This window comes from Kribbella sp. NPDC058693, assembly GCF_042715335.1.
In the GTDB taxonomy this organism is placed as follows: domain Bacteria; phylum Actinomycetota; class Actinomycetes; order Propionibacteriales; family Kribbellaceae; genus Kribbella; species Kribbella jiaozuonensis.
Genome location: NZ_JBHXSQ010000003.1, coordinates 1,050,469 through 1,105,604 on the forward strand (window position 1 = coordinate 1,050,469; position 55,136 = coordinate 1,105,604).

The following is a 55,136-nucleotide window of genomic DNA, read 5'->3' on the forward strand; positions in this document are numbered from 1 at the left end:
AGGTCGTACTGAGGAGACGCTTCAGGAGACCGCCGCCGCCGCCGCTAGCGCGGCGGCGGCGGCGGGAAGTGGGGAATGGGGTGCGGTGACGGGTGCGGCCTTGGATGTGGCTGATGGGGCTGCTGTGCGGGAGTTCTTCAGGGGGCTTGAGCGGGTTGATTTGTTGGTGAACAACGCGGGAACGGGGTCGCCGGCGGCTGGGGTGGAGGATGTGCGGGAGGAGGACTGGCGGCGGGTGGTGGACACCAACCTGACCGGGTCGTTCCTGTGTGCGCAGGCGGCGTTCGAGCTGATGTTGCGGCAGGACCCCAAGGGTGGGCGGATCATCAACAACGGGTCGATCTCGGCGCATGTGCCACGGCCGCAGGGGATTGCGTACACCGCGAGCAAGCACGCCATCACCGGCCTGACCAAGGGCCTCGAACTGGAAGGCCGCGCGCACGGCATCACCGCCTGCCAGATCGACATCGGCAACGCCGCGACCGCGATGACCGCCCGGATGGAGCAGGGCGTCCTCCAGCCCGACGGCTCGATCGCGGTCGAGCCGACGTTCGACCCGAAGATCGTCGCGGACTTCGTCGTACAGATCGCGCAGCTGCCGACCACCGTCGCCGTACCGACCCTGACCGTGATGGCCGCCGGCATGCCGTACGTCGGCCGCGGCTGATCCGGATCAGCCCAAAACAAGAAGAAACTGTCCGGAGGGGCGTCTAGTGTCTGGAAGGTGAGTGAGCAGCGGGAGTCCTTGGTCCACGTCCGCGACCTGCGGAAGTCGTACGGCGACTTCGAAGCGGTCCGCGGGATCGACCTGGACGTGTGGCGCGGCGAGGCCTTCGGGTTCCTCGGGCCGAACGGCGCGGGCAAGTCGTCGACGATGCGGATGATCGGCGCGGTCTCCCCGACCAGCGGCGGCACGCTGCGCATCCTCGGCCTCGATCCGGCCACCGACGGTCCGGCGATCCGCGCCCGGCTGGGGGTCTGCCCGCAGGACGACACCCTCGACACCGAGCTCACCGTCAAGGAGAACCTCACGATCTACGGGCGGTACTTCGGTCTGAGCCGGGCCGAGTGCCGTGAGCGGGCCGACGAGCTGCTCGAGTTCGTGGCGCTGACCGAGAAGGCGAAGGTCAAGGTCGACGAGCTGTCCGGCGGGATGAAGCGGCGGCTGACGATCGCGCGCTCGCTGGTCAGCAAGCCCGACCTGCTGCTCCTCGACGAGCCGACGACCGGCCTCGACCCACAGGCTCGGCACCTGCTGTGGGACAAACTCTTCCGGCTCAAACAGGCCGGCGTGACACTGATCATCACCACCCACTACATGGACGAGGCCGAGCAGTTGTGTGACCGGCTCGTGGTGATGGACGGCGGCCTGATCGCGGCCGAGGGCTCGCCGTCCGACCTGATCCGGGACTACTCGACCCGCGAGGTGACCGAGCTGCGGTTCGGGCCGGACGTGATGCTGGCCGACCACGACGCCCTGGCCGGCAAGGTCGAGGATCTTGCCCAGCGCATCGAAGTGCTGCCGGACCGCCTGCTGCTCTACACCGACGACGGCGAGCGCGCGGTCGCCGCCGTACATGAGCGCGGGCTGCAACCGGCAGCGGTTCTCGTACGGCGCTCAACGCTCGAGGACGTGTTCCTGCGGCTCACCGGCCGGACGTTGGTGGACTGATGGCGCTTGCGATCGAGAACGGTCGCCGGATGTTCGACTACTGGCTGACCGTCTACAAGCGGACCTGGAAGGGCACGATGATCAGCAGCTTCCTGCTGCCGATGCTCTACCTGGCCGCGATGGGGATCGGGCTCGGCTCGTTCGTCGACAGCAACGGGACCGGCGCGCTCGGCGGCGTGAGCTACCTGCAGTTCATCGCGCCGGGGCTGCTCGCCTCGACGGCGCTGCAGATCGCGGTCGGCGAATCGACGTACCCGGTGATGTCCGGGCTGAAGTGGCAGAAGTTCTTCCACTCGATGATCGCGACTCCGCTGCGGCCGGCGGACGTGGTGTACGGGCAGCTGGCGTTCATCGCGTTCCGGGTGTTGAGCTCGTGCGCGGTGTTCCTGGTGATCATCGCGTTGTTCGGCGGGTTGAAGTCCCCGCTCGGGATCCTGGGTCTGCCGGTCGCGCTGCTCGTCGGGATGGCGGTCGCCGGACCGATCGCGGCATACGCGACGACGCTGGAGAACGACTCGGGCTTCGCGATGATCTTCCGCTTCGGCGTGGTGCCGGCGTTCCTGTTCTCCGGTGCGTTCTTCCCGGTCTCACAACTGCCCGACTGGATCGAGTGGCTCGCGTACGTGAGTCCGCTGTGGCACGCGGTCGATCTGTGCCGCAACCTGAGCCTCGGCACGGTGAACCCGTGGCTGGCGCTCGTCAACGTCGTCTACCTGCTGGCCTGGTTCATCGCCGGCACCTGGCTCGCCGTCCGCGGCTTCACCCGAAAGTTGATCCGCTGATGGCGACCATTGCTGCCCGGGTTGTCCCGGTTCCGGTCCGGCTCGGTGGCGGCCGGCATATCGTCGAGCGGAACTTCTTGCTCTACCGGCGGTCGTGGGTCGTGTTCCTGTCCGGGTTCTTCGAGCCGGTCTTCTACCTGCTGTCGATCGGCATCGGCGTGGCTCACCTCGTCGGTGACTTCACCTTGTCCGACGGGACGAAGATCGCGTACGCCGCGTTCGTCGCGCCCGCGATGCTGGCCAGCTCGGCGATGAACGGCGCGATCTTCGACTCGACGTACAACATCTTCTTCCGGATGAAGTACGCCAAGTTGTACGACTCGATGCTCGCGACACCGCTGCGACCGTGGGACGTGGCGACCGGCGAGATCACCTGGGCGCTGCTGCGCGGCGCGATCTACTCGGCGATGTTCATCCTGGTGATGCTGGTCATGGGCCTGATCTCGTCGTGGTGGGCGCTGCTCGCACTACCGGCCGCGGTGCTGATCGGGTTCGCGTTCGCCGGTGCGGGGATGGCGCTGACGACGTTCATGCGCAGCTGGCAGGACTTCGAGTTCGTGCAACTCGCGATCATGCCGATGTTCCTGTTCTCGGCCACCTTCTACCCGGTCGAGACCTACCCCGCGGCGATCCGCTGGCTGGTCGAGATCACCCCGCTCTACCAGGGCGTCGTCCTCGAGCGCGCCTTCGCGACCGGCGCGGTCAGCTGGTTCCTCCTCGTCCACGCCCTCTACCTGGTCGCCATGGGAACCCTTGGCATGTACGTCGCCTCCCGCCGCCTCGGCAAACTGCTCCTCAAGTAGCCGGAACCGCAATGGTGTTGGCTGACGTCGCAGTGGGCATGGATATGTCCTTCGGTGATCTCGTGCGGGCGCCGAAGGTCGAGTTGCCGGGTGGGGCGCGGCAGTGGGTCGAGGAATCGCTGCGGTTGTTGATCGAGCACTTCGGGACCGACCCGCTGCGTCGGCCTGCCGTCGTACCGGGTGAGTTCGTTCCGGCTGGGTATGACGGATCCGAGACGGCTGGTCGGGAGTTGTGTCTGCTGGTGGCTGAGCGGATGGGGATCCCGGCCGGGCGGATCCGGTTCAGTTTCCGGCTGGAGAAGGTGGTCGAGGCCGGACAGTTGCTGGGGGCAACGCTTGCCGATGCCTTCGTCGCCCAGAGCTTGCCCGCGTTTCGTGGGGCTGCGCCGGAGGACGTCGCCGCCGTTCGGACCCACCGACGGGTCCCGGGCGCTCGTGGAGGGGCCGACTGCGATGCGGCCGCCCGGCTTGCCGAGCTGCTGGTGGAGTGCGGCGCCGGGACCGATACGCCGGAAGACGTCGCCGATGTCGGGCTGTTGCCGGAGATCCAGCGGTTCGCGTTCCTCGACTTCCTCACCGAGTTGGTGCGTTGCCGGGAGATCGCGGCCGAGCCGGATCCGGTGCGTCGGGCCGAGCTGGCGGAGCGGCGCGACCGGCCCGAGCCTGGGGCTGCCGGGCGGGAATCGTCGCGGGCCGGGCGATGGACGGACCTCACGTATTGCCTGCCAGGTGTCGAGCTGCTGCCTGGCCATACGGCGGTCATGCTCGGCTCCGACGTACTCGCGGATCCGACCGTACTCATGGCCGCTGTGTCGCATGAGCTCGGGCATCAGGTGCTGATGCCGTCGGAGGTGCCCGGTGCGACCGGCGTACTGCGGGAGCCGCTGACGGACCTGTTCGCGGTGCTGCATGGCTTCGGTATCGCGCACGCCAACGCTGCCCTCGACGAGACCACGATCGGGACGCCGACGGTGGAGACGTTCGGGTACCTCGGCGAGACGGCCGTCGCGGAGGCGCTCGCGGCGCACCGGTTCAAGCAGCATCGGCTGTTGCGGGACGGTCCGCTGCTCCCGGCGTGGCACGTAGCTCTTGATCCCGAGCCGCGCGCCCGGTTCGTCGCGCGGCTCGACGAGCTGATCGGGGGTCCGCCCAGCGTCCTCGGCTGGTGATCCAACCGTAAACTTTGCGATGGAACGGCGCGCCAGTCGGTCGCGTCAGTTCGGTATGAATCTGATCGGTGCGTGGCGGCGCCGGCAACGGGACCGGGAGCTGCTGTACGGGCCGAAGGTCATGCTGCCTGGGGGACCCGAGCGATGGATCGAAGACACGTTGGACTGGCTGACCGGACGGTTCGGGGTCGAGCCGCTGCGTCGGCCGCCGGTGTTGCCGAGCGAGTTCGTGCCCCGCGGGTACGACGGTTCGGAGCGTGCGGCCCGTGAGCTCTGCCTCAAGGTCTGCGCCTGGATGGAGGTGCCCGACGACCGGATCCGGTTCAGCTTCCGGATGGACGAGGTCCGCGCCGCCGCCCGCAGCGCAGCCGTTCACCGGCTTCGGGCCGAGCAGCGCGCGAACATCGTCGCGGTATCGGGGCTGCGGGCAACGATGACGCCAGCTGAGATCGATGCGCTCGCTGCGGCCGGCTTCGCGCCCGAGATCGGTGTGCTTGCCGAGCGGGAGCTGCAGGCCGAGCTGCATCGCAGTACGGCGATCGTCCGGGAGATGAACCTCGACCGACGGGCGGAACTGTGCGATCGCGCCGAGGCGGTCTGGTCGAAACCAGCGGGCAGCGGATCGCGTGCGTGCTGGGTGGATCTGCGCAGCGGCGGCGTCGACGGTACTGCGGTGATGCTGTCGGCCGATGTTCTTGCCGATCCATCGGCGGTGGTGGCTGCGACGGCGCACGAGCTCGGGCATGAGGTGCTGTGGGGGTACCACCTGATCGATCGGCAGCGGCAGGATGCCGAGGCGGTAACCGATCTGTTCGCGGTGTTCCACGGGTTCGGGATCTTCCTCGCGAACCAGGCCGTCGAGCGGGTGCCTGGTCGCCGTTCCGCGCTGCAGACGCTCGGGTATCTGGGGGAGCGTGGGGCGTCGGAGGCGTTGGCGGCGTACTGCTTCCGGCGGCACGAGTTGTGGCCGGTGTCGATCTTGCCGGTGATGCCGGCGGAGCTGGACCGGTCGGTGCGGATGCGTACGTTCGCGCGGCTCGCGGCGATGGTGAAGGACGCCGAGATCGCGTCGATCCAGGAGGGTGCGCCGTTGGCCTGATGTCAACCGACGGTGACGGAACGACCCCGGAAGGTTTGGCGTGACGCCGGACAGGCATGATCCGGCGGGTGAGGAATCCGATCGGGATGATGCGACGAAGCCAGCAGGTACGGTCCCAGCTGAAGGCGCCGCGCGAACGGTTGCCCGGTGGCAGCCGGCGGTGGATCCGGTCGTCGATGGACTGGCTGGTCGTGGAGTTCGGCCGGGATGTCGTGCTTCGGCCGATCGCGCTGCCGGGCGATGTCATTCCCGATGGGTACGACGGGAGCCGGGCGGCTGCGGTCGAGCTGTGTGGGCGGGTTGATGGCCGGATGGATCTTCGGCCCGGTCAGTGTGGGCTGAGCTTCGAGCTCGACGGCGTACGGCGTCCGTCGACGCGCGGGACGACCGTGGTGGTGAAGGAGCAGCACGGTCGGTGGATCCGCGGGGCCGGGCAGAACCAGATCGAGCTCTCACCGGCGCTAGCTGCCGATCCGGTCGCGCTGATCGCGATCTACGCGCATGAGGTCGGCCACGAGCTGCTCCTCGGCAGCGACTGCATCTCCCTGACCCGCCGCCCCGACCACGAGCCGCTGACCGATCTCATCACGGTCTTCTACGGCCTCGGCATCTTCACGGCGAACGCGGCGTACGAACGTCGCCCGCGGCCGAACGGACGGGGCAAGCAGCCGATGGCGCGCGGCTACCTCCGCGAGGCGGCCCTGGCCGAGGCCCTCGCGTACTACGCCCTCTTACGAGGCGAACGCCGCCCCGAATGGGACCGCCACCTGGACCCACCCGTACGCCGAGGCATGCGCAACCAGCTGGCAATCCTGCACCGCTAACCGGCGGGCTTGAGGAGTTGGCGGAGCCACCAGACGCCGCCTCGGAGCATCGATTCTTTGCTGGGGCCGGTGACGTGATCGAGGAGGTGGGCGTAGGTCATGGTTTGGTGGAGGGTGCCCAGTTGCGTGGCGAGGTCGAGGGCGTGGCGTAAGTCTTCGGGAGGCGCGTACTCCTCCCACTCGCTCAGGTACGCGTCCAGTACCCGCGGGTCCGCCGACAGCGGTGAGCGCTCCGCCTCGATGAACGTCACCAGGTCGAGGAACGGGTGGGACAAGGATGCGTCCGTCCAGTCGAAGGCCAGCACCAGCCCGTCCCGGACTGCCACGTTTCCCGGGTGCAGGTCGCCGTGGAGCAGGGTTTCGGGGAGGCCGATCGACGACAGCTCAGTGATTGCCTCGCGCAACTGTTTGGCGCGGGTGGGCAGCAGGGCTCGTTCGTGCGGTTCGAGGCGGTCGGTTGCCGGGGTGGCGCCGAGCAGGCGGTCGAGTTCAGCGTCCAGTACGGCGAGGCCGCGGTCGGCGCAGGAGATTTCCAGCAGGCGTTCGGGGCGATCCACATAACTGCGCTGCAGCCGCGCGTGCCGGCGTACGGCCTCGATCCACACCTCGATGTCGGTCTCCGCAGCCAGTGGGGTGCCGAGGTCCGGCAGCAGCATCCAAGCTCGCTGCGACTCGATGGCGAGTGGCGCGGGGACCGCGCCGGGGTGGTCCTCGGAGGCCTTCTGGAGGAACAAGGGCTCGTGCGCGAACAGGAGTGGCAGCGGGTCCGGGCGGGTCGGCTTGATCGTCGTGGAGTGGGCGATTGCCTTGAAGTACACGTCGCCCGAGGCGGTCGGGATACGAAGGACGTTCGACAGACCCCAGGAGCGGACCTGTGTCCACGGTCCAGTGGCTTCGACGTGCTGAGCGATCCACGGGAGTGCCTCGTCGTACCACTCCGGCTTTGTCCATGGCGCCAGGTCCGAGCTGGTGACGCCGTCAGAGGGCCGCACCTGATAGGTGAGCGGATCCTCGGAGAGGCAGGTCAGTACGGAGGTGTCGACGCCCTGGTCCCGCAGCGCGCGGATTGTCGGCTCCACGTCGGCGAACCACGTCCCGTCCGGCACCTCGACCTCTTGTGGGCCCTCTGACACGCCGACGACCGTGACTCTCATGTGCTGCAGCGTATGTGCCCACGGCGAAACGTAAAGTGATTTTGTGATCGATGCCAGGGATGTTGCGCGGGCCGCCGATCTGTTGCACGACGTCGTTGCACCGACCCCGTTGGAGTACTCCCGGTGGTTGAGCGAACTCGTCGGCGGCGATGTCTTCCTCAAATGCGAGAACCTGCAACGGACCGGTTCGTTCAAGCTGCGCGGCGCGTACGTACGCATGGCCCGCCTCTCCAAGGCCGAACGCAGCCGCGGAGTGGTCGCGGCCAGCGCCGGCAACCACGCGCAGGGCGTGGCGCTCGCGGCGCAGCTGCTCGGCATCAAGGCGACCGTGTTCATGCCGCACGGCGCGCCGATCCCGAAGGAGAAGGCGACCCGCGCGTACGGCGCGGAGATCCGTTTCGTCGGCACGTCGATCGACGACTGCCTGATCGCGGCGCGTGTGTTCGCGGCCGAGACGGGTGCGGTGCTGATCCATCCGTTCGACCATCCCGACATCGTGGCGGGTCAGGCGACGGCGGGGCTCGAGATCGTCGAGCAGTGCCCTCAGGTGCGGACCGTCGTCGTACCGACCGGTGGCGGCGGGTTGCTCGCCGGGATCGCGTCCGCGATGCAGCGCGACGGGCTGCCGATCGAGGTTGTCGGCGTACAGGCGGCCGGCGCGGCGGCGTACCCGGCATCGCTAGAGGCAGGTGAGCCGGTGCAGCTCGAGCGGATGGCGACGATGGCGGACGGGATCGCGGTCGGGCTGCCGGGGAAGGTGCCGTTCGAGGCGGTGCAGGCGTACGTCGGTGAGGTGCGGACCGTCGACGAGGATTCGTTGTCCAAGGCCCTCTTGCTCGTCCTCGAACGCGCCAAACTCGTCATCGAACCAGCCGGAGCCGCAGCGGTCGCCGCCGTACTCGACGAGCCGAAGCGGTTCAAGCCGCCGGTCGTCGTCGTACTGTCCGGCGGCAACATCGATCCGCTGCTGCTGATGCGAGTGATCCGGCACGGCATGGCCGCGGCCGGGCGGTACCTGTCGCTACGGGTGCGGATCCCGGACACACCTGGCGGGCTGGCCACGTTGCTGAGCCAGCTCGCCGCGCTGGACGCGAACATCATCGAGATCCTGCACGAGCGGATCTCGGAGACGCTGAGCCTGGAAGAGGTCGAGGTCGCCCTGCAGCTCGAGCTCCGCGGCGAGGACCATCGCGAACGCGTCCTCGCCGGACTCGTTGCCAACGGCTACAGCTACACGCTCAACTGACGGACGTGGTTCACCAGGCTGATCAAGAACTTGCCCGGCTCCTCCCACGGCGCGAGATGTGCCGAGTGCTCGAACCAAACCGCTTGTTTATAAGGCGCTTCGACCGCCTCGAGCCAGTCCTCGACCGGTTTCGTCGGCGTCGTGTAGTCGTGCCGCCCGAAGAACATCAGCACCGGGATCGGGAACTCCTTCACCGCCGTGAAGTCGATCGTGAGCATCTCGTCGAGCACCCGGCCGAGGGTGAATTGGTTGCCCTCGCCAATGGTCTCGCTCTCCTCGACGGTGTACTCCGGCGAGAGCAGCGGCGCCTGGAAGTAGTACAACGAGTCCTCGCGGTACGCCGACAACCCGCCGCGGTACTGCGCCCATTGCCGCGCGATGATGATCCGCTCGCGGGTCACCGGCTCGTCACCGGGGTACGGCGCGATCGATGCGAGCTGCTCGAGCGCTTCGGTGTGATCGTGCTCGTGGGCCTGCTGCAGCGCGTACTCGAAGCACAGCGCCTCGTTCGCGCGGGCGTCGACGATCTGCCCGATCCCGACGTACGCGTAGAAGAGGTCGGGCCGGGTGAGTGCGGCCTGCATCGCGACGATGCTGCCCCAGCTGTGGCCGAGCAGGATCAGCTTCTCGACGCCGTACCGGTCCTTGATCTGCTCGGCGAGCTCGATCGCGTCCTCGGCGTACTGCGCGACCGTGAGGGTGTCCGCGATCGTGTCGGGGTCGACCGTACGCAAGGTCCGGCCGGACGCGCGCTGGTCGTACGTGACGACGGTGAAGTACTCCTCGACCGGGCGCTGGAACTGCCAGGCCGCCGGGGCGAGCGGCGATGCCGGACCGCCGTGGACGAAGAGGATGACGGGATTCGAGCGGTCCTTGCCGCGGGCGTAGACACAGTGGGCGATGCCACCGGCCGTGAGTTCGTAGCTTTCCTGGACGCCCGACGGCGTCACGATGCGATGCAGGTCCGCGATGACCTCGCGGGCGTCGTCGAAGGTCTCAGTCACCCGTTGAGGGTAGAGGCTCGCAGCTCTTCACGAGAGGTGCGTGCAGGCGCTCGGCCAGAACCCGGCGCTGGGTCGGCTGCGCCTCGCCCTGAAGCTGCAGACCCTCGTCGGTCAGCCGGACGTTGATCGCGCGGCGATCTTCCGGGCACATGTGCCGCTCGACCAGACCGGCGACCTCCAGCCGGCCGATCACCCGGGACAGGGCGCTCTGGCTCAGATGCACGGACTTGGCGATCGTCGCCACCTTCGCAGAATGCTCCGGCAGTTCGGCCAGCCGCTCGAGCACCTCGTACTCACTCATGCCCAGCGAGTGCCCGACCTGCAAGGCGCGGTCGAGGGCACAGGTCAGGTCGGCGTGGCGAGCCAGCAGCTCGCGCCACTCCCTGACATCAGCACTTGCATCGGCGTTGGTCTCACCAGTCCCAACGCTGACCTTCGTAGCGGCCATGTCGGCGACCATAGCATGCACGCGCATTCAATGCAAACGCATTTAATGCCTAGACATTAGATGCATGTGCATGGAATAGTCTCTCCTCGTGACTACGCAAACCACATCTCCTGCCCGGATGACCTGGGACGCTCGCCTGTGGGGCGCCCTCCTGGTGGTCTGCGGCGTGATCTTCCTCGACGGCCTGGACGTGTCCATGGTCGGCATGTCACTGCCGTCCATCGGCGCCGACCTGGGCGTCTCCCTTTCGTCTCTCCAGTGGGTCGTGACCGGCTACGTGCTCGGGTACGGCGGCCTGCTGCTCCTCGGCGGCCGGACCGCCGATCTGCTCGGCCGGCGCCGGGTCTTCCTGATCGCGCTGGCCGTGTTCGCCGTCGTCTCGATGCTGAGCTCGCTGGCGAGCAACCCCGAACTGCTCATCGCGGCGCGGTTCGTGAAGGGTGTCGCCGCGGCGTTCACCGCCCCGGCCGCGCTCTCGATCATCACCACGACCTTCCACGAGGGCCCGGATCGCAACCGCGCCCTCAGCATCTTCACCACCTGCGCCGCCAGCGGCTTCTCGATGGGCCTGATCCTCGGCGGCGCGCTGACCGAGGTCGGCTGGCGCTGGACCTTCCTGATGCCCGGCCCGGTCGCCCTGATCGTGCTGCTGTTCGGCCTCAAGCTGATCCCGAACAGCCCGCGTGACGACGCCGCCGGCGGGTACGACGTACCGGGCGCCATCACCGTCACCGGCGGCATGCTGTCGCTGGTCTACGCGGTCGTCGGCGCCGAACACGCCGGCTGGGTCTCGGTGCAGACCTTCGGGCTGTTCGCGCTCGCGGTCGTGCTGCTGGCGAGCTTCGTCGCGATCGAGCTGCGCACCAAGCACCCGCTGGTCCGGCTCGGCATCCTGCGCAACCCGTCGCTGCGGCGGGCGAACCTGGCCATCCTGACCGTCTTCGGTTCGTACGTCGCCTTCCAGCTGATCGGCACCATGTACTTCCAGAACCTCCTCGGCTGGTCGTCGTTCCAGACCGCGCTGGGCTTCCTCCCGGCCGGCCTGCTGGTCGCCACGCTCTCGCCGAACGTCGGCAAGATCGTGGACCGGGTCGGCACCGAGAAGATGATCATCCTGGCGATGGGGCTGTTCGTCGCCGGGTACGCCCTGTCGCTGCGGATCGGGCCCGACTCGGCGTACTTCTCGACCGTGTTCCCGACGATCATGCTGCTCGGGCTCGGGTTCGCGATCGGGTTCCCGTCGCTGAACATCCAGGCGGTGTCCGGGGTTCCGGACCACGAGCAGGGGCTCGCGTCGGGGCTGTTCAACACCTCCAACCAGGTCGGCGGCGCGGTGGTGCTGGCGATCGTAACCGCGGTGATCAGCGGCCAGTCGGCCGGTGTCACCACGGCGGCCGGGGTGCTCCCGGCGTACAAGTCCGGGCTGGGGGTCGTGACGGGGATCGCGGCGCTCGGACTGGTGATCGCGCTGACCGGCCTGCGCGGGCTGAAGGCTCGCCGGGCGCTGGAAGAGGAAGAGGCGGCCGAGCTGACCGCCGTACAGGACGAGCTGGCGTCGGAGGAGATGACGCCGGCGGCGTGACAACAACCAGCTCCATCCGAGGGCTGTGAGGTTATAGATGAGTGGTGCGGGCTTCCTTCGGGGGTCCGCACCACTGCTTATCCGGGGATTCCCCGATTGGTTTCGACCCGTCGGGGTGCTGCACTTGGGGACATGAGCAACCAGAGCTACGACCAGCAGGTCAAGGACGTCCTCGACCGGGTCGCCAAGGGCCACCTCTCCACCGAGGAGGCCACCACCCTGATCGCCGCCATCAAGACCACCCCTTCCGAGCCCGAAGCTCCGGCGGCAGAAGCTCCGGTTGCCGACGAACCGTCCACCTCGGTCTGGGCGGATGCCGTCGACTCACCCACCGCCGAGCCGGTCGCCGAGCCGGTCGCCGAGCCGGTCGCCGAGCCGGCCGCCGCTCCGGAGCCGACTCCGACGAGTGAGTCGACCGCCGGCCGGCACGCGGGTGGGCCGGTGCAGGACGTCGTGGATGCCGAAGACGAGGCTGAGCCGGTCGAGGAAGAGCACAGCAACGTGCCGGTCCCGGCCGGGGTGCAGCGGGTGACCGTGCGCGCGATCGGCCGGCGGGTGCGGTTGATCGGTGAGCCGGCTGTGAACGGTGTCGCCGTGGACGGCCCGCACGTGATCAAGCGCGACGGTGACACGCTCGCCATCAGCAGCGAAGGCGACATGGGCGTGTCGATCGACGGGTTCAGCATGCTGCGCAACCCGACCGACCTGAAGGCGCACGTGAACGGCCTCGCCAAGGAGCTGTCGATCCGCGTCAACCCGAGCCTGCAGGTCGAGGTCGAGGTGACCGGCGGCAGCGTGAACGCGGAGCGCCTGCCCGGTCTGACCCGCGTCCGCGTCACCGCTGGTACGGCGAAGGTCTCGGACGTCGACGGCCCGATCGACGTACTCGTCCAGGCCGGCTCGGCCGACCTCGACGCCCAGATCACCAAGGGCCGCTCCCGGGTCCGCGTCGAGTCCGGTACGGCGAAGGTCGCGCTCCGCCGGGGCTCCGACGTCCACGTGCACACCGAGGCCCAGCTCGGCCGCGTCACCTGGACCGGCGCCGTCTCCGGCCAGTCCAAGGACGTCGAGATCGGCCGCGGCCGCGCCGCCCTGGATGTAGAGGTCCTCGTCGGCACTGCTCAGATCGCCTCCGACTGAGCGACCGGGATCGTGCGCAGTGTGCGAAGTGGGGAGAAGTAGAGGACAGCGTTTCCGGCGAGGGTGCCGAGGCCTGCGATCCACAGCGTGGTGTGCAGGCCGAACGCTGTGCCCAGCGCCCCGCCGAGCAGGCTGCCGAGGGGTGCGGCGCCCCAGCTGACGAAGCTCATGGTGGCGCTCACCCGGCCCTGCAGTTCGGGCGGGCACAGCCGTTGCTGCGTGCTGACCTGCAGGATGTAGCTGACGATGATGCAGAAGCCGGCGAGCAGTGTGCCGACGACGAACCAGCTGACCTGCCAGCCCGGTGCGGTCAGCGCCTGCACGGTGAACGCGACGCCGATACCTGTCGACGACAGCAGCAGCGTGCGCGCATCGCCGTACCGGGTGCTGAGTCGCTCGGTGACGACCGAAGCCACGATCGCGCTACAGAGGCCGATCATGCTGAGTACGCCGATGGTTGCCGGCTGCAAATGAACCGCGCGGACCAGATAGACGACCATGATCGCGCCGGCCGCCGCCTGGAACAGCATCGTCACCATCGTGTTCAGCGCGAGCGGCCGCAGCAGCGGGTGATGGAACACGTGCCGCATACCGTCCGCGATCTCGCGCCGCAGGTCGGGCCGCTCGGGCTTCACCGGCTCGGCCTCCGGCGCCCGGATCGAGCGCAGCCACAGGGCTGACCACAGGAAGCTGAGCGCGTCGAGGCCGATCGTCAGCGCCGCGCCGAGCCACTGGACGAGGATGCCGCTTGCGCCGGCGCCGACGACCGCCGCGATCGAGTGGTTGGCGGCGAGTTTGGCGTTGCCCGGCAGCAGGCGATCCCGCTCGAGGAGTCGAGGCAGGTACGAGTTGTGCGCCACGTCGAACAGCACGGTGAGGATCCCGGCCGGCACGAGTACGGCGTACACCTGCGTGAGCGTGAGTACGTCGAACCACCAGGCGATCGGAATCGAGGCGTAGAGCAGCGCCCGCAGCAGATCGGCGTACACGAGGACCGGACGGCAGCGGATCCGGTCGGCCCACGCGCCCGCGAACAGTCCGAGGACGAGCCAGGCGGCCGTCTCGCAGGTCCGCAGCAGCGAGACCTGCAGCGTCGACGCGTTGAGGGTCAGTACGGCGAGCAGCGGGATCGCGCTCATGCTCAGGCGGGAGCCGAGCTGGCTGAGCAGGTCGGCGGCCCACAGCCGGCGGAAATCCGGGTGACGGAGGATGCCCATTCCGTGACCGTAGAGCGTGAGTTGAGCCGTGTCGACTCAAGTATCAAGAAAGTTGAGTCGAGGGGACTCAATATAATTCCCGGGTGAAATTGTCGGCGATCTCCGGCAGGATGGTGGCCTGCGTCACATCCAGAAGGGGGACGTGCGGATGGCTGCAATCGAGGCGACCGGCCTCGTGAAGGCGTTCAAAGGCAGAAAATCGACGGTCAAGGCACTCGACGGGATCGATCTCGACGTGCCGGAGGGGACGGTGCTCGGCCTGCTCGGGCCGAACGGAGCGGGCAAGACCACGGCAGTCCGGGTGCTCACCACGCTGCTCAGGCCGGATGCCGGCACGGCCCGCGTGCTCGGCCACGACGTGGTCAAAGAGGCGGACACGGTCCGTGGACTCGTCGGCCTCTCGGGGCAGTACGCCGCCGTCGACGAACTGCTGACCGGCCGGGAGAACCTGTGGATGTTCGGCCGGCTGTATCGGCTGCCGAGCGCCCAGGCAAAGCGACGGGCGGAGGAACTGCTCGAGACGTTCGACCTGACCGACGCCGCGGACCGGATCCTGAAGACGTACTCCGGTGGCATGCGCCGCCGGCTCGACCTGGCCGGCTCGCTGATCGCGCACCCGAAGGTGCTGTTCCTCGACGAGCCGACGACCGGGCTGGACCCGCGGTCGCGGCTCGACCTGTGGCAGATCATCCGCGATCGCGTGCGCGAAGGCGTGACGATCCTGCTGACCACGCAGTACCTGGAGGAGGCCGACGAGCTGGCCGACAGCATCGCGGTGGTCGACCACGGCTCGGTGATCGCCCGCGGTACGGCGGACGAGCTCAAGGCGAAGGTCGGCGGTGAGCGGATCGAGGTCGTCGTCCACGACCCGTCCGATCTGACCCGGGCGCTGGAGTTGCTGACGAACGCGCTCGGGATCGCCGATCCGGAGGCGACCTCGCTCGATCAGCACGCGCGCCGGATCACGGTGCCGGCGCCGGGCGGGTCGAGCGCGCTGGTCGACGTGATCCGGACGCTGGACGCCGCCGGGATCCGGATTGCCGACATCGGCCTGCGGCGGCCGACGCTGGACGACGTGTTCCTCACCCTGACCGGGCACGAGGCCGAGCAGAAGGAGACGGTGTGAGTATCGAGGTACCGGCCCGGGTGAATCCGCTCGCGCGGGCGTTGTCGGATGCCGGGATCCTGGCGTGGCGGAGCCTGAAGCGGATCCCGCGGACGCCGGACATGCTGATCTACGCGACCATCCAGCCGATCATGTTCGTGCTGCTGTTCGCCTACGTGTTCGGGAACGCGATCCCGATCCCCGGCTTCCCCGGACCGAAGGCGTACCGGGAGTTCCTGATGGCCGGGATCTTCGCGCAGACGATGGCGTTCGCGGTCGCCTCGGCGAGTGTCGGGCTGGCCGACGACATGTCGAAGGGACTGATCGACCGGTTCAGGTCGTTGCCGATGGCAAGGTCCGGGGTGATCGCCGGGCGGGTGGTCGGCGACCTGGTCTTCAACACCTTCGTGATGCTGATCATGGTGATCTGCGGGCTCGTCGTCGGCTGGCGCTGGCACAACGGGTTCGGTCAGGCGCTGGCGGCGTTCGGGATCCTGCTGCTGTTCGCGTTCGCGATGCTCTGGGTGGGCGCGCTGATCGGGTTGTCCGTCGGCGGGCCAGAGGTGGCGTCGTCCGCGGGGCTGATCTGGCTGTTCCCGCTGACGTTCCTGTCGAACGCGTTCGTCCCGACACCGCAACTCCCGAGCGCCCTGCAACCGATCGCCGAGTGGAACCCGATCTCCTCGATCGTCGCCGCCTGCCGCCACCTCTTCGGCAACCCGTCACCGTTCGCCAGCCCGGACAGCTTCCCCGCCCAGCACCCGGTCTGGCTCTCCCTGATCTGGTGCACCGCAATCATCGCCGTCTTCGCCCCACTGGCAGTCCGCAAGTACCGGAGTGCCACTGGACGCTAGCGGACGGCGGTGATCGCCATCGTGTAGGTGTGCTCGGGCCCGAACTGTGCCGGCGTGAGGTCGCCCGTGACGGTGATGGCGTCCGGCGCGAAGCCGGCTAGTTGGAGCATCCAGAGGAGTTCGTTGCGGAAGTACCAATGGCCCTGGCCTGTGCGGATCTCGGTGCGGACCAGGGCAGTTCCGGCGTACCGCTCGTAGCGGCGTTCTTCCTGCCAGGTCTGCTCGATGCGGTCGAGGGCGGTGAAGCGGGTGGAGACCTTGAGGCGGTCGCCGTCGGGTAGGTCGACCTGGATCGTGGGCGCCCAGGGTGTGGGGAAGTCGTCGCCGGGCGGCTCGGCGTAGTTGATGCCGACCGGGAAGACGTTGAAGGCGAGTACGCCGCCGATGTCGAGGTGGTCGTGACACCGGCGGAGGGTCTGCAGTGCTTCCTGCCGGTCCATCACACAGGCGAAGCTGCCGCACGGGATGTAGATGGTGCGGAACGTGCCTGGTACGGCGAGTTCCTGCATCGGCTGTTCGTACAGGGTGGGCTCCAGGCCCAGTCGCGCCGCCTCCTCGCGGCAGGCCGTCAGCATGTCGCGCGAGATGTCGCTCCCGGAGACGTCCAGACCTTCGGCCAGATACGTCAGCAGCAACCGCCCGGACCCGCACCCGAGCTCGAGTGCGGGCCCGTCCTGGGACCGGATGATCTCCCGGTAGAAGGACGCGTCGCGCCGCGGATCCGCCCGCGACGCGACCGCCCACTGCTCGGCCGCGAGACCGCCGAACAGCTCGGCCTCGTCGTACCCGCCGCCGGCGTCCATCTCCGCAGTCTGGACCGCGGGCGGCGAACCCGCCTCCGAATTACCGGGCCACAAAAGACCAGCGCCCCGGTGGTTGTCCACCGGGGCGCTGGGAGCTTTTGGTGGGTCAGCCGGTGAAGGGTTCCGCGGCGACGATCTGGACCGTTACGGGCTTGCCGTTGGGCGCCTCGTAGGTGGCCTTGTCGCCCTTCTTCTTGCCGAGGATCGCGGCGCCGAGGGGCGACTGCGGGGAGTACACGTCGATGTCGACCGACGCGTCCAGGGCGAGCAACTCGCGGGAGCCGAGCAGGAACGTCTCGACGTCGTCGTCACCGGCGAAGGTGATCGACACCTTCATGCCGGGCTCGATCTTGCCGCCGGCCTTCGGGGTCTCGCCGACGCGGGCCCGGCGGAGCATGTCCTCGAGCTGCCGGATCCGGGCCTCGATCTTGCCCTGCTCGTCCTTCGCGGCGTGGTAGCCGCCGTTCTCCTTGAGGTCGCCCTCGTCCCTGGCCTCGCTGATCCGCTGCGTGATCTCGGCGCGGGCCGGGCCCTTGAGGTGCTCGAGCTCCGACTTCAGCTGGTCGTAACCGTCCTGCGTCAGCCAGACAACGCTGTCCTCATCGATCTTCTGCGTCACGGGCTGCTCCTTGTGTCGGTTGGGATGGGCAGGAAAATACTGCTGGCCGCCGTCGTCGACGGCGACCAATCCAACGAGCGTAGCAAGAGTCCGCAGATCACGCAGGGTTTCTGCGCCGACGCAAACACGGGGAAACCGTTTGCCCCGAAGGTTTTTCCCGTTAATCGTTCACGCTGGTGGCAATCGGTTGCCAGGTCGGATCCGCGCCGGTGGCGCAGGTCAGTGCGGGCGGTGCTGGTCGGCCGTCGTACAGCCGACGAGTACGACGGCGGTTGCGGAGCGTTGCGTCGTCAGCGTGACCGGGAGCACCTGGTGGCGGGGGGAATCCGCCTTCACGGTCACGGTCACCTCACCGACGATCGAGAAGTCGGCCGCCTTCGCCTGCAGCCGGCAACTGGCCTCCACCGACTTGGTCCGGTCCACCTTCATCGTGGCCTTCGCGCTCGTCGGCGAGACGATCTCGAACCCGTTCAGCTGCGAGGTGACCGGCGGATTCGACTGCACCCAGGCCGCCCACACCAGCCACACCAGCCCGGCCAGGATCACGACCCCGAGGCCGCCGATCACGAGCGGTCGCCAGGACCGCCCGCCCCTGCCGTACCGCGCGTTCAGGTCGGAGGTCGGGGTGGCGGCGGATGACGCAGATGGCTCGGGCACAGGTAGTCCAGGGGGTCGGTCGTGGGTTTAGCCGGAGGTTGGAGGACCATTGTGTCTTGTGAGTGGAGATCTTCGGTTGTTGCATGTGCACGCCCACCCGGATGACGAGTCGAGCAAGGGAGCCGCGTCGACGGCCAGGTACGTGGCCGAGGGCGTCGAGGTGATGGTCGCCACCTGTACCGGCGGTGAACGCGGATCGATCCTGAATCCGAAGATGGATCGCCCGGAGGTGCTGGCGAACATCACCGAGATCCGCCGCAAGGAGATGGACGCGGCGCGCGAGATCCTCGGCATCCGGCAGGAGTGGCTCGGCTGGGTCGACTCGGGTTTCCCGGAGGGCGATCCGCTGCCGCCGCTGCCCGAGGGCTGCTTCGGCGCGCTGAAGGTCGAGGACGCCGCCGCGCCGCTGGTGAAGCTGATCCGCGAGTTCCGCCCGCAGGTCGTCACGACGTACGACGAGAACGGCGGCTACCCGCACCCGGACCACGTCATGTGCCACCAGATCAGCGTGGCCGCGTTCGAGGCGGCGGGGGACAAGGACGCCTATCCGGAGCTCGGCGAGCCGTTCCAGCCGCTGAAGCTGTACTACCACCACACGTTCCACTACGAGCGGATGAAGGCGCTGCACGACGCGATGGTCGCGCGCGGCCTCGAGTCGCCGTACGCCGAGCGCCTGAAGGACTGGAAGCCGGACCCGGAGAACGAGCGCCGGATCACCACCCGGGTCGAGTGCGCGGAGTACTTCGCAACCCGGGACAAGGCGCTGCTCGCGCACGCCACGCAGATCGATCCGTACGGCGGCTGGTTCACCGTTCCGCTCGAGGTACATCAGGCGGCCTGGCCGACCGAGGACTACGAGCTTGCCCGGAGTCTGATCGAGTCGGAGCTGCCTGAAGACGACCTCTTCGCGGGGCTGCGCTGACGGGCGGCTGGGACAGTGAGAGACTGGTGGCGTGACAGCGACGACCTCCCTTCTGACGGCCGAGATCGACCCGAATACGGTGAAACCCGGTTGGGTCGCGCTGTTGATCGTGCTCGCACTCGGTGCCGCCACGGTGCTGCTGTGGCGCAACATGGGCAAACAGCTGAAGCGCATCGACGTGCCGCACGCTGGTGCGGACGACCCAGCACCGTCCGGCGACCCAGCGACTCCGGAGAGCTCGCCTTCCCCGGATGGCGATGTACCGCCTACGACTTCGGACCGGACACCGACGGAGACGACGGAGACCTCGGCGGCGACTGAGCCGTCGAAGGACTCCAAGGAACACTCTCAGCACTGACGCCATGACGGTGCGGTAACTGATTCCTGGGAGCTGGGCTACACCCTGGTCACGAGATGGTGTCGGACTGGGCAGCCCACATTTCCATGACCCTATAGTGAGCCGGGTGCTGAATGGTGCCCCTCCCCGGTCCGCTCGGTGAGCGCGACTCGCGCTACCCGCGCCGCCCGGCATCGCATGCCCGGACGTCTGGTCGCGGCCGGGGTCGGTGCTGTCGTCATCGCCTCGGTGGCTCTGGTGGTCGCGTTGTTCGCGGCCGGCAGCCAGCCGCGTGACCTCGGCGGGATCGGCGGTCCGGACCTCTTCGTCTCCTGGCTGCTGCCGCTGCTCAAACTGATCTCCACGCTGGCGACGGTCGGCTGCGCCGGCGCGCTGCTCGCCGCGGTCGTGCTGCTGCGGATCGATGGCGGCCCGCTCGGCGTACAGGGCCGCCGTGCGGTCCGGGACGCGAGCAACTCGGCGATCATCTGGGCGATCTGCGCGTTCGTCAACGCGATCGTCACCGCGGCGATCCTGCTCGACACCCCGGTGGCCTTGCTGCGGATGCGGTTCGACGACGCTCTCGGCGTACCCGAGGTGAAGGCGCTGCTGATCACGGGCATCCTCGTGCTCGCGCTGGCGATCGGCATCCGGCGGGTGCAGACGTCGTCCGCGGCGGGTCTCGGCGTACTGGTCGCGATCGCCGCGTTGATCCCGACCGCGGTCACGGCGTACCCACGGAACGAGTCGTACGTCGTACTGGCCGGCGCGGCGCTGGTGATCCATGTGATCGCGGCGACCACGTGGGTCGGCGGGCTCGCAGGGCTGGTCCGGTACGGGCGAGCGAGCCGGACCGGGCTGCCGATCGTGCTGGAACGCTACGGGCAGGTCGCGTTCATCTCGTCGATCGCGGTGCTACTCAGCGGCCTGATCAGCGCCGCCGGCCGGTTGGCGGCGAAGGGCGGCGGCTGGGGTTCGATCCTCGACCCGCTGACCGGCGATGCGTACGGCGCCTTGCTGATCGTGAAGATCGCCGCGTTCCTGCTCCTCATCGTCCTGTCCAGCCTGCACCGCAGCCGCGCCCACGGCGATCTCCTCGACGGCGGCCAGCCGTTCTGGCGCATCGTCGGCGTCGAGCTCTTCGTCATGGCCCTCGCCCTGGGCCTGTCGATCGCTCTCTCCCAGACGGTCTAGTCCCAGGGTGCGGTCCGGAGTTCCTCGGTACTGCGTCGCTCGCGGTCCGCCGGGCGGTCCTCGGCGGCGCGGCCGATCGCGATCATCGACACGATGTGCCAGCCGGCGCCCGGCTTCAGGTCGTCGGTGAGGGTCTCGAGGTTGAAGGCCCGGAACTGGCGGCAGGCGAGGTCCAGGGCGTGGGCCTGCAGGGTCAGGTGTGCGACGGACTGTCCGAGGTCGTAGTCCGCGAAGTCGGAGTAGGCCCAGTCGGTGTCTTCGACGTACCGATGGGCCATCGTCACGATCAGCAGGGATGCGCTCGGTGCCCAGCGGCCTGAGCTGCGGGCGAGGTGCTTGACGATGCGATCGTGGTCGGGCTCGCCGCGGCGCGCGACGAAGTACGCCCAGGGCTGGGAGTTGCCCGCGGACGGCGCCCAGCGGGCCGCGTCGAGGAGAACCTCGACGTCGTCGTCGGTGACGTTCCAGTCGGAGTCGAACCACATCGGGCTGAAGCGGCTGGCGAGCAACGGGTGCACGGGCATGCACCAATCCAACTGCTGCGCGCCAAGGTCCATTCCGTACGGTGGGGGCATGGCGAACGAGCTCGGGCGATCGACCAGTCCGTACCTGCGGCAGCACGCGGAGAACCCGGTCGAATGGCGGGAGTGGTCGGACCGGGCGTTCGCGGAAGCGCGGGAGCGCGATGTGCCGATCTTTCTCTCGGTCGGGTACTCCGCCTGTCACTGGTGCCATGTGATGGCTCATGAGTCGTTCGAGGACGCGGAGACCGCGGCGTACCTGAGCGAGCACTTCGTCAGCGTGAAGGTGGATCGGGAGGAGCGGCCGGACGTCGATGCCATCTACATGGCGGCGACCGTGGCGATGACCGGGCAGGGCGGGTGGCCGATGTCGGCGTTCCTGACGCCGGCGGGCGAGCCGTTCTTCTGCGGGACGTACTTCCCGAAGGACGCGCGCGGTGGGATGGCCTCGTTCCGGCAGGTGCTGGAGGCAATCACCGACGCGTGGACGAACCGGCGCGAGCAGATCGACGGGATCGGCAAGAACGTGGTCGAGCAACTCGGCGGACAGCAGCAGCCGACCGGCGGAGAGGTCGACCTGGACCGGGCGGTGCAGCTGCTGAAGACCGACTTCGATCCGGTCGACGCCGGGTTCGGGCGGGCGCCGAAGTTCCCGCCGTCGATGGTGATCGACTTCCTGCTCCGGCACCACCGACGTACCGGGGACGAGGACGCGCTGGCGATGGTCGCGCACACCTGCGACCGGATGGCGCGCGGCGGGATGTACGACCAGTTGGCGGGCGGGTTCGCGCGGTACTCCGTCGACGGCCAGTGGATCGTGCCGCATTTCGAGAAGATGCTGTACGACAACGCGCTGCTGCTCGACGTCTACACGCAGTGGTGGACCGTGTCCGCCGATCCGCTCGCGAAGCGCATCGCCGAGGAGACCGCCGACTTCCTCCTGGCCGAGCTCCGTACGCCGGAGGGCGGGTTCGCGTCGGCACTCGATGCCGACACGGATGGGGAAGAGGGCAAGTACTACGCCTGGACGCCTGGCGAGCTGCGTGAGGTTCTCGGTGCCGAGGATGCGGATTGGGTCATCGAGCTGTGCGACGTGACCGGCACCTTCGAGCACGGCACCTCGGTCCTCCAGCTAAGGCAGGACCCCGACTTTGCCCGATGGTCGCGGGTCCGCGAAAGCCTCAAGCAAGCGCGCAGCACTCGGACCTATCCGGGGCGCGACGACAAGGTAGTTGCCGCGTGGAACGGTCTGGCGATCACGGCGCTGACCCGCGCGGGCATCGTGTTCGACAAACCGCACTACGTCGAGGCTGCGGTCGCCGCGGCCGGATTGATCCGGAACCTGCATCTCGACGGGCGGCTGTACCGGACGTCGCGGGACGGTGTGCGGGGGAGTGCGGACGGCGTACTCGAGGACTATGCGGCGTTTGCCCAGGCCTGCTTGACCTTGTTGGGCGCCACTGGTGACGTGACGTGGTTCGATACCGCGAAAGCCTTGCTGGACAGGGTTCTGGAGCAGTTTGTTGCTGATGGCTCCTACTTCGACACCGCCGCGGATGCGGAGGAGCTGGTCTGGCGGCCGCAGGATGCGACCGACAACGCGACGCCGTCCGGTGTGAGCTTGGCTGCGGAGGCATTGACGACGCTCGCGAGTCTGACCGGATCGGTCCGGTACGAGACCGCAGCCGCCGAGGCTTTGAAGGCGTCGGCGGCGATCGCCGAGCGGGCGCCGCGGTTCGCCGGCCGGGCGCTCGCGGTTGCCGAGACGATTGCCGGCGGCCCCCTTGAGATCGCTGTCGTCGGTGCGCAGCCCGAGCTGGTCAGGATCGCATTCACCGACGCGCCCTGGGGTACGGCGATCGTCGCGGGCGAGCCCGGTCTCGCCGTACCGCTGATGGAGGGGCGCGAGCAGCGCGCGGCGTACGTCTGTCAGAAATTCACCTGCCGGCTGCCCGTCGCGTTGCCGGAACACCTTCGGCGCGAGTTGCGCCCCACGGACTGACATCTCGCCGGACGCAGGTTTTCCCCTTCGTTTCGGCCAAATCCCTTGACTCACGGCGACCGGACCGCAACAGTCGGTCCTCAAGTCGGATGTAACAGAAATCGCATGAATCGACACGCAGTGTCACAAATGAGGCAGTGGCACTGCTGGGTCAGCATCCGGCGCGTCCCCAACTGAATTCGGTCGCTGCGCCCAAACAGCGACCACACCGTGAGGAGATGTTGTCTTGAGACGACTGACATCAGCAGGGGCGGTGGCCATCGTCGCGGCAGCGGGTCTTGCCACGACGTTCACCGCTTCGACCGCGGGTGCCGCCGACCGGGTGGTTCCGCTTCCGGCGTCCGGGTTCAACCAACCCGCCGCCGTCCAGGCCGAGCAGGCGCTGACCGCGCAGACGGCCGCAGCACTCGGTCTCGGCAGTGGCGAGCAGCTCAAGGTTCGCGACGTGGTGAAGGATGCCGACGGCACCGAATACGTCCGCTACGACCGCACGTTCAACGGCCTGAAGGTCGTCGGCGGTGATCTGATCGTCAAGCGCAAGGGCGAGTCGATCGGTCAGGTCACCTACAACCGCGGCGCGAAGGCCGTCGAAGTCGCCACCAAGCCGACCCTGTCCCAGTCGGCTGCTCTTGCGAAGGGCGCACAGGCAGCGAAGTTCAAGGCCTCCGGCAACAAGGGTCAGCTCGTCGTCTTCGTGACGCCGACCAAGCCCGTGCTTGCCTACGAGGTCGTCACCACCGGTGTGAAGCCCGACCAGACCCCGTCGGTGCTGCACTCGTTCATCGACGCCAAGACCGGCGCGGTTCTCGACCAGGACGACGAGGTCAAGACCGGCACTGGCAACTCGATGTACGCCGGCACGGTCACCATCGGTACGTCGGGATCGTCCGGCAACTTCTCGATGACCGACCCGAGCCGCGGTGGCAACTACACCACCGACCTGAACGGCTCGACCTCCGGTAACGGCACCACGTTCACCGACCCCGACGACACCTGGGGCACCGGCGCGGCGTCGAACCGCCAGACTGCCGGCGTGGACGCGCACTACGGCGCCCAGCTGACCTGGGACTACTACAAGAACGTCCACGGCCGGAACGGCATCTTCAACAACGGCCAGGGCGCCCGCTCGCGCGTGCACTACGGCAGCTCGTACGTGAACGCGTTCTGGGACGGCACCCAGATGACGTACGGCGACGGGATCAGCAACACCCACCCGCTGACCGCGATCGACGTGGCCGGTCACGAGATGAGCCACGGTGTGACCGAGGCGACCGCCAACCTGAACTACTCCGGTGACGCCGGCGGCCTGAACGAGGCGACCAGCGACATCTTCGGCACGATGGTCGAGTGGTACGCGAACAACTCGAGCGACCCGGGCGACTACCTGATCGGCGAGAAGATCAACATCAACGGCGACGGTACGCCGCTGCGCTACATGGACAAGCCGTCGAAGGACGGTGCCAGCGTGGACTGCTGGTCGACCAGCACCGGCGGTCTCGACCCGCACTACTCGTCCGGCCCGCTGAACCACTGGTTCTACCTGGCCTCCGAGGGCACCGGCAGCAAGGTCATCAACGGTGTCTCGTACAACAGCACCGCCTGCAACGGCGCGACCTTCAGCGGTGTCGGCCGCGATGTCGCGTCCAAGGTCTGGTACCGCACGCTGAGCACCAAGCTCAGCTCGGGCAGCACCTACAAGGACGCTCGTGAGGGCGCGATCACGTCCGCCAAGGAGCTGTACGGCGCGGACTCCGCGGAGTGCAAGGGCATCGAGGCCGCGTTCAGCGGTATCGCGGTCCCGGCCGGCTCGGCTGCCTGCGGTGGTGGCACCACGCCGCCGCCCACCGGCGACAACCTGCTGCAGAACCCGGGCTTCGAGTCCGGTGCGGTGAACTGGACCGGTACGTCCGGCCCGGTCACCAACAACACCGGCCGCCCGGCGCGCACCGGTAGCTGGAAGCTGTGGCTGCAGGGCAACGGCCGCGCCACCACCGAGAACGTCGGCCAGTCGGTCGCGATCCCGGCGTCGGCGACGACCGCGAGCCTGTCGTTCTGGATCCGGATCGACACCGCCGAGACCACCACCTCGACCGTGTACGACACGGTGAAGGTACAGGTCGTCGACGGCTCGACCGCGACCACGCTGGCGACGTACTCGAACCTGAACAAGAACACGTCGTACGTGCAGAAGACGCTGAACCTCTCGGCGTACAAGGGCAAGACCGTCACGGTGAAGTTCGTCGGCCAGGAGGACTCCTCCGCGCAGACCAGCTTCGTCATCGACGACACCTCGCTGACCGCGAGCTGACCGACGTCCGGGGCGCGGACCCACCGCCCGGGTCCGCGCCCCGGATCCCTTCGGCCGAAGGAGATCTGTCCATGAAGAAGCTCCTCGTCGCCGCGCTCGGCACCACACTGGCTGCCGGCGCGCTGATTGCCCACGGCAACGTCGCTACCGCGGCGGAGTCACCGGACATTTCGGTCACCAACACCAAGGCCCACCTCGACCAGCTCCAGTCGATTGCCACCAGCAACGGTGGCAACCGGTACACGGGCCGGCCGGGGTACAAGGCCTCGGCCGACTATGTGAAGGCCAAGCTGGACGCGGCCGGCTACACCACCACTCTGCAATCGTTCAGCACCTCGGCGGGTACGTCGTACAACGTGATCGCGGAGTGGCCGCACGGCGACGCGAACCATGTCGTGATGGCGGGCTCGCACCTGGACAGCGTCAGCGCCGGTCCGGGGATCAACGACAACGGCTCAGGCAGCGCCGGCGTACTCGAAACCGCCCTCGCTTACGCTGCCGGCGGCCAGACGCCCAGGAACCGGTTGCGGTTCGGGTTCTGGGGATCCGAGGAGCTCGGGCTGCTCGGTTCGAAGTACTACGTGAACAACCTGCCCGCCGCCGAGCGGGACAAGATCGAGCTCTACCTGAACTTCGACATGATCGCGTCGCCGAACCCGGGGTACTTCGTGTACGACGACAACCCGGCCGGCAACGGCGCCCGTGACGATCTCGTCTCGTACTTCACGAGTAAGAGCGTGCAGACCGAGTTCATCGACGTACAGGGCCGCTCCGACCATGCGGCGTTCCGTTCGTTGGGGATCCCAACGGCCGGGACGTTCTCCGGCGCCGAGGAGATCAAGTCGTCGGCGCAGGCGGCGAAGTGGGGTGGTACGGCGAACCAGGCGTTCGACGCGTGCTACCACAGGTCCTGCGACACGATCAGCAACCTGGACCTGACCTCACTCGATCGCCAGATCGATGCCATCGGCTACATGATCTGGACGTACGCACAGAAGGACTACACCGGTGGGCCGCCACCGACCGGTGACAACCTCCTGCAGAACCCAGGCTTCGAGTCCGGTACGGCGAACTGGACGGGGACGACCGGCGTGATCACCAGCAACACCGGTCGCCCGGCCCGCACCGGGACCTGGAAGGCATGGCTGCAGGGGAACGGCCGCAGCAGCACCGAGAACATCGGTCAGGCGGTGGCGATCCCGTCATCGGCGGCCGCGGCCGCGTTGTCGTTGTGGATCCGGATCGACTCCGCCGAGACCACGTCGTCGACGGTCTACGACACGGTCAAGGTGCAGGTCGTGAACGGCTCCACGACGACCACGCTGGCGACGTACTCGAACCTGAACAAGAGCACGTCGTACGTGCAGAAGACGCTCGATCTCTCGCCGTACAAGGGAAAGACGGTCACGGTGAAGTTCGTCGGCCAGGAGGACTCGTCGTTGCAGACGAGCTTCGTGATCGACGATGTGGCGGTGACCGCGAGCTAGATCTTCGTGCAGAGCTTGCCTGGTGGGATGGCGGCTTCGGTGAGCAGTGCGTTCACCGGGGCCGCCAGCGGCTTGACCTTCGGGTCCTCGATCCGGGCGGTCTTCCCGTTCGCGGAGACGGCGAGGATCATGTCGTCGGGGTGCTTCGTGGTCGGCTTGGTCGCGACCAGGCTGGCCCAGTCGACCTGCTGAGAGGCCTGTCTGATCGTCGTCAGCAGGCTCGGGGCGAGCTTGCAGCGGATCGTTTCCTTACCGCGCGAGCTCACGGTGGCGACGCCGTCAGGGCTGATCAGCACCTGGTCGTCGAAACCTGCGAACCCGCCGGTGCGACTGACTGTCAAGGGCAGACCAGCGCCGACAGGCGTGGACTGCGTGACCGACGGCATGGTCGGTGACGGCGTGTTGCTGGTCGTGGGCGTGCTCCCCGCGCCGGACTCGCTGCCGCATCCGCTCAACACGACGAGTCCTGCCAGGGCGGCCACTGCTGTGTATCTGCTCAGGTTCGTCACGCACTATGGATACACGTCGGCGGGGCGTTCGTTGCAGCTGTGACACGACTGAAATGTTCAGATAACCGGCGAGACCAGGTCGACCATCGCACGGGTGAGCTGGACTCGCTGTACGAACAGGTCGGGCGAGGCGTCGGTCTTGCCGAACAGCTCCAGCGGCAGCGCGGTGAACGCGGCGCGGACGAGGAGCGAGCCCAGGTACCCGTACAGGACCTCGTCCTCGGACACCTGCATCCCCTCGACTTTGAGGCCCTCCTGGAATGACTTGAGGATGACCTTGTGCACCATCGGCAACGCCTCCGGCGCCAGCTCGCCGGCGTGGGCCAGTCCGATCAGCAGCTGTCCCAGGTCGAACCCGACCGCCTGCGGGCAGTCGAAGCCCCAGTCGATCACCACGAACTCCTCCGGCTTGTCATGCGGTACCAGGAGGTTCTGCGGGCTGGCGTCGCCGTGCTGGTAGCACTGCGGTAGGGCCTCGAGCGCATCGAGTACTGCGGGGATGCGCTCGCCCAGGTCGAGCAGATCGTCCTTGAGAGCGTGGTCGCCGACGTTGCAGACCGCAGCGCTCAGCAGTGGGTGCTTCCAGGTCTGCGGGTCCGCCAGCGCGGGCAGTGTGCCCTGGCTTACCCGGCCCTGGGCGTAGAAGCGCAGTCCGATGCCCGGCGTGGTCACGTGCTCGCGGGGGAGGAACGGCTCGACCATGTGCGGCTGGCGGCGCGCGGAGAGCCGGCCCAGGAGGTACGCCGCGCGCTCGAACCGGTCGATCGGCCAGGGACCCCACTCCTGGACGACGTTCTCCATCCACAGCGTGGCGCGATCGTCGTCGTACACGTCGATCCGGTACGTCTTCGGGAGGCGCATGCCCTCGGGGAGGAGGCTGGCGATGTCGCTGCGGTGGACGGCGATCTCGAGCTGCCAGGGGAGGTTGTGAATGAAGAGGGCCCGGAACTCCTCGGGAAGCATGTCGATCATCGGCCAGTGCCGGACCGACTGGAACTTCTTCACGAAGCAGGACCACTCGATCCCGTTTGCGGTGCCGAAAACCCGGTTGAGCGACTCGGTGCTCGGTGTGCCGATCGGGTAGTCGACCGGCTCGACCCGTACGTCGGCGGGCACGGCCTGTGGATCGCCCGTGATCGAGCGGACCAGGGCGGTGAAGTCGTCGTCCGGCAGGGCATCTCGCCCGAGCGGTTCGAGTGCGGTGATCATGATTCCCCCCAAGGAAGTAAAGCCACCTTACTAACGGCATAGTAAAGTGGCTTTATGACTTCCGTCAACGACGTTTCGGACCGGCTGCAGGGACCGTGGTCCGGGCACATCGCCGGCCTGCTCGGAGCCGCCCTGAAGCGCATCCGGGAGGAGATCCTGGCCGCCTCGGAGGACCTCTACCCCGGCCTACGGGTGTCGCACTACCGCCTCCTCGAGATGATCCCGCCCGACGGCGCCCGCATCACGGATCTGGCCGAGGTCGCGGTCATGACCAAACAAGGGCTCGGCCAGCACGTCGACTACCTCCAGAGCCTCGGGTACGTCGAATCCGACCGCCTCCGCACCGACCGCCGCGTACGCCTGGTCCGGCGTACTCCCAAGGGCGACGAAGCAGCCGCCTACAGCGAAGCCGCCATCGAACGCGTAGAAGAAATCTGGTCGACCCGCCTGGGCCCCGCCCGCTACGAAGCCCTCCGAGAAACCCTCCGAGAACTCGGCAGCTAGCCCGCACGCCCCCCAAAGGACACGCCTTCGGCGCGGCTGTCTTGTTGGCCGGCTTCGCCGGCTGGAGCGCGGGGGCGGCGAGGTGCTCACGCGGTCGGCGGGCAACTGTGGTGGCGGGTAAAGGACGCGCCTTCGGCGCGGCTGTTTTGTTGGCCGGCTCCGCCGGCGTGCCCGGACCGTGTCGAGCTGTTGACGTGCTCGGCGGACAAATGTGGTGACAGGCAAAGGGCACGCCTTCGGCGCGGCTGTCTTGTTGGCCGGCTCCGCCGGCTGGAGCGCGGGAGCGGCGAGGTGCTCACGCGGTCGGCGGGCAACTGTGGTGGCGGGTAAAGGACGCGCCTTCGGCGCGGCTGTTTATCGGTCGGCTTCGCCAGGGCGCGGACCGTGGCGAGACGGTTGCGCCGTCGGCGGACAAGTGTGGCGGCGGGCAAAGGACGCGCCTTCGGCGCGGCTGTTTTGTTGGCCGGCTCCGCCGGCGCGCAGATGGTTGTGTGGCGCCTGGATCGTCGGCGGGGGACTGGGTAGGGCAGGGGCGTGGAGAGGACGCGGCGCACCTTCGCGTGGCTGGCTTATTGGCCGGCTTCGTCGGGGCGCGGACCGTGGTGAGGCGCTTGCGCCGTCGGTGGACAGCTGTCGTGGCGGGCAGAGGGCGCGCCTGCGGCGCGGCTGGTTTGTTGGCCGGCTTCGCCGACTTGAGGGCTGGCTTCTGTGCGGGGCTTCACCCTCGTGTGCTCCTGGTGAGGCGTGAGCGCGGTGGGTGGTCGAGGGTCTGCTGCGGCTGACGCCGTGGTGGTCGGTGGCCGGCCTGCTGCTGCTCGGCGCCTGCGCTGGTGACCTGCTCGGCGCTCGCGCTGGTGACCTGCTCGGTCGGCTAGCCGTTCGTATTGGACGGTCTTGCAGGGCTTTAGTTCAAGGCGTTTTGGACGCCGTCTGAGTCGTCGTCCGGATGGCCTGTGGCGCGGGTGCGGAGGCGGTGGGATTCCTTGATCAGGAGGTGGATGAGGAGGGCGCTCATGATGAGGTGGCCGGTGGCGGTGTAGAGGCCGGGGAAGTAGCCGCCTTTGAGGATGGGGAAGACGAAGTGGGAGATCGCGTTGATCAGGCCGGCGCCTAGCGCGTAGAACCACAGGAGGTAGTTGGCGATGCGGAGCTGGTAGAGGGCCCCGGCCGCGGCGAGTACCCAGATCGCTCCGAAGCCGAAGACGAAGGTGAGTAGGAAGGACTTCTCGGTCCAGTCGCGGGAGGAGTTGAACAAGTCGACGATCTCGTGGGGGAAGCCGCCGGTGTACTCCTCGGACATGTGGATGAACTGGAAGGCGATCGCGCACAGGTAGACGGCTATGACCTTGCGGGTCCTGACCGGATAGGCGTACGTCGTGCGCATCCAAGCGACCCACGCGACAACCGACGCGACGGTGAGGATGAGCGCGGCCTGGATCGGCAGAGTCGCCAGGACCCATACGGAGAAGCCGGTCGCCAGCAGGGCCATGACGACGGCGGAGATCCGTTCGGGTTTGGCTGCGGGAGTTGCGGATGTGCCGTGCTGGCTGGACTGGATGTCGGTCATGGCCTCCTCCTGGGCGAGGTCGTGGGCGAGGTCGTGGGCGAGGTCGTGGGCGATGCGGCAGGCGATGCGGTGGGCTGTGCGACCGCCAGTTGCCGGCGGCTGGGTGGAAGCGTGGGTCGGCGGACGATGAGCGCCAGTAGCGGGACGGTGAGGCTGATGCCGGCCAGTGCGAGCGAGAAGGTCAGCCGCTCGTCCTCGGGAACGATCGCGAGCTTGAAGCTGTCGATCGCGGTGTGCACCACGGCCGCCGCCCACACCGTCCTGCGGCCCAGTTCGTACAGGTGGGCCAGAGGCAACGAGGTGACAGCGGCGACGAGCATCGCCGCCACGCCGACCGTGACCCCGGACGAGGCGATCACCGGGATGTGGGTTGCGGCCACGAGTGGCATGCTCGCGAGCACGGCTGCCCGGAACGACCGGCCGTTGCGCAACCGGCGGAAGGCGTAGCCTCGCCACACCAACTCCTCGGCGAGCCCGTGGAACGCGAAGATGCTGACCAGCAGCCACGGCCACCCGGGCTTGAGTGCGAACGAGGCGCCGGTGGCCGCCGTGACGATCGGATAGACCGCCTGGATCAGCACCGCGATGCCGACGGCCAGCACTAGGGCTCTGGCGTTCGGCCGGCCGAGTCCGACTCTTTGAAGTACGCCGGGCCACGCACGCCCGAACAGCCGCTCGACGACGACGGCGACGAGCAGTACGGCGGCGAAGATCGCCACGCCGTACCGGGTGCCCGAATCGAACTCGGCGAGCGCGGCCAGGACGACGTACAGAACGGTGAACCCGGTGAGGAACCGGATACCTGGCAGAAGAGTTTTCATGTGGCTCACCGTCCGGCGCGCCCGGGTAGCCGCGCAGCACCCATGGGCCAGAACCACCCGGGGTGCCAAACTGGGCGCACGGACCGGGAGGGGGCGCCATGGTCGCGGACCCGCTGCAGAGGCCGCTGCTGAGCGTGAAGCAGACCGCCCCGCCGGTACGCGCCGGAGCGGTCGCGCGCGGCAGGCTGGAGAAGCGCCTCGACCTCGCGACGAAGCTGACGCTGGTCGTGGCGCCAGCCGGGTGGGGCAAGACCAGCCTGCTGAGCCGCTGGGTATCGGGTGCTGATGGCACGCGCATCGCGTGGGTATCGCTCGACGAGAGCGACGACGAGCCGGTCCGGTTCTGGAGCTACGCACTGACCGCCCTGCGCGGAGTCAGCGACCAGATCACCTCAGCGGCGTTGGACGCACTGCCGGCGTCGAGTGACGGACCGATGGCTCACGCATTGCCCCTTCTGCTCAACGAGCTGGCTGCGACGTCTACGCCGCATGTGCTGGTACTGGACGACTACCACGTCATCTCGCACCAGGACGTCCACGAGAGCCTGGAGTTCCTTCTGGCGTACCTGCCGCCGACGCTGCGGATCGTCATCGCAAGCCGGATGGACCCGCCGCTCCCGCTGGCCCGGATGCGCGTTCGCGGCGAGCTCAACGAACTGCGCGCCGACGATCTCCGGTTCTCCCTCGACGAGTCGGCGACGCTGGTGTCCACGGTGTCGGAGACTGAGGTGGACGCCCATACGGCTGCAGCGGTGTGGGAGCGGACGGAGGGGTGGGCCGCCGGCCTCCAGTTGGCCGCGCTCGCCGTCCGGGGCAATGGAGCCGGGCCTGTGCTCGGTGACGACCGGCACCTGTTCGACTACTTCACCGACGAGGTGTTCCCTGCACTCGCCCCGCAGCAGCGCGAACTCCTGGTCCGGGCCGCGCCACTGGAGCTCCTGTCAGGACCCTTGTGCGACAGCGCTCTTGGAGTCGACGGCTCGGCCGCAGTGCTGGCCGAACTCGAGGCGGCAGACCTGTTCGTGGTCGCACTCGACCACACCCGCGAGTGGTACCGCTGCCACCGACTGCTGCGTGACGCGCTCCTCCGTACCCCGGAGGCGCACTCGGACGAGAGTAAGGTCCTACGCCGGGCCGCCCGCTGGTTCGAAGAGCATGGCCGGATCGACGACGCCGTACGGCATCTGCTCCGGGCCGGAGACCTTGCGGACGCCGAGCGCATGCTGGCCGGACAGATCGGGTGGTTTCTGCAGCGTGGCTGGCATGCCACCTACCTGGCGCTCGGAGAACAACTACCGGAGCATGCGGTCCGCTCCCAGCTGGCGGTGTACCTGGCCTACGCGGCCGATCTCACCGGACGACGAGACCAGGTCGTCCACTGGCTCGACCTCGCCGAGCGGAAGCTGGACGCAGACACCGTCATCACCTACTGGCGCAGCCCCCGTGCCGGAATCCTTGCACTGCGGGGAGTTCTCGGTACGCCGGAGTCCCAGCCGGCGCTCGCGGTGCGGCTGTGCGAGGAGGCGGTCGCGCTGGAGACGGCCGCTGGGTACGCCGAGAACCCCGACGCGCAGGCTGCTCTGGGACGCGCGTACGGGCTCGACGCTCGGTTCGACGAAGGAGCCCGGCTGCTGGCCGACTGCTGGCGTCGGCGGGACCAATTCCCCTGGTCGACCGAGCGAGTCTTGCAGGTGGCCGGCCAGCTGAGCCTCTGTCTCCTGGGCGTCGGGCGCGAGCAGGAGCTCGACAGTCTCCTCGCGCAGGCCGGCGCCATCGCCGACCAAACGGAACGCGACTGGGGGCCGGCGGCCGCCGCGCACGTGGTGACGCTGGTACGCATCGTCGAGGCCCGGCGCACCTACCAGCGTGGCGACCTGGTGCGCGCTCGGGAGCAGTTGGTCCGGGGCCAGGCGCTGGCCGAACTCACCGCCCGGCCGATGCTCCTGGTGCTCGGGTTCGTCTTCCTCGCTGACGTCGAGGTCGGCGCAGGCCACCGCGCCGCGGCGAACGCTGCGCTGGTGCGCGCTCGAGAGGTGGCCGACAACGATGCGGTGGCGCCGTTCGTCCGGACCTGGCTGCAGGAGGCCGAGACTCGAATCGGCCGCCAGGCGGCGAAGGCGGCAACCGGCGTCCTGTTCGAGGAGCTGACCGATCGCGAGCTGTCGATCCTGCGCATGCTGCCCGGGACGGCGACACAACGCGAGATCGGCGCCGCCCTGTTCCTCTCGATCAACACGGTCAAGGCCTACAACAAGAGCCTTTACCGCAAGCTGGACGTCGCCAGCCGTGCGGACGCCGTCCGAGCGGCAAGGCGTCTGGGCATCATCTGACCCGGTCCAGGGTCACTGTGACTGTCGCCGGACGGAGCGCACCTGGTGGCCGGTGTCCCACAGGAGGTTGAGTACGGCCCGCTCGCCGGCCTGGTCGATGTCGGCGATGGTGACGACGGTGCCGGCGCTGGGAGCGTCGACGGCGGTCACGTTGTCGTAGCGCTGGTCGAGCAGGCGGAGTACTGACGCTGCCAAGGGACCGAACAGCGTGACCTCGACCCCACTGAGTGTTGGTTCTGGATTCATGGAGTCAATGTCGCCGCTCGAAGGGTAGGTGGACACCACCCTGCACACAGGTCCACCCCGGGTGGTTTGCGTCGCGGGGTGGTGCGGCGACACCCGAGCCGGGACGAGCCTGCGGGGTATGACAACCACACACGACCAGGAACCGGTCCCTGTTGCGACCGGACATCTGGACGGGCCGCCGCGCTGGTCGCGCCGCCGTCTGCTCCGCACGATGGGCTTGGGCGGAGCCACTGTCTTGGTGGCCGGCACAGGTGCCCTCAGCTACCGGGTGTACGACACCGCGGCCCTCAACCCGGGGAGCGGGCCGGCGTTCGACCCATGGACCCAATGGCGCCAGTTGCCCGGTCCGCTCGGAGCCGTGGCGTGCGCCGTACTCGCCGCCAGCCCGCACAACACCCAGCCGTGGTACTTCGCACTCGGCCCCCGCAGCATCGACGTATTCGTCGACGAGGCACGTGGGACCGGGGCGGTCGACCCGTTGCGTCGCGAGCAGTACGTCGGCCTCGGCTGTGCGGTGGAGAACCTCGTACTCGGCGGAATGGCTCGAGGCCTGGCGCCGCAGGTCACCTGGCTCCCAGACGGCAACGAGGCCGGTCGCGTGGCACACGTCGAGCTCGGCTCTGGTCAGGCGCAGGCGACTCCGCTGTACGACGCGATCGGCCGGCGGCACACGAACCGGGGTCCGTACAGCTCGCAGACTGTTCCGGCCGAGACGCTGGCCAAGCTCGTGGACCCCTCCGGACTTGACGGGCCTACCGTGCACTGGGTCGTCGACCCCGCACCGAAGGCGGCTCTGTCCGAGCTCCTGGTCGATGCGGCCGAGGCGCTCACCCGTGACCAACAGCAGTCCCGCGACGGGTTCGTCTGGTTCCGCAACAGCCACGACGAGATCCAACGGCACCGCGACGGTCTGATACTCGACGGCCAAGGACTCAGCCCGCTGCTCCTCGGTGTCGCGAAACTGCTACCCGCCTCCTCGCGCAGCGACGGTGACCAGTTCTGGGTGAACCAGACGCGCACCGTGCACACGGCGACTGCAGCGGCGTACGGCGTCATCACGTCGACGTCTCCCGACGACCGGCGTACCCAGCTGGAGGCCGGGCGGCTGCTGCAGCGCATCCATCTCGCCGCCACGAGCCGGGGGATCGCGTTGCAGCACATGAACCAGATCACCGAACGGATCGACCGGGAGGCGACGACCGGCGCGGTCGCCACGTTCGCCCCGAGATTCGCGAAGCTCCTGCCGGACGGGGAACGCCCACTACTGACCTACCGGGTCGGCTACCCACTCCGCGAAGCCCGCCCAACCCCCCGCCGCTCCGCCAGGACGGTGACCCGATGACCCGCAGGCGGCTCGCGACTCGGCTCGGTTTGTCGGGGGCGGCTCTTGGCATGGTTGCCGGACTGGTCCAGGCGCTGGCCGGCTACGGCATCCCGGAGTGGACCGGCAACAAGCTCGCCACCGGTGCACTTGGCCTGCTCACGCTGGCCCTTTCGGCACTGGCCGGCCTGGCCGCCCTCCGCCAGCGCGACCCAGGCCTCTCCGTCCTGTCCCGCGCCTTGTGCGCCCTGGGTTTGATCGGACCGGGCCTGCTCTGTCTCACCACGGTAGGCCGACTCTGGTACATACCCGCCATCCTCCTGACCACCGCCGGCCTGCTGACCATCGAAAGCTGGCGAGCAACGGTGACTGCACTGCGGCAGGACTGGACCCGGGTTCTACTGACCGTACTGGCGCTGTGCCAACTCCTCATGGTGGCCAGCGGCCCCGCACTGCTCATGGTGGTCGGCGCACTCAGCGCAGTCGCGCTGGCCACAGCCGCCTGGCGACGGTCGGCCTCACGACGCACCGTCTACAGCCTCGTTGCCCTCGGCACCATTCCGTTCGCCGCCCTCGGCTGGACCGCCGTCGTACCCGTCCTGCTAGCCGTCATCGCCGCGTCGGTCGCGCCCCACAATTCCGGTGCACTGACGAACTCCGGGTCCTAGAGTGCTTCGGGTGAATCTCTCCCAGCTCGGTACGCCGATCGGCCCGCCGATCCGTGTGCATGGCGGGTACGCCAACCGGATGTACCGGCTCGACACCGACCAGGGCTCGTTCGCCGTGAAGGAGCTGAACCTCGTCGACCGCCGCTGGGCCTACCGCCTCGGCGATGTCTTCAGGTTCGAGAGCGCAGCCTTTGCCGCAGGCATTCCGATGCCGGAGCCGATCTCGGCGAGCGCCGACACACTCGTGCACCGGTGGGTCGACGGAGAGAAGGTGCCCGAAGAGCCGGTGTCCGAGGCGTTCGCGTTCGAGATCGGGGAGATTCTCGCGCGCCTCCACGCGCTGGACGTCGAGTGGACCGACACGTCGAGCGAGGATCCGGCAGCTCAGGACTGGCCTGAGCTGGCCGAGCGCGCGGCGGCGACCGGGCAGCCGTGGGCCGACGAACTCGCGTCGCAGCTCGACACGTTCCGAGCGATAGCCCACTTCGCCGACACCTGCGAGCGGCCAGGTCCCGTCGTACTGACTCACAAAGACATCCAGCCGTGGAACCTGCTCGCCCGGGACGGTCGGCCGGTTGTGCTCGACTGGGAACTCTCGGGAATGCTCGACCTGTCCGGCGAGCTCGGCTCGACCGCTCTGAGCATCTCGAAAGGACAAGGCTTCGACACCATCGAGCCTGCGATCTTCCGCGCTGTCCTCGACGGGTACGTCGCAGGAGGCGGAACGCTGCCGCCGCCAGGCCCGAGTTGGTTCGTGTACATGATCAGCGGCTGGCTGGGCCACACCAGATGGAACATCCTCCGCTGCCTGGCGGGTGTCGAAGCGAACACCGGACCCGACCTCGCGCTGTCACACGAATCCGCCCGCAACGGCCTCCGCGGCCTACCCGACTTGTTCAGCCGATTGCGAGACCTCGAGGCGCTGCTCGGCTGACCCAGATACATCTGTCCAGGCTCGTGTCAGAATGCCGAGCATGGGTGGCGGATTGTCGTGGCGGTCACAAGACTCGTTTCTCTCCATCGCAAGCCAAGGATCGATCCTGTCGATCGGATCGGTCGGGTCTGTGCTCAGCATCGGATCCGTCGGCTCCGCGCTGTCGTTCGCGTCGGTCGGGTCGACCCTGTCCGCGTTCTCAGCGGGCTCGGTCCTGTCCGTCGGCTCGGCACTCTCAGCCCGCTCCCGCTGGTCGCTGCTGAGCAGCGACGGCGACCACGAGGTCCTGAAGGCGCCGCCGCGCAGCGCCTTCCTCGCAGGCACCGCGCTCGTCGTGCTCCTCGCGGCATTCAGCCACAAGCGCTAGAAGTTCCCCGCACATCCGCCTTCGCCAACCCGGGTAGCTCTGTGGGGAGTGCCCGCCTGCACGCCCCACCACGCGTAGGGGAAGTTAGCCGGCGTGGTACGTCGCGATGCTGACCGCGATGTAGTGGCAGATGAAGGCGGCCACCGTGAACGCGTGGAAGATTTCGTGGAAGCCGAACCAGCGCGGCGACGGGTTGGGCCGCTTGGTGCCGTAGACGACTGCGCCGATCGAGTACAAGCCGCCACCGACCGCGATCAGCGTCACCACAGCGGCGCCGCCGGCGTGGTAGATGTCGCCCATCCAGAAGATGGCTACCCAGCCGAGGGCGAGGTAGATCGGCGTGTAGATCCACCGCGGCGCGCTCAGCCAGAAGATGCGGAACAGGATGCCGAGTGCCGCACCGCCCCAGACCAGGCCGAGCATCAGGACGCGGTCCTTGCCGTGCAGCAGCACCATGCCCAGCGGGGTGTAGGTGCCGGCGATCAGCAGGAAGATGTTGCTGTGGTCCAGTCGGCGCAGGATCGCCTCGCCGGTCGGGCCCCAGTAGAAGCGGTGGTACAGGGCCGAGATGCCGAACAGCAGCATCGCGCCTGCGGTATAGACCGCGGCGGCGAGGCGGGCGTTGGCGTGCGGGGCCAGGCAGATCAGGACGATGCCGGCGGCGGTGGCGAAGGGGAACGTGCCGGCGTGCAGCCACCCGCGAAGCTTGGGCTTGAGCGGTCCGAGCCGGCCTGACAGCCGGTGACCGAGTTCCTGGGGCTGGGCGCTGGTAGCGGTCATCGCCGTCCTTTCGAGGGGTAGCCGGGCGGGTCGTACCTACGCCACCGTAACCTACGGAACCGTAGGTTGCATGGTCCAGAAGGATGAAATGTAGGCGACGTCACCGGGTCGGCGCACCACCACCCGTGTTTACGATGCACGAACTGCGAAGAAAGTTCGGCCTTTCTGGCAGCTTTCTATGAGGCACTCCGAGGGCTCTCACCCACACCGCGATGTGGGCTAGCCTCGTGACCGAGAGTCTTTGAGGAGAGCACCCTGCCCATGCGGACACCTGGCAAGCAGAAGCTGCGCGATGCGGTCTACGGTCTGTACGAACGCCGGCTGATGCGATCGCTGTCGCCGGACCGGATCCCGCGGCACATCGGCGTCATCATCGACGGCAACCGGCGCTGGGCCCGCCAGGTCGGCGACCCGGTGTCGCGCGGCCACGAGGCCGGGGCGAACAAGATCTCCGAGTTCCTGGAGTGGTGTGACGACGTCGGCGTCAAGGTCGTCACCGTGTGGATGCTGTCCACCGACAACCTGACCCGCCCGGCCGAGGAGTTGGAGCCGCTGCTGCGGATCATCGAGCAGACCGTCGAGGAGCTGACCGCGATCGGCCGCTGGCGGATCCACCCGGTCGGCGCGCTCGATCTGCTGCCCGGCAGTACTGCGGAGGTCCTGAAGGCAGCCGAGACCGCGACGCATGACAACGAGGGCCTGTTCGTCAACGTCGCCGTCGGGTACGGCGGACGCCGCGAGCTCGCCGACGCCGTACGCTCCCTCCTGCTCGAAGAGGCCGCGAAGGGCATGTCGATCGAGGAGTTGGCCGACCGCGTCGACGTCGAGCACATCGCCCGGCACCTGTACACCAAGGGCCAACCGGACCCTGACCTGGTCATTCGTACGTCGGGTGAGCAGCGCCTCGGCGGATTCCTGCTGTGGCAGAGCGCACTGAGCGAGTTCTACTTCTGCGAAGCGCTCTGGCCGGACTTCCGGCACGTCGACTTCCTCCGCGCGATCCGGAGCTACGCCCAACGAGAGCGTCGCTTCGGTACGTGACGCCGCGCCCGCAGCGTGCACACCTCGTACGACGGCGCAGGTAGTACGCGTACGTCGCCGTACCGAGGGCTGCTCCCCACACGACCCAGAGGATGCCTGGGGCATTGATCGCCCAGTTGTCCCCGTCGAGGGGGAGTTGCGTGTTCATCAGGCCGGCCGGAACGAGTGCGACGGCAACGATCGAGGCCGGGATGATCGCGAGCAGCGGTGGGACGCGCTTACCTGCCTTGAACCAGATCCAGCGCGGGTAGACCTCGCCCCAGCGATGCACCAGACCGTGGGTGAGGACGCCGCCGGCGAGGCCCATGACGGCCAGGCCGAGGCCCATCTCGAGCATGCCCGGCGTGTCGGCCATCATCTGGTGGAACTCGTCGCTGATACCGACCGGCCAGCCGAAGTACCAGGCGACGCGGGTGAACTCATACGGAAGGTTCGCCACCACCGCAACGCCTACGGCCCATTTGCCCCACCTGAGTGCGGCTGTGGGTGACTTCCACTCCGGTTCGTGAGCTCCTCGACCGCACGACACGCAGACGCTCCGGCTGCGCCGGTGATACGCGACGGCGGTCGCCGCCCACAGGACCCCGCCGACGAACAGGATGATCAGGTTCACGCGGTGCCAGTAGAGGATGTCGCCGACACCGCCCTGCGCCCCTGGTACGCCGGTGAACGCGAACACCACGATCGCGGGCGAGAGCGCGACGACCGCGATCAGTGTGTAGTCAGGGAGCACGAGCGCCAGCCCGACCGCGAGTACGGCGGCAATCGTCTGCAGGACCGATCCGCGCGGGCGCATCCGGGTCATCACGACCGCAAGCACGGCGCCGGCCAGTCCGATCGTTGCCATCACCGGTCCGACCACGTGTACCGGCGTACCTTCCAGGATCGACGCGGTGGCGCGGTCGTCCGGTACGTGGGCGAACGGGTAGCCCGCTCCGCCGAGGCTCCAGTACACGCCGAGTACGCCGTACAGCAGGGACCATGCAGCGGTGGCGTACCCGGTCCACGACGGCCAGTTCTTCCTCATGTACCGAGCGTCGCCGCGCAGACCGCCGTACCGGATCACCCGCCCGAGTGATCGTGCTCCCTCGTGTGGCTGAAGGTGTAACGCCCTGTTAACCCCGTGGCCGGGCGTGTCGGGCTGCGCCGTTTGCGGCAGGCTCCTACTCTGGCAGAGACGGTCGGAGGGGAAGCCGGCTGTCACGGGAGGCCCGATCAGTTTGAGAATCTCGTTCCAGCCGGTTGCCCCATGAGGGGCCGAACGGAGTCCCCGAGACCTGAGGTCTCGAACTCACTGATCGCCGTTGCCGCTCGTGCGGCGGCGCGGACGGGGTCAACACCGGACCCCGAGGGCGGCACCCGACCCATCACCTAACCACTGGCGGGCCGGGGCGAGGGTGTACGTCACGGCCTAGAAGAGGACGTGCGACATGGCCATCCACGCCAAGGCGTCAAGTACCTCATCCACACCGGACCAGCGCACCTTCGTGCTGGACACTTCGGTGCTCCTCTCGGACCCGCACGCGATGCTGCGGTTCGACGAGCACGAGGTGGTCGTTCCGGTGGTCGTTGTCACCGAATTGGAGGCCAAACGGCATCACCCGGAACTCGGCTACTTCGCCCGCACCGCGCTGCGACTGCTCGACGAGCTCCGGATCCTGCACGGACGTCTGGACGCGCCCCTGCCAGTGGGGGAGAAGGGTGGAACTCTCCGGGTCGAGTTGAACCACACCGACCCTGAGACCTTGCCGGCCGGTTTCCGGCTCGGCGACAACGACAGCCGGATCCTTGCCGTGGCCTGCAACTTCATGGCCGAGGGCAAGGATGTCACGCTGGTCTCGAAGGACCTGCCGATGCGGGTCAAGGCGTCGGCGTGCGGGCTGCAGGCGGAGGAGTACCGCGCCGAGCTGACCCTGGAGTCCGGCTGGACCGGGATGGCCGAGCTCGAGGTCGAGACCCACATCGTCGACGACCTGTACGAGAACGGCTCGGTGGAGCTGCCGCAGGCGGGCGACTTCCCGACCCATACGGGGTTGGTGCTGCTGTCCGACCGGGGCAGCGCGCTCGGCCGGGTGATGCCGGACAAGCGGATCCGGCTGGTCCGTGGTGACCGGGAGGCGTTCGGCATTCGTGGCCGGTCCGCCGAACAGCGGGTCGCGCTCGACCTGCTGCTGGACCCCGATGTCGGGATCATCTCGCTCGGTGGCCGCGCCGGTACCGGTAAGTCCGCGCTGGCGCTGTGCGCCGGCCTGGAGTCGGTGATGGAACGGCGGCAGCACAAGAAGGTCATCGTCTTCCGGCCGCTGTTCGCGGTCGGCGGGCAGGAGCTCGGGTATCTGCCGGGCACCGAGTCCGAGAAGATGGGGCCGTGGGCGCAGGCCGTGTACGACACGCTGGGCGCACTGACCAGCGGTGACGTGATCGACGAGGTGATGGACCGCGGCATGCTCGAAGTACTGCCGTTGACCCATATCCGCGGCCGGTCGCTGCACGACGCGTTCGTGATCGTGGACGAGGCGCAGTCGCTCGAGCGGAACGTGCTGCTGACGGTGCTGTCCCGGGTCGGGGCGAACTCGCGGGTCGTGCTGACCCACGACGTCGCCCAGCGGGACAACCTGCGGGTCGGCCGGCACGACGGCGTGGTCGCGGTGGTCGAGCAGTTGAAGGGTCACCCGCTGTTCGCGCACGTGACTCTGACCCGCTCGGAGCGGTCGCCGATCGCGGCGCTCGTCACCGAGATGCTCGACGACCTGCAGTTGTAAGGAGTGTCCGCGTTATTGGGTCATAACTTTCTGTAAAGCAGGGGTAAGAATTCCGCGCACGGTGCGGTCGCCACGCTGGCGGCCGCACCGTTCGTTCGTGACCTGCTTGTGATCACGCACGGTTTACGCCAGAGTATGTTCTCGTTGCAGCCGACGGGGGTCGGGTTTTCTCGGAAGGACAGATGAAAGCGAAGCGCTCCGTCACGGCTCTCGCAGTTACTGGGATCGCCGTCGTCTCCGTTGTCGCGGGTATCGACCTCTTCAGCTCCCCCGGGAGCAGCAGTGCCTCGGAAAAGGTCTCAGGGCGGGCCGAGATGGCCGTGCTGAACAGCGGGAAGGTGCTGACCGGGGACGACGCCTCGCCGTCGGCCGCCCCGAAGTCCACCGGCTCCGCCGCGGACGAGGCTGCCGCCGCGATCCAGATGCGGAACGAGGTCGAGTTGATCACCGCGGCCCAGGATGCAGCCGACGTCAAGATGAAGGCCAAGAACGCTGCACTGCGCCGGTACCAGGCGTTGGCGAAGGCCGACCGCTCGGTCCAGGAGGAGCGGGCCAGCCGCGACGCCGAGCGGAAGAAGTACGAGGGCACGCCGAAGGAGGTCGCGATGAACCTCCTCCCCGACCACGGCTGGAGCCAGAGCCAGTTCAGCTGCCTGGAGAAGCTCTGGAACAAGGAGTCCCGCTGGAAGGTCAGCGCCGACAACCCGTCGTCGACGGCGTACGGCATCCCGCAGGCGCTGCCCGGCAGCCGGATGGCGGCGTACGGCAAGGACTGGCGCACCAACCCGGTCACCCAGATCAAGTGGGGCCTGGACTACATCGAAGCCACCTACGGCTCCCCCTGCAACGCTTGGGGCCACTCCCAGGCCAAGGGCTGGTACTGAGCTACCAGCCGATCGGGCCGTTCTCGTCGTAGAAGCCTCCGGAGGTCCCGTCGGCGGGGAGAGTCGAGTACCGAACGACAACCTTCACGATCCGTCCGGCCTCGGCCCGGCGCAGCAGCGGAAGCGCTGCTTGCGTCACTGCGACAAGGCCGAACACGTTGGTGTCGTAGACACGCCGCAGTACGTCGACCGGTACCTCACTCGGCCGGCCTTCGGGCAGGGCGATACCGGCGTTGTTGACGAGCACGTCGAGCCGTCCGTACTGCTGGTCGATCAACCGGATCGCGGCCGCGACGCGGTCCGGGTCGCTGACGTCCAGGACGACATCCCAGTGCGACCTTGCCGCTGTCTGTCACTCGCATTCCTCGGCGTAGGGTGTTGGTCCGCGTCGGGGAGGCCGACGCGACGGGAGGACACCATTCTTACCATCGACCACGGCGGCGTCTGAGGTGGCGGAGATTGCGCGGGCCCGCAGCGAGCGGGGTGAGCTGGTACTGCGGCGCCGTGACGACGGGGCGCTGGAGTTGCGGGTCAATGGCGTCTTCGTGATGGACGATCGAGAGACGGCCAGCGAGGAGCTGCTGGCTTCGGCTGCGCTGGAGGCGGTACGGCGGCCTGAGCGGGTGCTTGTCGGCGGACTCGGACTCGGGTACACGGTCCGCGCGCTGCTGGCCGACGCGCGGCTCGGCTCGGTGACCGTCGCCGAGATCGAGCCGGATCTGGTCGGCTGGATGCGCTCAGGCCTGGTCCCATCGATCCTCGACGACGCTCGTGTCGGTGTGGTGGTCGGCGATGTGCGCGCTGTTGTCGCGGATCTGCCCGACGCGTCCGTCGACGCGATCCTTCTGGATGTCGACAACGGCCCGGATTTCCTTGTCTACAACGAGAATTCGGCCATCTACACCTCCTCGTTTCTCACCGCGTGCCGGGCGAAGCTGCGCCCCGGCGGCGTCCTCACCGTGTGGTCGTCGTCCTCATCCGAGGCTTTGGAGTCAGCCGTCAGGACGGTCTTCGGCGCCTGCCAGGTCACGCCCGTCCCGGTCCGCCTACAGGCCCGGGACGAGACGTATTTCGTCTATCAGGGCAGCTCGTAGTTGTCCACAGCCTGTCGATCGGGGCGTTCCGGCGACGCTCAGCGACGTACTCTGCAGGTATGGGTGATGACGTGGAATTCAGGATCGAGCACGACACGATGGGCGAGGTCAAGGTGCCTCGGGACGCGTTGTGGCGGGCGCAGACGCAGCGTGCGGTGGAGAACTTTCCGATCTCCGGGCGGCCGCTCGCGCCGGCGCTCGTGCATGCGCTGGCACAGATCAAAGCCTCGGCAGCGGTGGTGAATGCCTCACTCGGCGTCATCGACGCCGACCGGGCGGCCGCGATCGTGGCTGCGGCGGACGACGTGGCCGCGGGGGAGTACGACGCGGAGTTCCCGATCGACGTCTTCCAGACCGGCTCGGGTACGTCGACCAACATGAACGCGAACGAGGTTCTGGCCACGCTCGCCACCCGCTCGCTCGGCGGCGACGTGCACCCCAACGATGACGTCAACGCATCCCAGTCGAGCAACGACACGTTCCCGTCGGCGATCCACGTGGCGGCGACCGCCGGCGTCGTACAGGAGCTGTTGCCGGCGCTCGAGCACCTCGCGGATTCCCTGTCTCGTAAGGGATCTGAGTTCGCCGAGGTGGTGAAGTCCGGGCGGACGCACCTGATGGACGCGACGCCGGTGACGCTGGGCCAGGAGTTCAACGGGTACGCGCAACAGATCCGCCGGGGTGCCGTGCGGGTGCGGGCAACGCTGCCCCGGGTCGCCGAGCTTCCCCTGGGCGGTACTGCGGTTGGCACCGGGATCAACACGCCGCCCGGGTTCGCGGCCGCCGTCATCACCGAGCTGAACCGGCGGACCGGTCTGGAGTTGACCGAGGCCGAGGACCACTTCGAGGCGCAGGGAGCTCGTGACGGACTGGTCGAGCTTTCCGGGCAGCTGAAGACGGTTGCCGTCAGCCTGACGAAGATCTGCAACGACTTGCGCTGGATGGGTTCCGGGCCGCGGGCCGGGCTCGGCGAGATCTCGCTGCCTGACCTGCAGCCGGGCTCGAGCATCATGCCGGGCAAGGTGAATCCGGTGATCTGCGAGGCGACATTGATGGTCGCCGCGCAAGTGATCGGCAACGACACCGCGATCACCGTGGCTGGTGCCGGAGGCAACTTCGAGCTGAACGTGATGCTCCCGGTGATCGCGCGCAACCTGCTCGAATCCATCACCCTGCTCGCGAATAGTTCGCGCCTGCTCGCGGACCGCTGTGTCGACGGCATCACCGCGAACGTCGATCACGCCCGCGCACTGGCCGAGTCGTCGCCGTCGATCGTGACCCCGCTCAACCGCTACATCGGGTACGAGAACGCCGCTGCGGTGGCCAAGAGTGCTTTGAAACAAGGGAAAACGATCCGCGAGGTCGTGATCGAGAACGGTCACGTCGAGAAGGGAGACCTGACCGAGGAGCAGCTGGACGCGGCCCTCGACGTACTCTCCATGACCCGCCCGGCGGACTCGTGACGGACTATTGGGAGCCGGGGACAACGATCGAGTGGGTGTACGAAGGGACCGGAAGGCACGCGGACAAGCCGAACGTGCGGCCGATGACGGTCGTGCGTGACGACGCCGACGGGCTGGTCGCCTGGCTCGCGCCCGGTACGCCGTTGCTCAAACCGGTCCTCGCTGACGGACGGGAGACGCGGCACGCGGGTCCGGTCGGGATGTTCACCGAGGAGCGGGTGCTGAAGCTCGACGTCTGGCACGGGACCGGGATCCTCAAGGTGTCGCCGCCCGGCAAGCCGTGGTCGGTCTGGTACTTCTGGGGCGAGGACGGGACCTTCCACGGGTGGTACGTGAACCTCGAGCGGGAGCACGTGCGCGACTGGGCATCCCGCCGTACCAGCACCGTCGACCACGTGCTCGACCTGTGGATCAAGCCCGACCGCACCATCGAGTGGAAAGACGAGGACGAGCTCGAGGGAGCAGTCACGGCCGGCCGATTCACCGCCGCCGAATCCGACCGCATCATCGGCAACGCCCACGCCGCCATCCGCGACATCAAGTCGTGGACTACCCCCTTCTCCGACGATTGGCACCTCTGGACACCGCCACCCACCTGGCGAGTCCCCACCGCCCCCACAACCCACCAGCCCACCCTGATCGCCGAAGAACTACACAGCTGATGCCCCACGCCTTCCTCGTCACCGGAGACGGTCGAGGGGCTTGCTCGCTTGCAACGACCGGTTGACAACACAGGTGGGTTACGAGCGCTTCCATCCTGGTGGTTCGGACTTACCTTGGAGACATGTACACCATCGAGTTGCAGGACGAGGAGCTCCAGATACTGCGGTCCGCCCTTCGGAGCTACCTCCAGGCCTTCGGCCATAACGAAGCCGATCTCGTCCAGGCCGCGAAGACGTTGATGCTCAAGTTGCCCGAGACGGTAGAAACCAAGGCCGGCTGAGGTCACCCTCGAGCGGTTCCAGTACGGCGACGGGGACACGCCACGCCGCCGTACCCCGGCGCCACGGTCAGCTCAACTGCGCGGACGCACCGTCAGTGGGACGGGCTTGCGGGTGTCGGTGAAGAAGTCGTTGCCCTTGTCGTCAACCACGATGAACGCTGGGAAGTCCTCCACCTGGATCTTCCACACGGCTTCCATGCCAAGCTCGGCGTACTCCAGCACGTCCACCGACTTGATGCAGTCCTGCGCCAGCCGCGCCGCCGGACCGCCGATCGACCCCAGGTAAAACCCGCCGTGCTCCTTGCACGCCGCCGTCACCTTCGCCGACCGGTTGCCCTTAGCAAGCATCACGAACGAACCACCCGCAGCCTGGAACTGGTCGACGTACGCGTCCATCCGCCCCGCCGTCGTCGGCCCGAACGACCCGGACGCGTACCCCTCGGGCGTCTTCGCCGGCCCCGCGTAGTACACCGCGTGATCGCGCAGGTACGACGGCATCTCCTCGCCCGCATCCAGCCGCTCCTTGATCTTCGCGTGCGCGATGTCCCGCGCCACCACGAGCGGCCCGCTCAGCGACAGCCGCGTCTTCACCGGCAGCTTGGACAGCTCCGCGCGGATCTCGCTCATCGGCCGGTTCAGATCGATCCGTACGACGTCGGCCGTGTCGTCCAGGTGCTCGTCGGTGGTGTCGGGCAGGAACCGCGCCGGGTCGCGCTCGAGCTGCTCGAGGAACACACCCTCCGGCGTGATCTTCGCCAGCGCCTGCCGGTCCGCCGAACACGACACCGCGATCGCGACCGGGCAGGACGCGCCGTGCCGCGGCAGCCGGATCACGCGGACGTCGTGGCAGAAGTACTTCCCGCCGAACTGCGCGCCGATCCCGAACTCCTGCGTCAGCTTGAAGACCTCCTCCTCCAGCTCCACGTCCCGGAACCCGTGCCCCACCGGCGATCCCGTGGTCGGCAGCGTGTCGAGGTAGTGCGCGGAGGCGTACTTCGCGGTCTTCAGCGCGTACTCCGCCGACGTACCGCCGACCACCACCGCGAGGTGATACGGCGGGCAGGCCGCCGTACCCAGGGAGCGGATCTTCTCGTCCAGGAACTCCATCATCCGCGACGGGTTCAGGACCGCCTTGGTCTCCTGGTACAGGAACGACTTGTTCGCGGAGCCGCCGCCCTTGGCCATGAACAGGAACTTGTACGCCGGGTCGCCGTGCTGCGGGGTCGAATAGAGCTCGACCTGGGCCGGCAGGTTGGAGCCGGTGTTCTTCTCGTCCCACATGGTCAGCGGGGCCATCTGCGAGTACCGCAGGTTCAGCTTGGTGTACGCGTCGTACACGCCGCGGCTGATCCACTCCTCGTCGACCGCGCCGGTCAGTACGCCCTCGGACTTCTTGCCCATCACGATCGCGGTGCCGGTGTCCTGGCACATCGGGAGCACGCCGCCGGCGGAGATGTTCGCGTTCTTCAACAGGTCCAGCGCGACGAACCGGTCGTTCCCGGACGCCTCCGGGTCGTCGATGATCCGCCGCAGCTGGGCGAGGTGCGCGGTCCGCAGGTAGTGCGAGATGTCGTGCATCGCCTCTGCGGTCAACGCCTGCAGCACCTCGGGCTGCACCTGCAGGAACGTCCTGTCGCCCGCCGTGAAAGTGCTGACACCTTCCGTCGTCAGCAGCCGGTACTCCGTCTCGTCAACACCCAACGGCAACAGATCGGAGTAGTTGAAGTCGGCAGACACCGGGCATACCTCCAGGAGGAGTGGACTGGACGCCCCAAAGCCTAGTTCTCCCCGCGGCGCAGCCCCACGCGACCTCCGTCTCACCAACAGCTGAGGCAACCCTCACCCGCGCACGGCGCGCCAGGCGCCGGGCAGCTCCCGTCCGAGAGACATCCGGTTCCAGGCGACGTTGCGCGGATCCGCACGTCCCTTCGTCAAGCTCGCCGGAACGGCGTCGCGCAGCAGGCGCGCGAGCCCGGTGATGATCAGCTGCCCGGCGACCGCCATCGCGGCGGCAGGCCACACCAGCAGATCGCGTCCGGAGAGCTGCGACCCGAGGACCAGAGCGATGCCGACGACCATCACCGCGAACGCGACAAGGTACGCGGCGGCGAACGCTCGTCCGCGGGCTCCTTCGGGCCAGGTCATGTCCGACAGTATGAGCCCGGAACCAGGGTTCGCATCAGGGGTGAATCGGGGGAGAAACGGGCGGCGGCGCGCCTGCTGCGCGCGTATGGTTTTGCCGTGGCTCAGGATGACGTTCCTCAGGAGAACCGACCGCAGGATGCCGTGCCCTCGCAGGCGGCGACCGGTGACGAACTGGCGTTGCGGCGGCGGGTGTCCGACGCCGAGCGGGAGCAGGTGGCCGACGTACTGCGCGAGGCCGCGGGCGAAGGACGCTTGTCGTACGGCGAGCTGGAGGAGCGGCTCGAGACGCTGTTCGGCTCCAAGACATACGGCGAACTCGTCGAGCTGACCGCCGACCTGCCGGACGGGCCGCGCGCTCCGGGTACGGCGGGGGTCCCGTCGGTCACCCCGCAGTACAGCGGCGCGATGGTCGAGACCGGCCCGGTGATCAACGTGTTCATGTCCGAGACGAAGCGGATGGGCAACTGGCTCGTCCCGCAGCGGCAGGAGGTGAACGCGGTCCTCGGCGACGTCACGCTGGACTACACCGAGGCGCAGATCCCGTACGACGACATCCAGGTCGACGTGAAGTCGATCCTCGCCGACGTGAAGATCCGCGTCCCCGCGAACGCGATCGTCCTGCTCGACAGCAACCCCATCCTCGGCTCCGTCTCCGAACAGGAAGCCGGCCTCAAAGCCGTCCCCGACCCGAACGCACAGCCGACCGCCCCCAAACGCTTCCACATCCGCGGCACCGCCATCCTCGGCGAAATCAAAATCAAACGAGGCCCGCGCCTGAGCAAACGCCTCGGCCTCACCTGATCCACCCCGCACATTCGACCTCGGGCGAATCCGCCTAGCTGTTGTGCGAAGTCGGCGTACAGCGCTGGTCGGCGAGTACCGTCCCCAGCCAGCCGCGGAACTCTGGAAGGTCGCGTACGTTCCGCTGCGACAGCCGGAGGATCCCGTCGAGATCCACCACGGCCGGCCGCTGCGTGACGAGCTGGTACACCGGGGGGCCGATCAGAACGGCGTATGCCGCCACGACGAAGAGGACATCGACGAAGTCGGGAGGCGGCGCACCGGCCAACAATGGGCCCAGGACCGCCAGCACGGCCACCGGTAACAGGGCCAGGAGCGCCTGGAACGCCCAACGCCGCCGCAACGGAAACACCACTCGCCCGGCACGACGCAGCTCCACATCCCAAACCTCCGCCGAGACGTCCCCCATGTCCCGCATCAGTCCAGACGCCCTTCCTGGGAGAGCTGCCGCTGCTCGGCCAGTACGTCGTTGAGCCACACACGGAACGACTCCAAGTCGTTCACATGGTGCTGGCTGAGAACGAGGTCCTTCGCCCGCACGTCCCTCGGAAGCACCCGGAGTCGCCGTACCAGGCTCGGTCCCGACACGGCCCCGATCGAACTGATGTCGCTCCACGCGATGAAATACCGACGGCCGCGGTGGATGCCCCGGCGGTCGACGACCACCCTCGGTCGCTGGGTGACCAGCTGCCACACGACCACGCCGGCGGCACCGACGTACAGCACGGTGATCAGATAACCGACGTACCGCCACCCGCCGTCGTCGAGCATCTCCGGAAGCCCGAGCCCCAGGTAGGCCGTCGTACCCAGCAGCGGCACGACCGGCACCCACCCGAACGCCCACCGGCGCAGCGGAAACTCCACCCGCCCATTCCGATGCATCTCAACCACCCAAGCCTCAGGCAGCCGCTCACCCATCACCGCCACACCGGCCCCCAGCCCTCGCCCCACCCCGAAGCGAGATCACTGTAGTGCACCGGACTTCCTGTCGGGGCGGTCCGCTCTGCAACAGAGAGTAGTCAATCTGTTATAGCATCCGTGCTATGACCTGGGGTACCGTTGAACTAGAAGCCGAGGTGCGTACCTGACTCGAAGCTCTGCCCGTCGATCTGTTCGCCCGCGCTGCCTTTTACGTGGATCTTCTTGCCGACAGGGGACCGCTGCTGGGCGAGCCGTACACGAAGCAGCTCGACGGAAAGCGCACCTGGTCTCCACGGAGGAGGACTCAGATGAGTGAGCGGACTGGTTGGGATGGTTTGCGTGAGCGGCGGATGGGGGAGCCGGGCGCCTTGGATGCGTACGACGCCACTCGGCGCGCGTTCGAGCTCGGGGCGACCGTTCGGACGATGCGTGAGCAGCGCGGCTGGACGCAGACCGCCTTGGCGGAGGCGGCCGGGATGACGCAGTCGGCGCTGGCTCGTTTCGAGGCGGGCGGGACGGTGCCCACGCTCGCGCTGCTGGAGCGCATCGCTCACGCGTTCCATGCCCAGTTGGTCGTTCGGTTCGACGAGAGCACCCCGGCTGCCTAGCTGGTGCTACGACGCCGGGGTGCTGATCGCCGGCTCAGCTTGTCTTGCCTGCGGTTGCGGTCCAGCGGCCTGCGTGGCGGTTGATCCTGATGGGGTGGTTGAAGGTTTGGGAGATGAGGTCGGTGGTGATCACGTCGTCCACCGGGCCGGCGGAGAGGATTTGGCCTTCGCGGATGAGGGCGGCGTGGGTGGTGCAGGTGGGGAGTTCTTCCAGGTGGTGGGTGACTAGGAGCCAGGCCAGGTGGGGGTGGGTGGTGTGGATTTGGTCGAGGGTTTCGAGGAGTTGTTCTCGGGCGGCTACGTCGAGGCCGGTGGAGGGCTCGTCGAGGAGTAGGAGTTTGGGGTCGGAGATCAGGGCTCGGGCGATGAGGGCTCGGCCCCGTTCGCCTTGGGAGAGGGTGGTCCAGGGGGAGTGGGCCAGGTCGCTGATGCCCAGTAGGTCGATCAGTTCCAGGGCGCGGGTTTTCTGCGAGGGTGTTGGTTCCCAGCGGGGCATGCGTTCGATGGTGCCGGTCAGGCCGGTGAGGACTACGTCGACGATGGAGAGCGGTGAGCGCAACGGATGGCGCGGATTGACGTGGCCGATGGACTCGCGCAGGGTGCGGATGTCGACCGTGCCGAGGCGCTTGCCGAGGATCTCGACCGTGCCGCGGGTGGGGTGCGTGACGGCGCCGCAGAGGCCAAGCAGTGTGCTCTTGCCGGCGCCGTTCGGTCCGAGCAGAGCCCATCGCTCGCCTTCGCCGACGGTCAGCGTGACCCCGGACAGCAGCAGTTTGCCGTCGCGGACGAAGTCGACATCTTTCAGTTCGAGCACCCGTAAACCTCCTCGTACAACGCCTTCAGCTCCTCCGCGCTCGCCTCGCGCCCGGTCTCGTCCGTACGCCGCTGCACATGCTGCGCGAACTCCCGCTCCTGTGCAGCAGACAGCCGTACGCCGTACACCGACTCCAGCACGTGCGCGATCCCACCCTTACCCGACTGGCTGTTGACCCGGACCACCGCCTCGTACCCGCGCCCGACATCCGCCGGATCGATCGGCAGATACGGCACGTCCCAGAAGCCGTCGTCCTGTACGGCGAACCCCTTGCGGATCGCGTCCTGATGCGTGCCGGAGAAGGCCGTGTAGACGAGCTCCCCGACGTACGGGTGCCGCGGATGGATCGGCATCCGGGTGCAATGCTCCACCACGGAACGGATCCGGTCGATGTCCGAGAAATCGACCATCGGATCGACGCCCTGCGCGTGCAGGTTGAGCGCGAGCGTCGCGATGTCCACGTTCCCGGTGCGTTCGCCGTTTCCGAAGATGCAGCCCTCGACCCGTTGCGCCCCCGCGAGTACGGCGAGCTCGGCGCAGGCGATCCCGGTACCGCGGTCGTTGTGCGGATGCACCGACAGGATGACGCTGTCGCGCCGAGGCAGGTTCTGGTGCATGTACTCGATCTGGTCGGCGTACACGTTCGGCGTCGCGACCTCGACCGTCGCAGGCAGGTTCATGATCACCGGCCGCTCCGGCGTCGCGTCCCACTGCCTCGTGAGGTGATCCGCGAGCTCGAGCACGTAGTCCGGCTCGGTCAGGTTGTACACCTCGGGCGAGAACTGGAACCGCACCGAATCCCCGGCCAACCGCAGGATCTCCTCGGACCCCGCGTAGATCATCGACGCCAGTTCGTCCCGCGAACGACGCAGTACGACGTCCCGCCACGTCGGCGCGGTCGCGGCGTACATGTGGATCACTACGTCGCCACGCATCCCGGCAACGGACTCGACCGTCCGCGCGATCAGGTCGGCCCGGGCCGGCGTGAACACGACGATCGTGACGTCGGACGGCACCAGGTCCGACTCGGCGAGCAAACGAACAAAGTCGAAGTCGGTCTGCGACGCGGACGGGTACCCGACCTCGATCTCTTTGTAGCCGATGGCAACCATCAGCTCGAAGAAGGCTTGTTTGCGCGCGGGATCCATCGGCTCGGCCAGTGCCTGGTTGCCGTCGCGGAGATCGACCGGCACCCACAAGGGTGCGCTGGTGATCCGGCGGTCCGGCCAGGTGCGGTCGACCGGCGCGACCGGGACCTTGGCGAAGATGTCGCGGTACCGATGGCTCGGCATGGGGGAGGGCTGCTGGCGGTTCATGGGATGTGGTCCTTCCGGAGCGCTGGGAGGACCGGCAGGCGACTGCACTCCACGAAGGGAGCGCCGGTCGAATCAGCTCCCGCCGTGGCGGCCAAGAAGGAGGAGACCCGGAAGCTTGCGCATACCGAGCACGCTATCAACTCCTCAGACAAGCTGACAACCTGAGGAGTCGTAGAATAGCTAGATGATTCGACGTCACCCACTGGCCGAGCAGGCTGCCGAGGAGCTTCTGCAGCGGATCGGGAGCGGGGAATGGACGGTCGGCGCCAAGCTTCCGGGCGAGACCACGCTGGCCGCGCAGCTCGGCGTAGGCCGGTCGACGATCCGCGAGGCCGTCCGCGAGCTCGCAGGCCGCCGCGTGCTCGAGAGCAGGCAGGGCGCGGGCGTGTTCGTGATCGCGCTACAGGCCGCCGAGGACTGGGACAAGGTCCTGCGCAAGGCCGACATCACCGACGTACTCGAGGGCCGGCTCGCGATCGAGACCGAAGGCGCCCGGCTGGCGGCGTCCCGTCGTACGCCGGAAGACCTGAAGAACTTCCGCTACACGCTGACGGACCGCAAGCGGGCGGCGTTGAGCGCGCCGGACGACTGGTACATCGAGGCCGACATGGCGTTCCATCGCGCGGTCGTGGTCGCCGCGCACAACGCAGTACTCACCGAGCTCTTCGACTCGTTCGCCCCGCGGATCCGGCGCGCCATGATCGACATGCTGAAGCTCGACGACCAACACCGCCACCGGAACGACCAGGCCGCCCATGCGGCGATCGCCGAAGCCATCCGCCTCCAGGACCCGGACCTCGCCGCCGCCCGCTCCCGCGCACACCTCAGCAAGGTCCGCAGCAGCCTCGCCTAACCGCGGTGCTGATCCAGCAAAGACCGCAGCCAGGGCGTCAGAGCGTCCAGATCCTCGACGTTGTCCTGAGGGATCGAGATCGGCCGCGTACGCCGGTCCGCCGGGTTCACCTGGACCGTACGGGCGAGCGGCAGACCGGTCGGCCCGTCGATGCTGGTGATCCCCGACCACGGGAGGTTGCGCCCGCGAGTGATGCCCTCAGCATCGACCGTGATCACCGGCCGATTCGTGATCAGCTGCCACGCGGTCAGCGCCGTACCGTAAACGAACGCGGCCAAGGCCGTCAGCCGCAGTACGCCGAGCGCTCCGGACACACCGTCAGCGCGCAGATGATCGATGTTCGTCCACGCCGACAGCACCATCAGCAGCGCGAACCCTGCCAGCCGTACCGCCAGCCGACCACGGCGCGGCAGGAACACCACGCTGCCCTTGGACTCCAGCTCGGACGTCCACGTCTCCGCCGACATGTCAGGCGCCCCACCGCGCAGCGTGTTCAGCCGCGGTCGGCGGGTCCGCGCCGTGTCGCGTACAGGTGATCGCAGCCGCCTTCACCGCGTAGTCGACAACGTCGTGCAGCTCCGAGGAGGTCAGTCCGGCCAGCCGCCGCTCACCGAGCAGGTCGCGCTCGAGCAGACCGGTGATGAGCGCCGCCATCAACGAGTCGCCCGCACCGACGGTGTCGACCACCTCGATCGCCGGCGCCTTCACCTCGACCCGCACATCCCGGCCGACGCCGATCGCGCCCTCGCCGCCGCGCGTGATCACCACGCACTGCGTCCGCTCCTCGCCCAGCAGCTCCGTGGCGATGTCGTCGAGCGACACTCCGGGCCGGAAGAACGCACAGTCCTCGTCGCTCAGCTTGACCAGGTCGGACAGCGCCGCGAGCTGACGTACGGCGGCCCACGCGACCACCGGGTCCGGGGTGATCGCCGGGCGCGCATTCGGGTCGAGCGTCACCGTGACGGGCTGGTCCGCCACCGACTCCAGGAACCTGTGGATCGCCGTCGCGCCCGGCTCGAGCATGGTCGCGATCGAACCGGTGTGGATCGCCGGGCAACCGCGCCGCAGAGACAGCGCCGGCGGGTCCCAGGTCATGTCGAACTGGTACGACGCCACGCCGTCCGCATCCAGCGTCGCGGTCGCGGTGCTGGTCCGGAACCCCGGATCGACCGTCCCAGGAGCGAGCTGAACCCCGTTCCCGAACAGGTGCGCGCCGAGCAGGTCGCCGTACTGGTCAGTGCCGAACCGCGCCACCAACTCGGTCGGCACGCCCATCCTGGCCAGGC

Annotated in this window: 57 protein-coding genes and 1 pseudogene (1 of these 58 running past the window's edge); 35 read left to right on the plus strand and 23 right to left on the minus strand. The window is 68.1% G+C overall.

Annotation, left to right across the window (positions count from 1 at the left end):
• Positions 1-85 precede the first annotated feature (85 nt).
• The 7 genes from ACFWUU_RS23160 to ACFWUU_RS23190 all read left to right on the plus strand — a co-directional run bounded on the left by ACFWUU_RS23160 (position 86) and on the right by ACFWUU_RS23190 (position 6,349).
• Positions 86-667: an SDR family oxidoreductase gene (locus ACFWUU_RS23160; protein ID WP_380178043.1), complete on the plus strand. Its 582-nt coding sequence runs from the start codon at positions 86-88 to the stop codon at positions 665-667.
• A gap of 57 nt (positions 668-724) precedes the next feature.
• Positions 725-1,672 (plus strand): ABC transporter ATP-binding protein, encoded by a 948-nt coding sequence (locus ACFWUU_RS23165; RefSeq protein ID WP_137258437.1) that lies wholly within the window; start codon positions 725-727, stop codon positions 1,670-1,672.
• The gene (locus ACFWUU_RS23170; RefSeq protein WP_380178045.1) at positions 1,672-2,454 is read left to right on the plus strand and encodes an ABC transporter permease; all 783 of its coding nucleotides are present in this window, start codon (positions 1,672-1,674) and stop codon (positions 2,452-2,454) included. Before ACFWUU_RS23165 ends, ACFWUU_RS23170 begins: the two co-directional genes overlap by 1 nt.
• Positions 2,454-3,257: an ABC transporter permease gene (locus tag ACFWUU_RS23175; RefSeq protein ID WP_380178047.1), complete on the plus strand. Its 804-nt coding sequence runs from the start codon at positions 2,454-2,456 to the stop codon at positions 3,255-3,257. The genes ACFWUU_RS23170 and ACFWUU_RS23175 overlap by 1 nt, the downstream gene beginning before the upstream one ends.
• A 38-nt stretch (positions 3,258-3,295) precedes the next feature.
• Positions 3,296-4,426: a hypothetical protein gene (locus tag ACFWUU_RS23180; RefSeq protein WP_380178049.1), complete on the plus strand. Its 1,131-nt coding sequence runs from the start codon at positions 3,296-3,298 to the stop codon at positions 4,424-4,426.
• 19 nt (positions 4,427-4,445) lie between these two features.
• Positions 4,446-5,525 (plus strand): hypothetical protein, encoded by a 1,080-nt coding sequence (locus ACFWUU_RS23185; protein ID WP_380178051.1) that lies wholly within the window; start codon positions 4,446-4,448, stop codon positions 5,523-5,525.
• Positions 5,526-5,593: 68 nt separating this feature from the next.
• Positions 5,594-6,349, plus strand: a complete 756-nt coding sequence (locus tag ACFWUU_RS23190) for a hypothetical protein (protein ID WP_380178053.1) — start codon at positions 5,594-5,596, stop codon at positions 6,347-6,349.
• On the opposite strand, the gene ACFWUU_RS23195 is transcribed toward ACFWUU_RS23190, so the two are convergent.
• Positions 6,346-7,503: a phosphotransferase gene (locus ACFWUU_RS23195; RefSeq protein WP_380178055.1), complete on the minus strand. Its 1,158-nt coding sequence runs from the start codon at positions 7,501-7,503 to the stop codon at positions 6,346-6,348. The genes ACFWUU_RS23190 and ACFWUU_RS23195 overlap by 4 nt on opposite strands.
• 43 nt (positions 7,504-7,546) lie before the next feature.
• Here ACFWUU_RS23195 and ilvA point away from each other — a divergent pair, with 43 nt between their 5' ends.
• Complete coding sequence (gene ilvA, locus ACFWUU_RS23200) at positions 7,547-8,749, plus strand: threonine ammonia-lyase (protein WP_380178057.1); 1,203 nt, start codon at positions 7,547-7,549, stop codon at positions 8,747-8,749.
• Here ilvA and ACFWUU_RS23205 read toward each other — a convergent pair.
• Positions 8,734-9,753: an alpha/beta fold hydrolase gene (locus ACFWUU_RS23205; protein ID WP_380178059.1), complete on the minus strand. Its 1,020-nt coding sequence runs from the start codon at positions 9,751-9,753 to the stop codon at positions 8,734-8,736. The genes ilvA and ACFWUU_RS23205 overlap by 16 nt on opposite strands.
• Positions 9,746-10,201, minus strand: coding sequence for a MarR family winged helix-turn-helix transcriptional regulator (locus tag ACFWUU_RS23210; protein WP_137258427.1), 456 nt, complete (start codon positions 10,199-10,201; stop codon positions 9,746-9,748). The genes ACFWUU_RS23205 and ACFWUU_RS23210 overlap by 8 nt, the downstream gene beginning before the upstream one ends.
• Before the next feature lie 88 nt (positions 10,202-10,289).
• Between ACFWUU_RS23210 and ACFWUU_RS23215 the strand changes: the two genes are divergently transcribed.
• Positions 10,290-11,783 (plus strand): MFS transporter, encoded by a 1,494-nt coding sequence (locus ACFWUU_RS23215; protein ID WP_380178061.1) that lies wholly within the window; start codon positions 10,290-10,292, stop codon positions 11,781-11,783.
• Positions 11,784-11,915: 132 nt separating this feature from the next.
• Positions 11,916-12,923 (plus strand): hypothetical protein, encoded by a 1,008-nt coding sequence (locus ACFWUU_RS23220; RefSeq protein ID WP_380178063.1) that lies wholly within the window; start codon positions 11,916-11,918, stop codon positions 12,921-12,923.
• Here ACFWUU_RS23220 and ACFWUU_RS23225 read toward each other — a convergent pair.
• Positions 12,905-14,140, minus strand: a complete 1,236-nt coding sequence (locus ACFWUU_RS23225) for an MFS transporter (protein ID WP_137258425.1) — start codon at positions 14,138-14,140, stop codon at positions 12,905-12,907. The two genes, ACFWUU_RS23220 and ACFWUU_RS23225, sit on opposite strands and share 19 nt — an antisense overlap.
• A gap of 148 nt (positions 14,141-14,288) precedes the next feature.
• Between ACFWUU_RS23225 and ACFWUU_RS23230 the strand changes: the two genes are divergently transcribed.
• Complete coding sequence (locus ACFWUU_RS23230; RefSeq protein ID WP_380178065.1) at positions 14,289-15,266, plus strand: ATP-binding cassette domain-containing protein; 978 nt, start codon at positions 14,289-14,291, stop codon at positions 15,264-15,266.
• Positions 15,263-16,099, plus strand: a complete 837-nt coding sequence (locus tag ACFWUU_RS23235) for an ABC transporter permease (protein ID WP_380178067.1) — start codon at positions 15,263-15,265, stop codon at positions 16,097-16,099. Before ACFWUU_RS23230 ends, ACFWUU_RS23235 begins: the two co-directional genes overlap by 4 nt.
• Here the strand turns inward: ACFWUU_RS23235 and ACFWUU_RS23240 are convergent.
• From ACFWUU_RS23240 to ACFWUU_RS23250, 3 genes are all read right to left on the minus strand, one after another.
• Positions 16,096-16,902 (minus strand): class I SAM-dependent methyltransferase, encoded by an 807-nt coding sequence (locus ACFWUU_RS23240; RefSeq protein WP_380178069.1) that lies wholly within the window; start codon positions 16,900-16,902, stop codon positions 16,096-16,098. The genes ACFWUU_RS23235 and ACFWUU_RS23240 overlap by 4 nt on opposite strands.
• Before the next feature lie 106 nt (positions 16,903-17,008).
• On the minus strand, positions 17,009-17,521 hold the full coding sequence (greA, locus tag ACFWUU_RS23245) for a transcription elongation factor GreA (RefSeq protein ID WP_134108254.1): 513 nt from the start codon (positions 17,519-17,521) through the stop codon (positions 17,009-17,011).
• Positions 17,522-17,740: 219 nt separating this feature from the next.
• On the minus strand, positions 17,741-18,178 hold the full coding sequence (locus ACFWUU_RS23250; RefSeq protein ID WP_380178070.1) for a DUF4307 domain-containing protein: 438 nt from the start codon (positions 18,176-18,178) through the stop codon (positions 17,741-17,743).
• 58 nt (positions 18,179-18,236) lie between these two features.
• On the opposite strand from ACFWUU_RS23250, the gene mca reads away from it, so the two are divergent.
• The 3 genes from mca (at position 18,237) to ACFWUU_RS23265 (ending at position 20,631) form a co-directional block, all read left to right on the plus strand.
• Positions 18,237-19,100 carry a mycothiol conjugate amidase Mca gene (gene mca / locus ACFWUU_RS23255; protein ID WP_380178072.1) on the plus strand — a complete coding sequence of 288 codons (864 nt, stop codon included), beginning with the start codon at positions 18,237-18,239 and terminating at the stop codon, positions 19,098-19,100.
• A 31-nt stretch (positions 19,101-19,131) separates the two neighbouring features.
• Positions 19,132-19,458 (plus strand): hypothetical protein, encoded by a 327-nt coding sequence (locus ACFWUU_RS23260; protein ID WP_380178074.1) that lies wholly within the window; start codon positions 19,132-19,134, stop codon positions 19,456-19,458.
• A 138-nt stretch (positions 19,459-19,596) separates the two neighbouring features.
• Positions 19,597-20,631: a copper resistance D family protein gene (locus ACFWUU_RS23265; protein ID WP_380178076.1), complete on the plus strand. Its 1,035-nt coding sequence runs from the start codon at positions 19,597-19,599 to the stop codon at positions 20,629-20,631.
• Here ACFWUU_RS23265 and ACFWUU_RS23270 read toward each other — a convergent pair.
• A complete protein-coding gene (locus ACFWUU_RS23270) occupies positions 20,628-21,155 on the minus strand; it encodes a nitroreductase family protein (protein WP_380178078.1) in 528 nt (175 codons plus the stop codon). The two genes, ACFWUU_RS23265 and ACFWUU_RS23270, sit on opposite strands and share 4 nt — an antisense overlap.
• Before the next feature lie 49 nt (positions 21,156-21,204).
• On the opposite strand from ACFWUU_RS23270, the gene ACFWUU_RS23275 reads away from it, so the two are divergent.
• From ACFWUU_RS23275 to ACFWUU_RS23285, 3 genes are all read left to right on the plus strand, one after another.
• Positions 21,205-23,154, plus strand: coding sequence for a thioredoxin domain-containing protein (locus tag ACFWUU_RS23275; RefSeq protein ID WP_380178080.1), 1,950 nt, complete (start codon positions 21,205-21,207; stop codon positions 23,152-23,154).
• A gap of 253 nt (positions 23,155-23,407) precedes the next feature.
• Positions 23,408-25,462, plus strand: a complete 2,055-nt coding sequence (locus ACFWUU_RS23280; protein WP_380178082.1) for a M4 family metallopeptidase — start codon at positions 23,408-23,410, stop codon at positions 25,460-25,462.
• Between the two features lie 71 nt (positions 25,463-25,533).
• A complete protein-coding gene (locus ACFWUU_RS23285) occupies positions 25,534-26,949 on the plus strand; it encodes a M28 family metallopeptidase (protein ID WP_380178084.1) in 1,416 nt (471 codons plus the stop codon).
• On the opposite strand, the gene ACFWUU_RS23290 is transcribed toward ACFWUU_RS23285, so the two are convergent.
• Positions 26,946-27,290, minus strand: coding sequence for a hypothetical protein (locus ACFWUU_RS23290; protein ID WP_380178086.1), 345 nt, complete (start codon positions 27,288-27,290; stop codon positions 26,946-26,948). The genes ACFWUU_RS23285 and ACFWUU_RS23290 overlap by 4 nt on opposite strands.
• Before the next feature lie 31 nt (positions 27,291-27,321).
• Between ACFWUU_RS23290 and ACFWUU_RS23295 the strand changes: the two genes are divergently transcribed.
• A complete protein-coding gene (locus ACFWUU_RS23295) occupies positions 27,322-27,501 on the plus strand; it encodes a hypothetical protein (RefSeq protein ID WP_380178088.1) in 180 nt (59 codons plus the stop codon).
• A gap of 14 nt (positions 27,502-27,515) precedes the next feature.
• Here the strand turns inward: ACFWUU_RS23295 and ACFWUU_RS23300 are convergent, their stop codons facing one another.
• Positions 27,516-28,667 (minus strand): phosphotransferase, encoded by a 1,152-nt coding sequence (locus ACFWUU_RS23300; RefSeq protein ID WP_380178090.1) that lies wholly within the window; start codon positions 28,665-28,667, stop codon positions 27,516-27,518.
• A 54-nt stretch (positions 28,668-28,721) separates the two neighbouring features.
• Here ACFWUU_RS23300 and ACFWUU_RS23305 point away from each other — a divergent pair, with 54 nt between their 5' ends.
• On the plus strand, positions 28,722-29,171 hold the full coding sequence (locus tag ACFWUU_RS23305) for a MarR family winged helix-turn-helix transcriptional regulator (protein WP_137258415.1): 450 nt from the start codon (positions 28,722-28,724) through the stop codon (positions 29,169-29,171).
• 904 nt (positions 29,172-30,075) lie between these two features.
• Here ACFWUU_RS23305 and ACFWUU_RS23310 read toward each other — a convergent pair.
• Together ACFWUU_RS23310 and ACFWUU_RS23315 are read right to left on the minus strand one after the other, a co-directional pair.
• Entirely contained in the window at positions 30,076-30,738 is a 663-nt protein-coding gene (locus tag ACFWUU_RS23310) for an HXXEE domain-containing protein (RefSeq protein ID WP_380178092.1), read from the minus strand.
• The gene (locus ACFWUU_RS23315) at positions 30,735-31,559 is read right to left on the minus strand and encodes a CPBP family intramembrane glutamic endopeptidase (protein WP_380178094.1); all 825 of its coding nucleotides are present in this window, start codon (positions 31,557-31,559) and stop codon (positions 30,735-30,737) included. Before ACFWUU_RS23315 ends, ACFWUU_RS23310 begins: the two co-directional genes overlap by 4 nt.
• 98 nt (positions 31,560-31,657) lie before the next feature.
• Between ACFWUU_RS23315 and ACFWUU_RS23320 the strand changes: the two genes are divergently transcribed.
• Positions 31,658-33,889, plus strand: coding sequence for a LuxR C-terminal-related transcriptional regulator (locus tag ACFWUU_RS23320; RefSeq protein WP_380178096.1), 2,232 nt, complete (start codon positions 31,658-31,660; stop codon positions 33,887-33,889).
• Positions 33,890-33,901: 12 nt separating this feature from the next.
• Here ACFWUU_RS23320 and ACFWUU_RS23325 read toward each other — a convergent pair whose 3' ends face one another.
• Complete coding sequence (locus ACFWUU_RS23325; protein WP_380178098.1) at positions 33,902-34,135, minus strand: hypothetical protein; 234 nt, start codon at positions 34,133-34,135, stop codon at positions 33,902-33,904.
• 118 nt (positions 34,136-34,253) lie between these two features.
• Here ACFWUU_RS23325 and ACFWUU_RS23330 point away from each other — a divergent pair, with 118 nt between their 5' ends.
• The 4 genes from ACFWUU_RS23330 to ACFWUU_RS23345 are packed head-to-tail and all read left to right on the plus strand — an operon-like array spanning position 34,254 to position 37,425.
• Complete coding sequence (locus tag ACFWUU_RS23330; protein WP_380178099.1) at positions 34,254-35,477, plus strand: Acg family FMN-binding oxidoreductase; 1,224 nt, start codon at positions 34,254-34,256, stop codon at positions 35,475-35,477.
• The gene (locus tag ACFWUU_RS23335; RefSeq protein WP_380178101.1) at positions 35,474-36,124 is read left to right on the plus strand and encodes a hypothetical protein; all 651 of its coding nucleotides are present in this window, start codon (positions 35,474-35,476) and stop codon (positions 36,122-36,124) included. Before ACFWUU_RS23330 ends, ACFWUU_RS23335 begins: the two co-directional genes overlap by 4 nt.
• A gap of 10 nt (positions 36,125-36,134) precedes the next feature.
• Positions 36,135-37,058, plus strand: a complete 924-nt coding sequence (locus ACFWUU_RS23340) for a phosphotransferase family protein (RefSeq protein ID WP_380178103.1) — start codon at positions 36,135-36,137, stop codon at positions 37,056-37,058.
• Between the two features lie 40 nt (positions 37,059-37,098).
• Complete coding sequence (locus tag ACFWUU_RS23345; protein WP_380178105.1) at positions 37,099-37,425, plus strand: hypothetical protein; 327 nt, start codon at positions 37,099-37,101, stop codon at positions 37,423-37,425.
• 84 nt (positions 37,426-37,509) lie between these two features.
• Here ACFWUU_RS23345 and ACFWUU_RS23350 read toward each other — a convergent pair whose 3' ends face one another.
• Positions 37,510-38,205 carry a hemolysin III family protein gene (locus ACFWUU_RS23350; RefSeq protein ID WP_137258407.1) on the minus strand — a complete coding sequence of 232 codons (696 nt, stop codon included), beginning with the start codon at positions 38,203-38,205 and terminating at the stop codon, positions 37,510-37,512.
• A gap of 261 nt (positions 38,206-38,466) precedes the next feature.
• Between ACFWUU_RS23350 and ACFWUU_RS23355 the strand changes: the two genes are divergently transcribed.
• The 3 genes from ACFWUU_RS23355 to ACFWUU_RS23365 all read left to right on the plus strand — a co-directional run bounded on the left by ACFWUU_RS23355 (position 38,467) and on the right by ACFWUU_RS23365 (position 42,892).
• Positions 38,467-39,246, plus strand: coding sequence for an isoprenyl transferase (locus ACFWUU_RS23355; RefSeq protein WP_137258406.1), 780 nt, complete (start codon positions 38,467-38,469; stop codon positions 39,244-39,246).
• A 1,430-nt stretch (positions 39,247-40,676) separates the two neighbouring features.
• A complete protein-coding gene (locus ACFWUU_RS23360) occupies positions 40,677-42,008 on the plus strand; it encodes a PhoH family protein (RefSeq protein WP_137258405.1) in 1,332 nt (443 codons plus the stop codon).
• Positions 42,009-42,190: 182 nt separating this feature from the next.
• Entirely contained in the window at positions 42,191-42,892 is a 702-nt protein-coding gene (locus tag ACFWUU_RS23365; protein ID WP_137258404.1) for a hypothetical protein, read from the plus strand.
• 1 nt (position 42,893) lies between these two features.
• On the opposite strand, the pseudogene ACFWUU_RS23370 reads toward ACFWUU_RS23365, so the two are convergent.
• Positions 42,894-43,214 (minus strand): annotated as a pseudogene (locus ACFWUU_RS23370) (SDR family NAD(P)-dependent oxidoreductase); the annotation flags it as partial.
• 127 nt (positions 43,215-43,341) lie between these two features.
• On the opposite strand from ACFWUU_RS23370, the gene ACFWUU_RS23375 reads away from it, so the two are divergent.
• The 4 genes from ACFWUU_RS23375 to ACFWUU_RS23390 all read left to right on the plus strand — a co-directional run bounded on the left by ACFWUU_RS23375 (position 43,342) and on the right by ACFWUU_RS23390 (position 46,392).
• Complete coding sequence (locus ACFWUU_RS23375) at positions 43,342-43,986, plus strand: hypothetical protein (RefSeq protein ID WP_380178107.1); 645 nt, start codon at positions 43,342-43,344, stop codon at positions 43,984-43,986.
• 59 nt (positions 43,987-44,045) lie between these two features.
• Positions 44,046-45,449: a class II fumarate hydratase gene (locus tag ACFWUU_RS23380; RefSeq protein WP_380178110.1), complete on the plus strand. Its 1,404-nt coding sequence runs from the start codon at positions 44,046-44,048 to the stop codon at positions 45,447-45,449.
• Positions 45,450-45,532: 83 nt separating this feature from the next.
• Complete coding sequence (locus tag ACFWUU_RS23385; protein WP_380178113.1) at positions 45,533-46,111, plus strand: DUF402 domain-containing protein; 579 nt, start codon at positions 45,533-45,535, stop codon at positions 46,109-46,111.
• 122 nt (positions 46,112-46,233) lie between these two features.
• Positions 46,234-46,392, plus strand: a complete 159-nt coding sequence (locus ACFWUU_RS23390; protein ID WP_170989968.1) for a hypothetical protein — start codon at positions 46,234-46,236, stop codon at positions 46,390-46,392.
• 72 nt (positions 46,393-46,464) lie between these two features.
• Here the strand turns inward: ACFWUU_RS23390 and ACFWUU_RS23395 are convergent, their stop codons facing one another.
• Both ACFWUU_RS23395 and ACFWUU_RS23400 read right to left on the minus strand, forming a co-directional pair.
• Positions 46,465-48,129 carry a fumarate hydratase gene (locus tag ACFWUU_RS23395; protein ID WP_380178115.1) on the minus strand — a complete coding sequence of 555 codons (1,665 nt, stop codon included), beginning with the start codon at positions 48,127-48,129 and terminating at the stop codon, positions 46,465-46,467.
• Positions 48,130-48,231: 102 nt separating this feature from the next.
• Positions 48,232-48,537 carry a hypothetical protein gene (locus tag ACFWUU_RS23400; RefSeq protein WP_380178117.1) on the minus strand — a complete coding sequence of 102 codons (306 nt, stop codon included), beginning with the start codon at positions 48,535-48,537 and terminating at the stop codon, positions 48,232-48,234.
• 96 nt (positions 48,538-48,633) lie between these two features.
• On the opposite strand from ACFWUU_RS23400, the gene ACFWUU_RS23405 reads away from it, so the two are divergent.
• Entirely contained in the window at positions 48,634-49,338 is a 705-nt protein-coding gene (locus ACFWUU_RS23405) for a DUF1707 domain-containing protein (RefSeq protein WP_380178119.1), read from the plus strand.
• A gap of 34 nt (positions 49,339-49,372) precedes the next feature.
• Here the strand turns inward: ACFWUU_RS23405 and ACFWUU_RS23410 are convergent, their stop codons facing one another.
• Complete coding sequence (locus ACFWUU_RS23410; RefSeq protein ID WP_380178121.1) at positions 49,373-49,717, minus strand: hypothetical protein; 345 nt, start codon at positions 49,715-49,717, stop codon at positions 49,373-49,375.
• 38 nt (positions 49,718-49,755) lie between these two features.
• The gene (locus ACFWUU_RS23415; protein WP_380178123.1) at positions 49,756-50,220 is read right to left on the minus strand and encodes a hypothetical protein; all 465 of its coding nucleotides are present in this window, start codon (positions 50,218-50,220) and stop codon (positions 49,756-49,758) included.
• A gap of 347 nt (positions 50,221-50,567) precedes the next feature.
• Between ACFWUU_RS23415 and ACFWUU_RS23420 the strand changes: the two genes are divergently transcribed.
• Positions 50,568-50,867 (plus strand): helix-turn-helix domain-containing protein, encoded by a 300-nt coding sequence (locus ACFWUU_RS23420; RefSeq protein WP_380178125.1) that lies wholly within the window; start codon positions 50,568-50,570, stop codon positions 50,865-50,867.
• 34 nt (positions 50,868-50,901) lie between these two features.
• Here the strand turns inward: ACFWUU_RS23420 and ACFWUU_RS23425 are convergent, their stop codons facing one another.
• Entirely contained in the window at positions 50,902-51,681 is a 780-nt protein-coding gene (locus ACFWUU_RS23425; protein WP_380178127.1) for an ABC transporter ATP-binding protein, read from the minus strand.
• A complete protein-coding gene (locus ACFWUU_RS23430; RefSeq protein WP_380178129.1) occupies positions 51,669-52,997 on the minus strand; it encodes a 2-isopropylmalate synthase in 1,329 nt (442 codons plus the stop codon). The genes ACFWUU_RS23425 and ACFWUU_RS23430 overlap by 13 nt, the downstream gene beginning before the upstream one ends.
• 184 nt (positions 52,998-53,181) lie before the next feature.
• Between ACFWUU_RS23430 and ACFWUU_RS23435 the strand changes: the two genes are divergently transcribed.
• Positions 53,182-53,850 (plus strand): FadR/GntR family transcriptional regulator, encoded by a 669-nt coding sequence (locus tag ACFWUU_RS23435; protein WP_137258392.1) that lies wholly within the window; start codon positions 53,182-53,184, stop codon positions 53,848-53,850.
• On the opposite strand, the gene ACFWUU_RS23440 is transcribed toward ACFWUU_RS23435, so the two are convergent.
• Both ACFWUU_RS23440 and ACFWUU_RS23445 read right to left on the minus strand, forming a co-directional pair.
• Positions 53,847-54,317: a hypothetical protein gene (locus tag ACFWUU_RS23440; protein ID WP_380178131.1), complete on the minus strand. Its 471-nt coding sequence runs from the start codon at positions 54,315-54,317 to the stop codon at positions 53,847-53,849. The two genes, ACFWUU_RS23435 and ACFWUU_RS23440, sit on opposite strands and share 4 nt — an antisense overlap.
• Before the next feature lies 1 nt (position 54,318).
• Positions 54,319-55,136 carry the 3' portion of a carbohydrate kinase gene (locus ACFWUU_RS23445; protein ID WP_380178133.1) on the minus strand. Its footprint extends 133 nt past the window's final position, so the window shows 818 of its 951 coding nt (coding positions 134-951); the start codon falls outside the window, past its right edge — the gene reads right to left on this strand; the stop codon is at positions 54,319-54,321.

Coding starts and splice junctions, on each gene's coding strand:
- ACFWUU_RS23310 (WP_380178092.1), bottom strand. CDS start 30,738: ATGACCGACATCCAGTCCAGCCAGCACGGCACATCCGCAACTCCCGCA.
- ACFWUU_RS23390 (WP_170989968.1), top strand. CDS start 46,234: ATGTACACCATCGAGTTGCAGGACGAGGAGCTCCAGATACTGCGGTCC.
- ACFWUU_RS23195 (WP_380178055.1), bottom strand. CDS start 7,503: ATGAGAGTCACGGTCGTCGGCGTGTCAGAGGGCCCACAAGAGGTCGAG.
- ACFWUU_RS23270 (WP_380178078.1), bottom strand. CDS start 21,155: ATGCCCGTGCACCCGTTGCTCGCCAGCCGCTTCAGCCCGATGTGGTTC.
- ACFWUU_RS23170 (WP_380178045.1), top strand. CDS start 1,672: ATGGCGCTTGCGATCGAGAACGGTCGCCGGATGTTCGACTACTGGCTG.
- ACFWUU_RS23240 (WP_380178069.1), bottom strand. CDS start 16,902: ATGGACGCCGGCGGCGGGTACGACGAGGCCGAGCTGTTCGGCGGTCTC.
- ACFWUU_RS23315 (WP_380178094.1), bottom strand. CDS start 31,559: ATGAAAACTCTTCTGCCAGGTATCCGGTTCCTCACCGGGTTCACCGTT.
- ACFWUU_RS23380 (WP_380178110.1), top strand. CDS start 44,046: ATGGGTGATGACGTGGAATTCAGGATCGAGCACGACACGATGGGCGAG.
- ACFWUU_RS23420 (WP_380178125.1), top strand. CDS start 50,568: ATGAGTGAGCGGACTGGTTGGGATGGTTTGCGTGAGCGGCGGATGGGG.
- ACFWUU_RS23230 (WP_380178065.1), top strand. CDS start 14,289: ATGGCTGCAATCGAGGCGACCGGCCTCGTGAAGGCGTTCAAAGGCAGA.
- ACFWUU_RS23415 (WP_380178123.1), bottom strand. CDS start 50,220: ATGCATCGGAATGGGCGGGTGGAGTTTCCGCTGCGCCGGTGGGCGTTC.
- ACFWUU_RS23320 (WP_380178096.1), top strand. CDS start 31,658: ATGGTCGCGGACCCGCTGCAGAGGCCGCTGCTGAGCGTGAAGCAGACC.
- ACFWUU_RS23300 (WP_380178090.1), bottom strand. CDS start 28,667: ATGATCACCGCACTCGAACCGCTCGGGCGAGATGCCCTGCCGGACGAC.
- ACFWUU_RS23430 (WP_380178129.1), bottom strand. CDS start 52,997: ATGAACCGCCAGCAGCCCTCCCCCATGCCGAGCCATCGGTACCGCGAC.
- ACFWUU_RS23365 (WP_137258404.1), top strand. CDS start 42,191: ATGAAAGCGAAGCGCTCCGTCACGGCTCTCGCAGTTACTGGGATCGCC.
- ACFWUU_RS23330 (WP_380178099.1), top strand. CDS start 34,254: ATGACAACCACACACGACCAGGAACCGGTCCCTGTTGCGACCGGACAT.
- ACFWUU_RS23400 (WP_380178117.1), bottom strand. CDS start 48,537: ATGACCTGGCCCGAAGGAGCCCGCGGACGAGCGTTCGCCGCCGCGTAC.
- ACFWUU_RS23180 (WP_380178049.1), top strand. CDS start 3,296: ATGGATATGTCCTTCGGTGATCTCGTGCGGGCGCCGAAGGTCGAGTTG.
- ACFWUU_RS23225 (WP_137258425.1), bottom strand. CDS start 14,140: ATGGGCATCCTCCGTCACCCGGATTTCCGCCGGCTGTGGGCCGCCGAC.
- ACFWUU_RS23345 (WP_380178105.1), top strand. CDS start 37,099: ATGGGTGGCGGATTGTCGTGGCGGTCACAAGACTCGTTTCTCTCCATC.
- ACFWUU_RS23325 (WP_380178098.1), bottom strand. CDS start 34,135: ATGAATCCAGAACCAACACTCAGTGGGGTCGAGGTCACGCTGTTCGGT.
- ACFWUU_RS23285 (WP_380178084.1), top strand. CDS start 25,534: ATGAAGAAGCTCCTCGTCGCCGCGCTCGGCACCACACTGGCTGCCGGC.
- ACFWUU_RS23350 (WP_137258407.1), bottom strand. CDS start 38,205: ATGACCGCTACCAGCGCCCAGCCCCAGGAACTCGGTCACCGGCTGTCA.
- ACFWUU_RS23385 (WP_380178113.1), top strand. CDS start 45,533: ATGACGGTCGTGCGTGACGACGCCGACGGGCTGGTCGCCTGGCTCGCG.
- ACFWUU_RS23335 (WP_380178101.1), top strand. CDS start 35,474: ATGACCCGCAGGCGGCTCGCGACTCGGCTCGGTTTGTCGGGGGCGGCT.
- ACFWUU_RS23435 (WP_137258392.1), top strand. CDS start 53,182: ATGATTCGACGTCACCCACTGGCCGAGCAGGCTGCCGAGGAGCTTCTG.
- ACFWUU_RS23210 (WP_137258427.1), bottom strand. CDS start 10,201: ATGGCCGCTACGAAGGTCAGCGTTGGGACTGGTGAGACCAACGCCGAT.
- ACFWUU_RS23220 (WP_380178063.1), top strand. CDS start 11,916: ATGAGCAACCAGAGCTACGACCAGCAGGTCAAGGACGTCCTCGACCGG.
- ACFWUU_RS23360 (WP_137258405.1), top strand. CDS start 40,677: ATGGCCATCCACGCCAAGGCGTCAAGTACCTCATCCACACCGGACCAG.
- ACFWUU_RS23185 (WP_380178051.1), top strand. CDS start 4,446: ATGGAACGGCGCGCCAGTCGGTCGCGTCAGTTCGGTATGAATCTGATC.
- ACFWUU_RS23355 (WP_137258406.1), top strand. CDS start 38,467: ATGCGGACACCTGGCAAGCAGAAGCTGCGCGATGCGGTCTACGGTCTG.
- ACFWUU_RS23175 (WP_380178047.1), top strand. CDS start 2,454: ATGGCGACCATTGCTGCCCGGGTTGTCCCGGTTCCGGTCCGGCTCGGT.
- ACFWUU_RS23275 (WP_380178080.1), top strand. CDS start 21,205: ATGGCGAACGAGCTCGGGCGATCGACCAGTCCGTACCTGCGGCAGCAC.
- ACFWUU_RS23440 (WP_380178131.1), bottom strand. CDS start 54,317: ATGTCGGCGGAGACGTGGACGTCCGAGCTGGAGTCCAAGGGCAGCGTG.
- ACFWUU_RS23305 (WP_137258415.1), top strand. CDS start 28,722: ATGACTTCCGTCAACGACGTTTCGGACCGGCTGCAGGGACCGTGGTCC.